Annotated in this window: 38 protein-coding genes and 1 pseudogene (1 of these 39 running past the window's edge); 25 read left to right on the forward strand and 14 right to left on the reverse strand. The window is 39.7% G+C overall.

Features of this window, described 5'->3' with window-relative positions; all coding sequences use genetic code 11:
• Positions 1–213 precede the first annotated feature (213 nt).
• On the reverse strand, positions 214–1941 hold the full coding sequence (gene cobJ, locus V7K89_RS26415; protein WP_335192568.1) for a precorrin-3B C(17)-methyltransferase: 1728 nt from the start codon (positions 1939–1941) through the stop codon (positions 214–216).
• Positions 1942–2231: 290 nt separating this feature from the next.
• Between cobJ and V7K89_RS26420 the strand changes: the two genes are divergently transcribed.
• Positions 2232–2480, forward strand: coding sequence for a helix-turn-helix domain-containing protein (locus tag V7K89_RS26420; RefSeq protein ID WP_334818098.1), 249 nt, complete (start codon positions 2232–2234; stop codon positions 2478–2480).
• Between the two features lie 23 nt (positions 2481–2503).
• Positions 2504–3151 (forward strand): BglII/BstYI family type II restriction endonuclease, encoded by a 648-nt coding sequence (locus tag V7K89_RS26425; RefSeq protein WP_335192480.1) that lies wholly within the window; start codon positions 2504–2506, stop codon positions 3149–3151.
• Between the two features lie 11 nt (positions 3152–3162).
• Here the strand turns inward: V7K89_RS26425 and V7K89_RS26430 are convergent, their stop codons facing one another.
• Positions 3163–4269: a DNA-methyltransferase gene (locus tag V7K89_RS26430; RefSeq protein WP_335192482.1), complete on the reverse strand. Its 1107-nt coding sequence runs from the start codon at positions 4267–4269 to the stop codon at positions 3163–3165.
• A gap of 96 nt (positions 4270–4365) precedes the next feature.
• Here V7K89_RS26430 and V7K89_RS26435 point away from each other — a divergent pair, with 96 nt between their 5' ends.
• Positions 4366–4602, forward strand: coding sequence for a hypothetical protein (locus V7K89_RS26435; protein ID WP_335192484.1), 237 nt, complete (start codon positions 4366–4368; stop codon positions 4600–4602).
• Here the strand turns inward: V7K89_RS26435 and V7K89_RS26440 are convergent.
• Positions 4595–4984: a hypothetical protein gene (locus V7K89_RS26440; protein ID WP_335192486.1), complete on the reverse strand. Its 390-nt coding sequence runs from the start codon at positions 4982–4984 to the stop codon at positions 4595–4597. The genes V7K89_RS26435 and V7K89_RS26440 overlap by 8 nt on opposite strands.
• Before the next feature lie 385 nt (positions 4985–5369).
• On the opposite strand from V7K89_RS26440, the gene V7K89_RS26445 reads away from it, so the two are divergent.
• Both V7K89_RS26445 and V7K89_RS26450 read left to right on the forward strand, forming a co-directional pair.
• Positions 5370–6257: a pirin family protein gene (locus V7K89_RS26445; protein WP_335192488.1), complete on the forward strand. Its 888-nt coding sequence runs from the start codon at positions 5370–5372 to the stop codon at positions 6255–6257.
• 60 nt (positions 6258–6317) lie between these two features.
• On the forward strand, positions 6318–6521 hold the full coding sequence (locus V7K89_RS26450; protein ID WP_335192490.1) for a hypothetical protein: 204 nt from the start codon (positions 6318–6320) through the stop codon (positions 6519–6521).
• Here V7K89_RS26450 and V7K89_RS26455 read toward each other — a convergent pair.
• The 3 genes from V7K89_RS26455 to V7K89_RS26465 all read right to left on the reverse strand — a co-directional run bounded on the left by V7K89_RS26455 (position 6518) and on the right by V7K89_RS26465 (position 10796).
• Positions 6518–7078: a nitrate transporter gene (locus V7K89_RS26455; RefSeq protein ID WP_335192492.1), complete on the reverse strand. Its 561-nt coding sequence runs from the start codon at positions 7076–7078 to the stop codon at positions 6518–6520. The genes V7K89_RS26450 and V7K89_RS26455 overlap by 4 nt on opposite strands.
• A gap of 435 nt (positions 7079–7513) precedes the next feature.
• On the reverse strand, positions 7514–8689 hold the full coding sequence (locus V7K89_RS26460; RefSeq protein WP_335192494.1) for a patatin-like phospholipase family protein: 1176 nt from the start codon (positions 8687–8689) through the stop codon (positions 7514–7516).
• Positions 8690–9476: 787 nt separating this feature from the next.
• Positions 9477–10796 (reverse strand): dihydroorotase, encoded by a 1320-nt coding sequence (locus tag V7K89_RS26465; RefSeq protein WP_335192496.1) that lies wholly within the window; start codon positions 10794–10796, stop codon positions 9477–9479.
• A 440-nt stretch (positions 10797–11236) separates the two neighbouring features.
• Here V7K89_RS26465 and lepB point away from each other — a divergent pair, with 440 nt between their 5' ends.
• From lepB to V7K89_RS26490, 5 genes are all read left to right on the forward strand, one after another.
• Positions 11237–11878 carry a signal peptidase I gene (gene lepB / locus V7K89_RS26470; RefSeq protein WP_335192498.1) on the forward strand — a complete coding sequence of 214 codons (642 nt, stop codon included), beginning with the start codon at positions 11237–11239 and terminating at the stop codon, positions 11876–11878.
• 190 nt (positions 11879–12068) lie between these two features.
• Complete coding sequence (locus tag V7K89_RS26475; RefSeq protein ID WP_335192500.1) at positions 12069–12854, forward strand: MOSC domain-containing protein; 786 nt, start codon at positions 12069–12071, stop codon at positions 12852–12854.
• 534 nt (positions 12855–13388) lie between these two features.
• On the forward strand, positions 13389–16997 hold the full coding sequence (locus tag V7K89_RS26480) for an ATP-binding protein (protein ID WP_335192502.1): 3609 nt from the start codon (positions 13389–13391) through the stop codon (positions 16995–16997).
• A complete protein-coding gene (locus tag V7K89_RS26485; protein ID WP_335192504.1) occupies positions 16994–18829 on the forward strand; it encodes a GGDEF/EAL domain-containing response regulator in 1836 nt (611 codons plus the stop codon). Before V7K89_RS26480 ends, V7K89_RS26485 begins: the two co-directional genes overlap by 4 nt.
• Positions 18830–19097: 268 nt before the next feature.
• Positions 19098–20477: a hybrid sensor histidine kinase/response regulator gene (locus V7K89_RS26490; protein WP_335192507.1), complete on the forward strand. Its 1380-nt coding sequence runs from the start codon at positions 19098–19100 to the stop codon at positions 20475–20477.
• A gap of 114 nt (positions 20478–20591) precedes the next feature.
• Here the strand turns inward: V7K89_RS26490 and V7K89_RS26495 are convergent, their stop codons facing one another.
• Together V7K89_RS26495 and V7K89_RS26500 are read right to left on the reverse strand one after the other, a co-directional pair.
• Positions 20592–21266: a response regulator transcription factor gene (locus V7K89_RS26495; RefSeq protein WP_335192509.1), complete on the reverse strand. Its 675-nt coding sequence runs from the start codon at positions 21264–21266 to the stop codon at positions 20592–20594.
• Positions 21267–21343: 77 nt separating this feature from the next.
• The gene (locus V7K89_RS26500) at positions 21344–22420 is read right to left on the reverse strand and encodes a sensor histidine kinase (RefSeq protein WP_335192511.1); all 1077 of its coding nucleotides are present in this window, start codon (positions 22418–22420) and stop codon (positions 21344–21346) included.
• 71 nt (positions 22421–22491) lie between these two features.
• Here V7K89_RS26500 and V7K89_RS26505 point away from each other — a divergent pair, with 71 nt between their 5' ends.
• Complete coding sequence (locus tag V7K89_RS26505; protein ID WP_335192513.1) at positions 22492–23205, forward strand: CHAT domain-containing protein; 714 nt, start codon at positions 22492–22494, stop codon at positions 23203–23205.
• A 22-nt stretch (positions 23206–23227) separates the two neighbouring features.
• Here V7K89_RS26505 and V7K89_RS26510 read toward each other — a convergent pair whose 3' ends face one another.
• Entirely contained in the window at positions 23228–26836 is a 3609-nt protein-coding gene (locus V7K89_RS26510) for a LamG-like jellyroll fold domain-containing protein (protein WP_335192515.1), read from the reverse strand.
• A gap of 909 nt (positions 26837–27745) precedes the next feature.
• On the opposite strand from V7K89_RS26510, the gene V7K89_RS26515 reads away from it, so the two are divergent.
• The 5 genes from V7K89_RS26515 to V7K89_RS26535 all read left to right on the forward strand — a co-directional run bounded on the left by V7K89_RS26515 (position 27746) and on the right by V7K89_RS26535 (position 36057).
• The gene (locus tag V7K89_RS26515; protein WP_335192517.1) at positions 27746–29131 is read left to right on the forward strand and encodes a pentapeptide repeat-containing protein; all 1386 of its coding nucleotides are present in this window, start codon (positions 27746–27748) and stop codon (positions 29129–29131) included.
• A 457-nt stretch (positions 29132–29588) separates the two neighbouring features.
• Positions 29589–31274 (forward strand): potassium-transporting ATPase subunit KdpA, encoded by a 1686-nt coding sequence (gene kdpA / locus V7K89_RS26520; protein WP_335192519.1) that lies wholly within the window; start codon positions 29589–29591, stop codon positions 31272–31274.
• Between the two features lie 535 nt (positions 31275–31809).
• Positions 31810–33915: a potassium-transporting ATPase subunit KdpB gene (gene kdpB / locus V7K89_RS26525; protein WP_335192521.1), complete on the forward strand. Its 2106-nt coding sequence runs from the start codon at positions 31810–31812 to the stop codon at positions 33913–33915.
• A 330-nt stretch (positions 33916–34245) separates the two neighbouring features.
• The gene (kdpC, locus tag V7K89_RS26530) at positions 34246–34836 is read left to right on the forward strand and encodes a K(+)-transporting ATPase subunit C (protein WP_335192523.1); all 591 of its coding nucleotides are present in this window, start codon (positions 34246–34248) and stop codon (positions 34834–34836) included.
• Between the two features lie 63 nt (positions 34837–34899).
• Positions 34900–36057 (forward strand): universal stress protein, encoded by a 1158-nt coding sequence (locus tag V7K89_RS26535; protein ID WP_335192525.1) that lies wholly within the window; start codon positions 34900–34902, stop codon positions 36055–36057.
• A 4-nt stretch (positions 36058–36061) separates the two neighbouring features.
• On the opposite strand, the gene V7K89_RS26540 is transcribed toward V7K89_RS26535, so the two are convergent.
• Both V7K89_RS26540 and V7K89_RS26545 read right to left on the reverse strand, forming a co-directional pair.
• The gene (locus V7K89_RS26540) at positions 36062–37558 is read right to left on the reverse strand and encodes a carotenoid oxygenase family protein (protein ID WP_335192527.1); all 1497 of its coding nucleotides are present in this window, start codon (positions 37556–37558) and stop codon (positions 36062–36064) included.
• Between the two features lie 241 nt (positions 37559–37799).
• Positions 37800–39212 (reverse strand): folate/biopterin family MFS transporter, encoded by a 1413-nt coding sequence (locus V7K89_RS26545; RefSeq protein ID WP_335192529.1) that lies wholly within the window; start codon positions 39210–39212, stop codon positions 37800–37802.
• 304 nt (positions 39213–39516) lie between these two features.
• On the opposite strand from V7K89_RS26545, the pseudogene V7K89_RS26550 reads away from it, so the two are divergent.
• A pseudogene (locus V7K89_RS26550) lies at positions 39517–39805 on the forward strand (hypothetical protein); the annotation flags it as partial.
• 341 nt (positions 39806–40146) lie between these two features.
• Positions 40147–40269 carry a hypothetical protein gene (locus tag V7K89_RS26555; RefSeq protein ID WP_335192531.1) on the forward strand — a complete coding sequence of 41 codons (123 nt, stop codon included), beginning with the start codon at positions 40147–40149 and terminating at the stop codon, positions 40267–40269.
• A gap of 533 nt (positions 40270–40802) precedes the next feature.
• Here V7K89_RS26555 and V7K89_RS26560 read toward each other — a convergent pair.
• Positions 40803–41168, reverse strand: coding sequence for a hypothetical protein (locus V7K89_RS26560; protein WP_335192533.1), 366 nt, complete (start codon positions 41166–41168; stop codon positions 40803–40805).
• Between the two features lie 2018 nt (positions 41169–43186).
• Between V7K89_RS26560 and V7K89_RS26565 the strand changes: the two genes are divergently transcribed.
• The 7 genes from V7K89_RS26565 to V7K89_RS26595 all read left to right on the forward strand — a co-directional run bounded on the left by V7K89_RS26565 (position 43187) and on the right by V7K89_RS26595 (position 55172).
• Entirely contained in the window at positions 43187–45997 is a 2811-nt protein-coding gene (locus V7K89_RS26565) for a beta strand repeat-containing protein (protein ID WP_335192534.1), read from the forward strand.
• Positions 45998–46270: 273 nt separating this feature from the next.
• Entirely contained in the window at positions 46271–47752 is a 1482-nt protein-coding gene (locus tag V7K89_RS26570; protein WP_335192536.1) for an ABC transporter substrate-binding protein, read from the forward strand.
• Between the two features lie 12 nt (positions 47753–47764).
• Positions 47765–49210, forward strand: a complete 1446-nt coding sequence (locus V7K89_RS26575; protein WP_335192538.1) for an ABC transporter substrate-binding protein — start codon at positions 47765–47767, stop codon at positions 49208–49210.
• Positions 49211–49304: 94 nt separating this feature from the next.
• A complete protein-coding gene (locus V7K89_RS26580) occupies positions 49305–51785 on the forward strand; it encodes a hybrid sensor histidine kinase/response regulator (protein ID WP_335192540.1) in 2481 nt (826 codons plus the stop codon).
• Positions 51786–52006: 221 nt separating this feature from the next.
• Positions 52007–52819: a response regulator gene (locus V7K89_RS26585; protein WP_335192542.1), complete on the forward strand. Its 813-nt coding sequence runs from the start codon at positions 52007–52009 to the stop codon at positions 52817–52819.
• Positions 52820–53586: 767 nt separating this feature from the next.
• On the forward strand, positions 53587–54255 hold the full coding sequence (locus tag V7K89_RS26590) for a sigma-70 family RNA polymerase sigma factor (protein ID WP_335192570.1): 669 nt from the start codon (positions 53587–53589) through the stop codon (positions 54253–54255).
• A 347-nt stretch (positions 54256–54602) separates the two neighbouring features.
• The gene (locus V7K89_RS26595; RefSeq protein ID WP_335192545.1) at positions 54603–55172 is read left to right on the forward strand and encodes an adenylate kinase; all 570 of its coding nucleotides are present in this window, start codon (positions 54603–54605) and stop codon (positions 55170–55172) included.
• 300 nt (positions 55173–55472) lie between these two features.
• Here the strand turns inward: V7K89_RS26595 and V7K89_RS26600 are convergent, their stop codons facing one another.
• Together V7K89_RS26600 and V7K89_RS26605 are read right to left on the reverse strand one after the other, a co-directional pair.
• Entirely contained in the window at positions 55473–57047 is a 1575-nt protein-coding gene (locus V7K89_RS26600) for an AAA-like domain-containing protein (protein WP_335192547.1), read from the reverse strand.
• 5 nt (positions 57048–57052) lie between these two features.
• Positions 57053–57671, reverse strand: the final stretch of a protein-coding gene (locus tag V7K89_RS26605; RefSeq protein ID WP_335192549.1) for an AAA-like domain-containing protein. 824 nt of this gene lie beyond the right edge of the window; the window shows 619 of its 1443 coding nt (coding positions 825–1443); the start codon falls outside the window, past its right edge; its stop codon occupies positions 57053–57055.

Genomic DNA, 57671 nt, shown 5'->3' on the forward strand with positions numbered 1-57671 from the left:
GAGTAAGGTTTCATTCTACAGGCACTTAGACGTTGATATACTCCATCATCCCATACTGTATTGCACTCAAGCAGGAACTGCTATATTATTCAGAAATGCATGCAGCCAAGAGAATAAATGGATGCAAACGACGAGGTGGCTGAGGCGATCGCTTAGAAAAGTGGATTTAAAAAAGTGCTTATCATGCTTCCCTTGCTCTCTTCGCTGACGTGCCTACTGTTCAGGATAGCGACGTGGCGTATAAACCCAGATATTACCATCAGGGCGCTTGATGGTTCGGGTTTTTGTGGAACCAATGAGAATAATTGTCCGCATATCAGCGCTTGCTGGTGTTAACTGCTCAAGTGCGATCGCTTTTACCGTTTGTCCTGACCTACCAAGATTCCGGGCCAACACTACTGGAGTATCTAGTGTTCGATGTCGCAGCAAAATGTTTCTCGCTTCTGCCAGTTGCCAGGTACGCTCTTTGGAAACAGGATTGTAGAAAGCAATGACGAAATCAGCCTCGGCAGCAGCAGCAATTCGTTGAGCGATCGTAGACCAAGGTTTCAAGATGTCAGAGAGGGAAATAGCACAGAAGTCATGTCCAAGGGGTGCACCAATGGCTGCTGCTGCTGCCTGCATTGCAGAGATACCTGGAGCCACATGAATGTCGATACTGTCCCATTCGGGTTTAGCATAGCGATCACATACTTCAAAAACTGCTGTTGCCATTGCATAGATACCAGGGTCGCCAGATGAAACTACGGCTACATATCGCCCAGATGCAGCTAAATCAAGGGCCATCTTTGCTCGTGCTTCTTCTTCGCGGTTGTCAGACTCATGCCGTTGCTTGCCATCAGCCAGAGAACCAACTAAATCTAAATACGTTTTATAACCCACTAAGTCAGTTGCCGACTTGAGTATCTCTTTCACTTCGGGAGACATCCACAGCGAACCACCAGGGCCCGTGCCAATAATTGCTAACCGTCCCCGTGGCTGACCGATAGTGTTGGGGTCAAGTACTTCAGGGGCAATAGCGAGCGCAATGTTAGGAGAAGGGGAAGATAAAGGGGATGTGCCTGTGGCAGCGATCGCTACGGCTTGGCCGGGGCTATAACCTTGTGAAAGTAGACTTTCTAACTGATTTAGGGTGAAAAAGCGGCTGGGTACTTTCAAGGCGCTAGCTAGCGCATGGATTGCGGGATCGGCTGCGGCGGTGATGGGTGCAAATATCCCGGCGACTGATGCTTTTTCTAGTTTGGCATCAGCTAGTAGCTGTTGTACTAAAGCTACTGCATCATCAATCATGCCACTAATTGCGATCGCGATCGTTGCTGGGTGATAAACAAGACAGTTGGCTGTAGGAGTTACTAAACGTTCTGTAACTTGGATGGTCAAATCTCCCTTTGGATCTATAGGCAGTTTACTATCGCTCAACCAAGGCGCTATTCCTTCGAGCTTAACTTGCGCCCCAGCTAGCACATCTGAGATAAATTTCTTCGCATCGTCTGGGTTTGCTAAATGGTATCCAGGGGGAGGAGATAACAGCGTTGTGCCTAAACGTAAATCGCCTGTGGTCGTAATTGCAGGTTTGACATCCAGCGTTTCAGCAATGCGACGTGCTAAATCGTTAACTCCACCAAGTCCGCCCAAGAGAGGGACAACAGCACTACCATCTTCAGCCACAGCTAGCACTGGTGGTTCCTGTCGTTTATCCGAAATTACAGGAGCTAGCGTCCTGATTAAAATGCCGGCGGCACAAATGCCAATCAGCGGTCTTCCCTGCACAAATAACTCGCGTAGCGTCTCGCCAAAATTCGTAAAGCTGACATCAGCTCCCGACGTGCGACCCTCTAACCCGTATAGTGTTGCTCCTGGTAAGACGCTGATTATTTTGCGTGCTACTGTCACACTATTTTGACCCAGTATTATAATGGCAGGTGCAATATTCATCATCATAAATAAATAGATATCTTGCAAAATTTGATATCCTTCAAATGAAACCACAGATTTAGATATGTAGCGACTTCACATTGACGACCTTGGGGAATTAAGGGTGTGATGTCTACGACGAGCAACTCTTGGAGAGGCTACGCCAAGGCTTACGCGCGTGTTGTCTTCATAATAGCTGTTAAAAACCTATTTTGGGTTTATGCCATGTTAGGTTTTAGAATTTAACTGAGTTTAGCAATATGTAGTAACTCTCATCGAGATCGAAAAAACCATCGCCAGAAAAAAGGCAAGCTAAAGTGCCTAAATCAGTTTTCAGCGAAGATTACGATCGGTTTCGCCAGCTACTTATCGAAGCCCGCAAAGCTGCCAAGCTTACTCAAGCAGAATTGTCAGCAAAGCTAGAGCTTCCGCAATCTTATGTATCAAAGTATGAACGTGGAGAGCGTCGTCTTGACGTAATTGAATTTTTACAAGTTGCCCAAGTTCTTGAAATCGATCCGCTTGCTTTTATCAAAGAACTGTTGAGATACCAAAAGGAGACATAATAATCATTATTCAATATGTAGACTTGAACGCAGCAGATACAATAATTAATACCCAATACCAGAATGAATGGCATGAGATTAGTAACACTCTCACTAAAATGCCTTTGCATATCAAGGCTTCAGATCAAGCTGGAATTCAGGGTAATGCAATATTCGATCCAGTAGGTACAAATGAATACATTAAAGCTGCTTTTATTCATGATGGTTGGCAATCAAATATACCTATTCCAGTTCCTTACAGATTTTTAGGTACAGATGTTGATTTTGCTAAAGCTGGCATTATTATTGAAATTCAATTTTCTAACTATCCCTTTCTACTCAATAACACTTTGCGCTCAGAATTATTCTTCAAAGCTCAAACTGAATTTATTGGATATCCGACTAATCTAGTAATTATAATAACAAAGGCTTTGATGTTTCCTGCTTCCAATAGCACTCTTTATTACGAGCAAGCTGTTAATCAATTAACAGCTTTAACTAAATACCAAGTTTTTGATGTACCAATCAGATTGGTTGGATTATTTGAACAACAAAATACAATAGTGCCTATCATCTGGACTGAGTATTCATCTAAAAGATATTCTAGAACTGTGAATACTAGAATTAGTCGCCAATGCCAAATCATTACTGGACGTTTAGCTCGTAGTCGTTGTCTACTTAACTTATTGTAATAATTAATATATTAACTCCATAATCTCAATTCAATTTGTTCTACTTCTACTTGTTTTACTATTTGATTTTGCAAAGAAGTCTTTTTCCCATTACCGTTAAGCTTTGGATCTAATGGAATCTCTTCACCTCTTAGATTAGCTGCAAAAGCAGATTCTTCATAGATTAATCTGTCTTCTATTTCCTGCAAATGATACTCTTCTGAATAAAATTTTGCTTTACTGCGTTCTGAAGCTTTATTTCCTACTTGCATATCAAATTTAAATTTATCAATAGATTGACCAGTTCTTTCAACATAATCGCGCAATGTTTTTAAATTTGGAAAACAACCATTTTGATCTGGATTGCCACTGAGACGACGCAAGGCAACTTGATGATATTTTGGTTCAATCTCTGATCCGATAAAATGGCGTTCACTATCTCTCGCAACCACCGCCGTAGTCCCAGATCCCATAAATGGATCTAAAACAATATCATTTTTGTTTGTTGTAGCTAATATAATTCTAGCTACCAAGTCTTCTGGAAACTGACACGGATGTATAGTTTGTTCTTCATGGTTATGTTTAACATTCCGAAACAACCAAATATCACCAGGATTTTTACCTTCTGGATTGCATGAAAGTTCTCCTTTTCTATTCCCCCGATAATGTTTCTTATTTTGATATTTTTGGGGAACTCTAATAGCATCTAGATTAAATTTATAGTTATCTGATTTAGTAAACCAAAGAATAGTTTCATGTCTACAAGAAAACTTTTTCTGGGCATGAAGACCATGTTGCCTAGCCCATATAATTCGGTTGCGAGGAATTAATCTGCATGACTCTATAATTGGAAAAAAGCGAATATCCAAAGGAATCAGCATTCCTCGGTCAGAAAAAGCACCAACTTGCCAAAATAGCGAACCTGTATTTTTGAGAATCCGGCTACATTCAAGCAGAACAGCTGTTTGTTCTGCCAAATAAATCTCAAGAGCCTGCCTTGACTCGTATTCTTTGCCTAGATTATAAGGTGGAGAGGATACAATTAAGTCAACACATTTATCTGGCAGATTATTTAGCAGTTGTAAGCTATCTTCTAAAAGAATCTGGTCTAAGGGTAGATTCTCTCTATTAGTCTTCATTACGATACCTACCTTGCAAGTAATACTAGGCTTTTGTCAGCATAACCTATTTTAGGTTATTAGCAAATTAATTATAAAAGAAAATATAAATAGTGAGTGGAATATAATACCATACTTACTTTAACGATATATCTTGCTGCCGTAGACATAGCTAAAGGCGATGCAGAAGCGATGTCTCACGACAAGCCGCTTTGCGTCTACACATTTTTGAGAGAATTAGAAATGCGATCGCATTCTCTTAAAAAAGTGCGATCGCTTATTAAATTGGAGATTGGGACTCCAACCAAATATCTAAAGAATTTCTTCCTCAATCCCCAGTCTCAACTCAATTAGCTTTACGTTCTTTCAGAACTTGATCTAGTAAGTTTCTAGCAGGTTGTGCTTTAGCCAACGCTACTTGATGGTCAGTATAAGCACGAACAAGGCGAGAAAGACCGCTTACACCTGTCTTGAGTTGCTCAAGTTCTTCACCAGCAACTAATTCTCCCTCAAGCATCCGCCCAATCAACGGTTTGATATCGCCTACTTCCTGCCGGACTTTTTGGAGCTTTTCTAGAGTACTCAGTAAAGTTTTTAGTGAATTCAATATGTCGTCAATATCTTGGGCATCCTCCACTGGCTCAGGCGGATTTTCAATTGCGATCGTATTTTTGTCTGAAACTGTAGGCAATTCCTCTACAGACTTTTCACTTGTAACCCCATTTGACCGTGCCATCAACGCTTCCTCAAGGAATTTTTCTCAGTGTATCGCTGATTTTAAGTTGCCAAAGATAGTATTGTTATAATTCGTTAAATAAATACTTGTATAAATTCAACTCTACGTTGCGATCGCGAAACTAATTTTCCTTTTAATAACTCTGTAGGGGTCACGTAACACTTAACCATCAAAATATTACCAATATTTAATTCCTTTAATTTTTTCAATGCCTCGATTTCGTCCGCAGGCAAGGGATGGACACTGCTATCACACTTCTAATAGTAAAAAATTATCGAAGAACAGGCGATCGCATTGGCATCAACTCTACAAAACAAGATTAGCTTATTTACAAGTAAATATACTTATAATAATTACAGCATTTACTAATCACCTGCGATGATTTATGGCAATCCTGCAATTGATTGAACCCGAAGTTAAAAGTCTAGGTAGGTTTTTTGCCCGCCGCAGTTTGCCATATCCTAATCGCCAAATGGTTGGACCGTTTATCTTTTTCGATCATCTTGGCCCGTCCGTTATGCCCCCCAATCAAGGCATTGATGTCCGACCACATCCTCATATTAATCTGGCAACTGTAACTTATTTATTTGACGGTGCTTTGATACATCGTGATAGTTTGGGTACTGTGCAGGAAATCCAACCAGGTGCAGTGAACTGGATGATAGCAGGAAAGGGGATTGTACATTCAGAACGCTCACCCGACTCTGACCGTCAGCAAGAAACTACTATTCATGGTATTCAAACCTGGGTCGCCTTGCCTGTTGAATATGAAGAAACCGAGCCAAGATTCATTCACTATCCTGCTGAAACCCTTCCCACTTGGGAAGAAAATGGCGCTATCATCAAACTTATTGCTGGACAAGCATTTGGCTATACCTCACCTGTGAAAATTCTCTCACCTATCCTCTATTTAGATGCAGTGTTGTCTGCCAACGCCCACTTCACTATCTCAACTGATTATTCACAAAGGGCAATATACAGTGTCACAGAGGGATTGAGGATTAATGATCAACCGATAGAGCAATATCGTCTGGCTATTCTTGAACCAGGCGATCAAATTAGGGTTTCTGCTACTGCCGCTGCTAGATTTATTGTTATTGGCGGTGAGCCTTTAGGTACACGCTACAAATGGTGGAATTTTGTCTCTAGCCGACCAGAGCGAATAGAGCAAGCTAAAGTTGATTGGCGCGACTCTCGCTTTGCGAGCGTGCCAGATGAAACAGAGTTTATTCCACTGCCAAAAGTGGTAACAGAAGCTAATCCTTTTTCATAAGTGTGTCACACTTTACTAGATTCTAAGCAATAGAGTCAGAAAAAATACTATTAACCCAAGTTGCCAGTTACTCTTATGGGCGAGGCGATCGCTTTGGCTCTGGGATTGGTCTTTTTGATTGCAGGTTGGTGGATTGTCTGTGCTTGCTTCAAAAATGATAAGCTGTTACGCAAAGAAAATAGCACATTGACTAGTGTTCGCGCAGCATCTCCTTCAGGAGAGGACAAACAAGTAGAAGTTACTTTTTCTGAAAAATTAGTTTAAGAAGATTTTTTCCCATCTGAAACCATTTGCGAGAGAATATAGGCTGCGAAATCTAGTAACTGATCCAGCAAAAAACCAATGATACCGATGTATAAGATTACCTGGATTATGTAATCAGCATTGCCAGCTTTATAAGCATCCCAGAGGGTAAAGCCAAGTCCTCTTGGGCCTGTTAACATTTCTGTGGCAATAACAATAAACCAGGCTACCCAAATGCTAACTTTCAAAGCATGAAATATATGAAATATAGCTACACGAAAGTTATTATTCTGTCTTTTGAAATGCTGCATACCTATTGCTGTATTAATAATCATCGTCCAGAGAGTTCCCACAAAAACTACTACAATAGCAGCCGAATCGTTCTCTTGAAACGTGATTAGGGCAATAGGTAGCAAAGCTATAGGAGGGATACTATGTGGTATCTGAAATATCAGCCGAAATAGTTGATAAATCATACTATTTATCCCGATAAAATATCCAATGAAACTACCCAATACAGCGGCTGGAATATAACCAACAAATAACCGTTGCAGGCTAGCTAAAATGTCTAAAAACATATTATTTTCTCTGCCTCAGTTCTCATGGAAACATTCGGGAAATACTGCGGCAACAATACAAAACAGAGCGGAGAAAAATGTATTTGATTACACATTCTCTTTTTTTGCTAAAAGTTTTTTTATATCTTCTCCTCGTTAATTAATAATTAAAAAACTTCGGTATTATTACGATGTGATAGTAGTAGTACAAAGAAAAGGTAAAGCTTGACTTTACTAAACTTTATCAGAAACGCAAATTTTAATTAGTAAATTAAATACAATTTCGAGAATTTATCAAAGAAGGCAGTTATTGCTAGAGCTTACGTGCGATCGCTCCTTGATTATCTAAGCTGATGGAACGAGCCAGAAAAAGTCTTGAACAGGATGTAGGGATCAATTGGATGGGTATTCAAACCCTAACCAATTGTAGACACTTGTAAATAATGACACAGATCGCTAGTTATCTCTAATAAAAGATGCGATCGCCTTTTTTATCGGAGAACCGGAATCGTCTCTGGTGTAGTACGTAAGACCGCGATCAATGAATGCAGAGGTAGTATCTATTAACTGCTGAAGAATTTCGGAATTAGTATTATCTATTTCTTCAGTGACTTTTTCCCCTGTAAATTTATTTTTCCGCTCTTCTGGAGGTAAGACAATGCGAGGATCTTTATAAGTCTCTTTTGGTTTGGGTTTAAATGTCTCATTTAAGTCAAACTGAAGACGTAAGTAACGTTTGGACTCATATCCACCCATAATTTGTCGGCAAATCGTACTATCAATCTCAGATGTAGGTTCCATAAAGATGTTAGTAAGATTTTTGATCCAGTCTAAGCCTCTCCATTTGCTGATTTGCTTATATTGATATGGTTGACCAGTTTGACCTGTACCAATAGAAAGGATAGAAATATTTTCCAATCGCAGATTATCTAGTTTATATTGTTGCTTGATTTCTGGAGATACTGAAGACTGGCTAATCCTCATCGCTAAACTCAAAGCTGCAAGAGCAGGGTTATTAGCAGAAACTCCTCCATCAATGTGTGGGAATTCCCATTCACCAAATTTTTGTTTATCTACAGGTTCTAATTTATATGGTGGAAAAAAAGTAGGTGCTGAGGCAGAAGCAGTACATATTTCCCATAAATAACAGTCATCGTACCATCTGTCTCCTAAATCGGGATGACAATTTGTAAAAAAGGTTGTGTTGCGATATAGCGTATCGTAAGCAAGAATCAAAAGAATGGGTTTTTCGATATCCTTGATTCTTGTGGATTTATAGGCATCTTTGAGTACGCTAGTAATTCCATCATGAGAATATTTAGATGGAGAAAATACATCAATAATTGATTTGATGATGGACGGAAAGTTTTCGTAGCGCTCTTTTATCTCCAAAGGGAATATATCTCTACCCCTATTTTTATACAGTTTAATGAGTTCATCACTCTCCTTTCCTATAGCAATCCCTCCTGCTAATATTGAACCAGTAGAAGTACCAGCAACCATGTCAAAATATTCGTGTAAAAACTCTCCTTTTCCCTGAGTTCTAATTTCTTGTTCTACTTGTTGAAGTATTCGTGCTGCAACAACTCCACGAATACCGCCACCGTCTAAAGCCAAAATTTTGAAGGACATAGCAATTCTCTTTGATTATTTCTGTGGACAAGCATCATGAAATGAATCACAATACGGTTCCATTAGCTTGTTTACTCTTATCCGACTTATCCGACTTATCCGACTGGAAGAATACCTAAGTTTTTTTAACGAACCGCCTTCTCTACGAGACACTACGTATAGCTTACTTTTCCATAGAAGGGGTACGGGCAGTGGTGTCAACTTAACGTGAAAGCCAGCCTAACCCTGTTCTGTCACTCTCCGAAAACTTGTGCCATTTCTGAATTCTAAAGCTTTTGTATAGCAAGCGATTGCGCGATTATTTCTTAATAACAAATACAAGACCGATTTTTTTCTAATAGTATAGCTTGTATTGATTGCCTCATAGGGCTTCTAGCGATCGCCCTTCCGGAAAGTGACGAAAAGAGGGCTAAAACCAGCTTTTATACCAATTCGCAATTCGCAATGACGCTTGCGGACTCGCTAACGCTGCGCTAACGCAATTCGCAATTGAGAAATTTAGATGCAGCAAGGCTTTCCTGGCTTACATCTGTTGCCTTATTTTAGAGAATTGCTTTTAGATATTGTCTCGTTCCCAGTCTTTGACTGGGAATGCCGTCCTAGAGGCTCCGCCTCCCTCAATACTGTTCGGTTAAGGCAAGAGACGCGATGAATTGCCGTCTGTACAATAATTCAGTCTTTCGTCTTGATGGCGATTTATCACAAAGACGCGATCTAAATAGGTAGTCTGATAGCGGAAATGGAGTAGTTATTGAGGATTTTTTTAGTAAGGTTAAATAAATATTTGCTATAAGAAAGTTAAAGCTTGACCCCGCACTTGCGTATTTACCTGGCCTTTGTTATAAACTATTTCACCGCCGACAATAGTGGTTTTAGCCCAGCCAGTCAGGTTCCAGCCTTCAAAGGGACTCCAATGACATTTGGTTAAAAGTTCCTCCCGCCGGACTGGGTGGTATGTGTTTAAATCTACAAGCACTAAATCGGCATCGTAACCAGGTGCGATCGCTCCCTTATTCGGAATACCATAAGCCACAGCTACAGCTTTGGACATCCAGTTCATAACTTGAGCCACACTACACTTTCCCTCCATTGCCGCAGTTAACATCAAAGCGAGGGAAGTTTCCACCCCAGGCATTCCCGAAGGAGTATTGGGGTATTCTTGAGCTTTTTCTTCTAAGGTGTGCGGTGCATGATCTGTAGCGATGAAATCAATCACACCATCGCGCAAAGCTTGCCAGAGAACTTCGTTATCGTGGGGCGATCGCAAAGGAGGATTCATCTGTGCTAATGTGCCAATCTGTTTATATGCACTAGTATTTAATAACAAATGCTGTGGTGTCACCTCTGCTGTCACCCAACTCGGTTTCTCCTGACGCAGCAAATCTGCTTCCAGCGCTGTTGACATGTGGAGAATATGCAACCGACGTTGATATTTTTGAGAAAGTTTTAATGCTAGTTGAGTTGCAAGCAAAGCCGCTTGATCGTCTTGAATTTGCGAGTGAACGGCTGGATCGTGAATATTGGCAAATTCTTGGCGGCGTTGGTTAATTCTAGCTTGGTCTTCGGCATGAACGGCAATCAAGCGATCACCTTTGGCAAATATCGCCTCCAATGCTGTTTCGCCATCAACTAACAACTGACCATGCATCGACCCCATGAAAATCTTTATTCCCGATGTTGGCTTTGCTAAAAGCAAATCTGGTAAATTCTCTGCTGTTGCCCCAATAAAAAAGCCATAATTAACTAAGGACTTGTGTGAGGCCCGTTCTAGCTTGTCGTCTAAAGCCTGTTGTGTCGTTGTTAGGGGGCGCGTATTGGGCATTTCTAAAAAGGAAGTGACTCCCCCTTTAGCACAGGCACAACTGGCAGTGAATAAATCTTCCTTGTGTTCTAGTCCAGGTTCCCGGAAATGCACCTGCGGATCGATAACTCCTGGCAACAAAGTTAAGCCTTCTGCGTCAATTTCAGTGGCTAGTGCTGTTTGGGAGATTTCTGGCGCAACTTCGACTATTTGGCGATCGCGCGTCAACACATCCCCAACCATCAGTTCACCATCGGGTAAGATTATGCGAGCGCGGCGAATCAGCAACATTTTTGGAGATGACATAAGAATAACCAAGTTTAGACAGGGAGCTATGTATTACAGAAAACCATGCTTTTAGGTTAAACTTATTCGCGATCAGAGTAATCAATTTTTGCCGCGCCTTAAAAAAAAGTTTATTTTTAACAAGAGAGGCAGCAAGGGTTTAAGTCCCCCACAAAATTTCCGATTTGGTGGACTGCAATTAGATAGGGTTGAATGTGAAAGCGCCTCATATAGAAGCCTTATCTAAATTTAAACCTCCTGCCTCCTGCCTCCTGCCCCCTCTTCCCCCTATCTCCAGAGGGGAACCCGAGTCCCCCTGCCTCCTTCACAATCCACAATCTAAAATTGATAGTCAAGATGCAAACATAACTAGGAAATTAAAATTTTCCCGTTAAGATTAACAGATAAAGTCTCACTAGGCGAGTTAATTACCTACATCTTTTGTTAAGTTAAGTAATTTCATGCATAATCAAGTGTCTGATAACAACTCTAGTCAACAACCTGATAATTCTTGGATCGCAGAGCTAGGTAGAACAATTGTATTGAGCATTGTTTTAGCTTTGGGAATTCGTACCTTTGTTGCTGAAGCACGCTGGATTCCTTCTGGCTCAATGGAACCGACTCTGCATGGTACGCCAAACCAGTGGGAGGCAGACAAAATTATTGTCGATAAGTTGAAGTATAAATTTGCTGACCCGCAGCGGGGAGATATAGTAGTATTTTCACCGACGAAAGAACTACAAAAAGAACAATATCAAGATGCTTTTATTAAACGTATAATTGCCTTACCCGGAGAAAAAATACAACTTAAGGATGGCAAAGTCTATATTAACAACAAACCTTTGCCAGAAGCCAATTACCTCAGTTCTGGGCAGACTACAGTTATTGATGTTTGCCAATCAGGGCCACAGCCACCTTTTTTAGCCAAACCCCAGACTATACCAGCCGATTCATATTTAGTACTGGGTGATAATCGTAACAGTAGTTATGATAGCCGCTGCTGGGGTGTTGTCCCGCGCCAGAATATTATTGGACGTGCTGTAGTTCGCTTCTGGCCTTTAAATCACGTTGGCGGAATCGATAAATCGCCAATATATCCATAATTAACAAACAATATTGCTCAAATAACTCATTAACAAAAGAATTTTAGATTTTAGATTGGGGACTACTAAATCACCAATCTAAAATCCAAAATCTGTCTTGAAAAGTTCAGTTCGCTCTTAGCATTGGCAAAGCCAAACCCTAAGAGAAGAAGCTACGATTTTTCGCCAAATCTCAAATCTAAATATTGCTATGACGCCTTACCTAGCTAAGATTTTACTGTATCCAGTTAAATCACTGGATGGTATTGAAGTTGAGAACGCTAGAGTTCTTGCCAGTGGCGCACTACAGTATGACCGCGAGTTTGCCATTTTTGACGAACAAGGTAGATTTGTCAATGGTAAGCGTCATGCTAAAATCCATTTACTAAGAGCACAATTTGCACTCTTAAATAGAACGATCTCGTTGCAAATCCCCGATCGCAACTTACAACAAATTTTTCATCTGGATGAAGAACGGCAAGCATTAGAAGCAACTTTGAGTGATTATTTTGAGTTTGCTGTCACATTGGGACAAAACTCTTTGATGGGTTTTCCTGACGATACACACTCACTTGGCCCAACGGTAATTAGTACGGCCACATTGGCAGAGGTAGCTTCTTGGTTTCCTGGTTTAAGTGTAGATGAAATGCGCCGTCGGATGCGTGCCAACATCGAGATTGGTGGTGTCCCAGCATTTTGGGAAGATCGGCTATTTAGCAAACCAGGTGATTTAATCTCCTTTAGAGTGGGAGATGTACACTTTTTTGGGGTTAACCCATGTCAGCGTTGTATAGTCCCAACACGCAATTCTTACTTAGGGGAAGCTTACCCAAACTTTCAAAAAATCTTTACAACCCAGCGACAAGCAACTCTGCCAAATTGGGTTGCTTCATCGCCTTTTAATCACTTTTATAGATTGAGTCTCAATACTCAATTACCCCCATCATCAGCCGGAAAAACTTTACAAATCGGCGATGAGGTTGACATACTTCTATAACAAAATTAAAATTTATTAAAAATGAAAAATACAAAGTAAATTTTTTGGTCTTTTTTTTGTTTTTACTATGTATTTGCATGAAAAGTTTAAAATTACTGATAGTTCAAGATAAGTTTTTGTACAAGTCCAGAGGTTTTAGACCAGAAAATCAAGACATCAGCGATTAAAAATTAAATTTAGGATTGAGTGCTAATGGCGACCTGAATTTTAGAATGTCATACTAGAGCTTATTGGTTAAATTTCAGTTCATCTGAGAAAATTTGTTGAAATATTGCCAGATAAAACTGAGCAAATTCAGGTGCGATGGCGTACCCACGTAGGCGATTTTTATAATGGACTACTTCTGTGCAAAGTTTGAAAATTAGGCGTTGGAGGAAGTCAGCCAGTCAAACAATTATAAGTATTTTATAGTATAATAAATTACAAAATATAAAATTTTCATAAAGAGCAATGTATGCCGTAATTGTACTTATATAAAATGTAGCTGGCACGGCAAAATGCACCTAGTAGATGCTGGGGAAGAATAAAACTACAATGTTATCCAAACTTCAGCCCGTCAAATCATTTAATCGCTTAGTTGGCAAAGTTTATGCCAAGATGCCCCTGAGATATGTTCTGATTGTGCCCTTTATATTGCAAATTTGTGGTGCGGTGGGACTTGTGGGCTATCTTTCGTATCAAAACGGCCAAAAAGCGGTAAGGGAGCTTGCTACTCAATTAGAAAATGAAATCTGCGATCGCATTGAACAGCATCTTGATAACTATTTAACAACCCCAAAGCAAATCAATCAAATCAACTTAGATGCGATTGAGCTAGGTTTGCTCAACCTTTCGGACTTTCAAACTATCGGCAATTACTTTTGGAAACAAATGCAGGTTTTTAATGTTGGCTACAACAGCTTTGCCAATGCCAAAGGTGAATTTATCGGTGTTGAACGTCTAGATAATGGCCAGCTCTTAATCAATGAAGTTAGCGAAAAGCATGGTATAGGCAAACTCTATGTTTATCCTACAGACAAGCAAGGAAATCGCCACCATTTACAGGAAGTCAAAAATTACGATCCTCGCTCAGAAGCTTGGTATACAGATCCAGTCAAGATAGGCAAACGAGTTTGGAGTCAAATTTATCAATGGGAAGATAAACCAGAAGTTTTATCCATATCTTCCAGCTATCCTGTTTACAATAAAAATCACCAATTAGTTGGGGTGATTAGTGTTGATTTACTCTTATCACAAATCGGCAAATTTTTAGCTAAATTAAAGATTAAAGAGTCGGGTAAAACTTTTATTTTAGAGCGTTCTGGGTTAATAGTGGCTTCTTCTACTAGCGAACCACCATATACGATCGTTAATGGTAAAGGAAAACGTCTATCAGCATTAGATAGTCAAAATCCTTTAATTAAACTCACAACACAGTCTTTGATCGAACGCTTTGGCAGTCTTAAGTTTGTTGTGGGGAAGCAACAGCTAAGTTTTACCGCCGATGGAATGCGTTATTTTGTACAGATAAAAAGTTGGAAGGACGAACTGGGTTTAGATTGGCTAATTGTGGCGGTGATTCCCGAAGGCGAATTTATGGAGCAAATTAATGCCAACACCCACATCACTATTTTGCTGTGCATAGTTGCTTTTTTAGTGGCTACAAGAATTGGGATTTTGACTGCTCGTTGGGTAATTAAGCCGATTTTACAATTAAACAGATCGGCGAAGAAAATTGCTCAAGGTGAATGGGAGGAAACACCAGATATTCAGCGTTCCGATGAGATGGGAGAACTAGCCAAATCATTTGAAACTATGGCAAAGCAACTCCAGGCATCTTTTAATGCTTTAGAAGCAAAAAATGCCCAAATGCAAATTTTAAATGAGGCACTATCTCATAATCAGAGTCAGCTAACTCAATTTTTAGAAGCCATGCCAGTAGGTGTATTTATCATTGATGCTGAAGGTGAACCTTATTATACAAATCAGATTGGGCAGCAAATTCTTGGTCAAGGAGCAATCGCAGAAGTTAAAGTCGAAGAATTGTCAGAGATATATCAAGCTTACCTTGCCGGGACAAATCAACTTTACCCCAGCGATCGCTTACCGATTTTGAGAGCATTGCTTGGGGAAAGCACCAGAGTTGATGATATGGAAATTCGCTGTTGTGGCAAGATTACTCGCATTGAGGTTTTAGGAAAGCCAATTTATGATGAATCAGGGAATGTGGCTTTTGCGAGCGCTACATTTTTTGATATTACCCAACGCAAACAAACAGAAAAGTTATTAGCAGAATACAATCGCACCTTAGAGGCTCAAGTAAAAAAACGTACTGAAGAGTTCCAGCAAGTTATCGAGCAACTGCAAACCACCCAAGAAGAACTGATTCAATCACAAAAAATCGCTGCACAGGAACAACAAGCAGCTGTTCGGGAAGCGGCGCGAAGCGCCGCTGCCAACCTCGCCAAAAGCGAATTCCTTGCTAACATGAGCCACGAACTGCGTACCCCACTCAATGCCATTCTTGGTTTTACCCAAGTTATGAGTCGAGATTATTCGCTATCTAGCGAACATCAAGAAAACTTGGCAATAATTAATCGTGCTGGCGAACATTTACTCAAATTAATTAATGACATTCTAGAAATGTCTAAAATCGAAGCTGGCAAAATCACATTAAATTGCAGCAGCTTTGACTTAATTCATTTGTTGAAGAACTTAGAAGAGATGTTGCACTTACGTGCTACATCTAAAAATTTAGAATTACTGTTTGAATATCCGCCAGATATTCCTCAATACATAGAAACGGACGAAAATAAACTGTGTCAAGTATTGCTCAACCTCTTGGGAAATGCAATCAAATTTACCGATCGAGGGAGGGTGACGCTACGGGTGAGACTAGGGACTGGTGAGCAGGAAAGCAGGAAAGCAGGGGAGCAGGGGGAGCAAAATCTTTCTTATCCCTCTGTTCTTTTTTTTGAGGTACAAGATACTGGCTGTGGTATTGCCCCACAAGAACTTGACTTGTTGTTTGAAGCTTTTGAACAAACCGAAATCGGCAGAAAATTCCAACAAGGGACGGGACTGGGTTTAGCGATTAGCCGTAAATACGTGCAACTGATGGGAGGAGATATTACTGTCAGCACGATGCCTGGTGTCGGTAGTACATTTGCCTTTAATATTCAGATTGCTCTAACTTGCCCCAGAGAAATTCCGATAAACCAAATCAAATCACAAATTAGAGCTTTAGTACTTAGTGAAAAAGTATACCGTATTCTTATAGTTGACGACTCCAAAGAAAGTCGGATGTTGCTAGTTAAAATACTCACATCTCTAGGCTTTGAAGTTAATGAAGCTACAGATGGTAGTGAAGCGATAGCTAATTGGGAATCTTGGCAACCACACTTGATTTTTATGGATATGCGAATGCCAGTCATGGACGGTTACGAAGCCACAAGAATTATTAAAGCTAGAGAAATCCGGCATGGGACAGCCAATACGTCGCGGAGGTTCCCAAAATTTAAACAACCAGTACCATTGGGGAGCCAGTACCTTGCAGAAGAGTTAACCGATTCAGGCGAGGGTGAGGTTCTGAAAGTTGTACGTAAAGAGTCTTCCACACCAGAAACAACTGGTGTTATAGAAAATGATGCTTCTGGTGCGTCCACTTTGCGATCGCGGATACCAACAGCCTTGGCTCCCCCTTACGACTTCTCTAGAACAATGCCGGATAGCTCCAATACAAATACAATCATTATTGCCCTAACTGCTAGCGCCTTTGAAGAAGAACGCCAGAAAATTTTGTCCATTGGCTGTGATGATTTTATTCGCAAGCCATTCAAACAGGAAGTATTATTGGAAAAACTGAGCAAACATCTGGGTTTAAAATATACCAACCAAGTAGAAACCACAAACACAGTAGTTGTCGATCAAGCTACACAGATTTTTGTCAGTGTTGCCGAACTCCTGGGGCATTTATCACAAATGTCACCTGAGTGGCTCCAACAGATTCACTATGCCGCAGCCAGCTGTAGCGATGAACTGATTTTAGAGTTACTCAAGCAAATTCCATCAGATAATGCTCAAGTTTTCCAAGTTCTCAGGGATTTAGCAAATAACTACCAGTTTGAGAAAATCATGGAATTGACTACAATAAACTTAGAATGAATTACGAGCATTTAGACTCTAATAAAAAAGATATTTTGATCATTGATGATATGGCGGATAACCTCCGGGTTTTATCCTCCATATTGACAAGGGAAGGGTATAACGTTCGTAAAGCTTTGAACTGGCAAATGGCATTGACAGCAACTCAAACATTATTACCTGATTTGATTCTACTCGATATCATGATGCCAGAAGTAGATGGGTATGAAATTTGCCAGACCTTTAAAGCTTGGGAGCTAACAGCCGATATTCCAGTGATTTTTATTAGTGCGTTAGATGATGTTTTTGACAAAGTTAAAGCTTTTAAAGTGGGTGGTGTAGACTACATCACCAAACCTTTTGAGTTTCAAGAAGTTTTAGTACGCGTGCAAAATCAATTGGCATTAAGATCGGCGCGATTAGAAATATTAAAATTAAATGTTGAACTTGAAGATCGGGTAAAACAGCGGACTGGGGAGCTAGAAAAAACTCTCCAAAAACTTCAGCAAGAAATCGATTCCCGCCAGCAATTGCAAAGTCAACTGCTAGATATAGCACTGCATGATTCTCTGACTGGATTATCAAACCGAGTTTTGTTTATTAGGCGACTAGAAAATGCTCTTAATCAGGCGAAGCAAGAATCTAGTTATCAGTTTGCGGTGCTTTTTTTGGACTGCGATCGCTTCAAAGTTATTAATGATTCTCTGGGTCATCCGGTGGGAGATGAATTGCTGATCGCCATTGCTCACCGGTTACAAGCATGTCTGATACCTGTTGATACCTTAGCACGATTGGGCGGAGACGAATTTGGAATTCTCTTAGAAAATATCACAGATATCAATATAGCAATCCAAGTTGCCGAAAGGATTTTGCAACAGTTATCACTTGCTTTTCAACTATCAAGATATGAAGTTTTTATGAATGCCAGTATTGGTATTAGTTGGGGCAATAAAGATTATGATCGCCCAGAGTATTTGCTGCGGGATGCTGATACGGCAATGTATCGGGCTAAGGCTCAAGGAAGAGCTAAATATCACGTTTTTAATCCAGCGATGCATCAGGAAGCTATTCAGCTTTTAGAGTTAGAAAATGACCTGCGGAGGGCTGTTGAAAGGCGAGAATTCCTCGTTTACTATCAACCAATTATTTCTCTGGCTACAGGCAGAATTTCTGGATTTGAAGCCTTGGTGCGCTGGCAACATCCGATTCGTGGTTTGGTTTCTCCCATAGAATTTATTCCTGTGGCCGAAGAAACGGGTTTAATTAATGCCATCAATACTTGGGTATTACAATCAGCTTGTCATCAATTAAGTATCTGGCAACATTATCCAGTAACGCCAGAACCTCTAACGATGAGTATCAATTTGAGTGCAAGGTTATTTTTACAGCCGAATTTGGTAGAACAAATTGACCGAATAATTTATGAAAATAAAATAAATCCGGCATATTTAGAATTAGAAATTACCGAAAGTGTAATTATGGAAAATACAGATGCAATAAAAATAATTCTTCAACAACTAAAGCAGCGAAAAATCAAGTTGATTATGGATGACTTTGGTACAGGATTTTCCTCTTTAAGTTACCTGCACAGCTTTCCTTTAAATGCACTCAAAATTGATAAATCCTTCGTCAAACGGATGCAGGAGAACAAAGAGAATATGGGGTTAGTACCAGCAATGATTGGCATTGCCAATTCAATGGGGATGAGTGCGATCGCTGAAGGTGTCGAAACACAAGAACAGTTAGCCCAATTGAGAAGTTTAAACTGTAATTTTGCTCAAGGATATCTATTTTCTAAACCTATAGAACAACAATTGGCTCTTGAGTTGCTCATCTCAGCACCTCAATGGTAGCTATTAAGTAGCACCTCGGAAAAATTTCATTGTTGATCTTCAGCTAGATAATCTGTGAGTGCTATCTACTATAATCCTTACAGCAATTCATCAGGTAACCAAAGGTGATAACTGGCCAATAGCTTTGATAATCTGCAAAACTCTCCAGCCATGTGAGAGTTAAACTATAAATATGAGTATTTCGGTAAAATCGGTCAATAAATTTTAGGGTGATTTTAAAGAAGAATTTACTATCCTCAATAATTATACGCATAACTTTTGAGCAATAATGCATTTGAATCAAACTAACCATCAGAAAAAAAATATTTTGGTGGTCGATGATACCCCAGATAATTTGCGGCTTTTATCGGCGATGCTGACTGCACAAGGTTTTGAAGTTCGCAAAGCCTTAAACGGTAAAATGGCACTGACTGCATGTCAAATGGTTTTGCCCGATGTGATTTTGCTAGATATAAATATGCCAGGTATGGATGGCTACCAAGTTTGTCAACAACTAAAAGCTGACAATAAAACTAGTGAAGTCCCAGTAATTTTTATTAGCGCTCTAGATGATGTTGTAGATAAAGTAAAGGCATTTGATGTTGGTGGTGTAGATTATATTGCAAAACCTTTTCATGGTGCAGAAGTGGTGTTGCGAATTGAAAATCAGATTAATTTACGCTTGCTCCAAGTTAAATTGCAAGAAAAAAACTTTTTACTTCAACAGGCTCTTGACAACTTGAAAGCATCTCAAGTTCAACAAATTCAGAATGAAAAGATGGTAGCACTGGGACAGTTAGTAGCTGGGCTGGCTCATGAGATTAATAACCCGATCAGTTTTATTTATGGAAATCTCCAATATACTGGTCAATATGTGGAAGACCTAGTGAAGATGATTGAGGTCTATCAGCAAGAATATCCCAAACCCACACCAAAAATTCAGCAAATAGCCAAAGATTTAGACCTGAATTTTATCATTAAGGATCTACAAAACCTGATAGGTGCAATGTATAGAGGCTCCGATCGCATTCGGGAAATTGTACTGGCGCTACAACATTTTTCTCGGCATGATGAAGCAGAAATGAAACGGGTAAATATCCATGAAGACATCGAAAATACTTTGGTGATGTTACAACATCGGCTTAAAGAAGCAACAGACCGTCCAGCAATTGTTGTAGTGAAAGATTATGGTAACTTGCCCCTAGTCACTTGTTATGCGAGTGAACTAAATCAAGTATTTATGCATCTGTTGAATAATGCTATTGATGCAATAGAAGAGAGAGTGAAGAATCAATTTCCAGAAGAGAGAATGGGGAATCAATCTTCTACTCCCTACTCCCTACTCCCTACTCCTCAAATTCGGATTCATACAGAGGTGACAGACTTGAATCTAGTCAAAATTGCGATCGCTGATAATGGTATTGGTATTGAAGAGTCGTTGCGATCGCGTTTATTTGACCCATTTTTTACCACGAAACCTGTAGGCAAAGGTAGTGGGTTAGGATTATCTATTAGCTATCAGATTATTGTCCAAAAACACCGAGGAAATATTAGTTGTACCTCAGCTGCTGGCAAAGGAGCAGAGTTTGTGATCGAAATTCCCGTAGAGCAACCTGATATCTCATCGCAATTTTCAAAATCGGAAAAAGGATTAGGGACTGGGGATTAGGGAGATGGAGAGCAGAGAAGCAGGGGAAGCAGGGGGAGTAGGGGAAGCAGGAAAGAATAATAATTCCTGACAAATGACCAATGACCAATGACCAATGACAAATGACCAATCAATCTAATTAATCAACAATTCTGGTGCTACCAATCCTTTTTGGATAGCTAAGACTGCGGCTTGAGTGCGATCGCGTACTTCTAGTTTCTGTAAAATAGCATGGACATGAACCCGCACTGTACCAGGGGCAATGTAGAGAATTTTAGCAATTTCTTGATTGCTTTTGCCAGCTGCTACCAGTGCCAAAATTTCTTGCTCCCGCTTCGTTAAAGGATTTTCTAAAGATTCCTCAGTTTTTGCAGACTGCACCGCCATCGAATTGCCCTCAAAAGCGGCTCTAATTTCAGTTGTTGCCGTTTGATCCCACCAAGAAGCGCCCGCAGCAACCGATCGCACTGCCAATATCAAAGACTCAGCCGGAATACCTTTAAGGCAGTAACCTTGCGCCCCGGCAGCAATTAACCGCGAAATCAGGGGTTTTTCAGAACGAGACGTTAAAACGAGAATTGGTAAATTTGGGTGCTTCTGCTTGATTTGGCGACAAGCCTCAATTCCGCCAATTCCCGGTAAACCTATATCCAGCAACACCAAATCCAGAGGATAGTGATTTACTAATTCTACAGCTTGTTCCCCATCTTCTGCTTCTGCGACAATCTCCAAACTGGTTTCTTGTTGCAACCGCATCCGCAGACCAAGCCGAAACAATTCATCATCTTCAACTAGTAAGATTTTTGTCATTGGTCATTTGTCATTTGTCATTTGTCAGAAATTATTATTCTCTCCTGCTTCCCCTGCTCTTCTGCTCCTCTGCTCCTTCAACTCCCTGGTGGCGGACAAGCTGGGAGTCGGAAACCAAACACTGCGCCGCGTGGTGAGCGATTCTCTGCCCAAATTGTACCCCCATGAGCAGTAATAATTTGCCTAGTCAAATAAAGTCCTAGCCCAGAGCCAGAGACGTGGCGATCACTATTTCCTTGATAAAATCTCTCAAATAAGTGAGGTAACTCTTTTTCGGTAATGCCGGAACCAGTGTCGAGTATTTTTACCACTTGATCGCTAGAATAACCTTCAAATACTACTTCCACTTTACCGCCACGAGGGGTATGGTTAATGCCATTACTTAGGAGATTGCTGAAAACTCGCCCAAGTTGCAAAGAATCGCCATTTACCCAGAGAAAGCTGCGAAAATCTGATTCACCATAGTGCAGAGAAATATAAACCTGACGTGTTTTCGCTAGTTCAGTCAGGGTTGCAACGATCTCCTCCGCTACTATCACCAAGTTAACTGGTGATATCTGTAGTTTCAGTCCTTCGGCATCATTGCGGTACACATCTAAAAGTGTTTGGACTAGTTGCAGTGTACTGCCATGACTACGAGCCATTGTTTGTAATACTTTTGCCTGCATGGGCGTGATTTCACCAAATTGCTCATTTTGAAAATATTTCAGCGTTTCAATTGCTCCTAATAGGGGTGTTTTTAAATCATGCGTTAGGGTAGAAACAAAATCTTCACGCATGATAGCTAGTTGTTCTTGGGAGCGTAATTGTGCTTGAGTATAAGCGATCGCTTCTTCATTGCGGTGGTTGCGATCGCTTAACCAACCTGTTACTAACAACGCTAATACTGCAATCAACCTATTTGCCAACGTTGGAGAATTAATCATTTCTCCTCCGGGGACAAACAAATTCAACAATGTTAATCCTGTTGCTGCAAGAGTGATCCCCAAAACTGCTCCCCGATTCAATCGAGAATCTGCTAACAAAATCGTCCCTGTGTAGAGATAGCCAAATACGTATTCAGGAGGTGTCAAATATTCCAGTATGATTACGATCGCAAAGGCGATCGCTATTAGCCCATAGGTCTTTCCCCGCTCATTTATAGCCTCTTTCATAGTCAATAATCGATTTAAGATAGTCATTTATGCCTAATAGTTTCTTTAAGTATGGAGAGTAGTGATTTCTTATGTCTCAGTCAGATTCACCTTCGGCACAGAATATCTTCAACATTTCAGACAGTTCAATTACCAACCTGACTGGTTCTGGTTCAATTCATTACAACAAGGAAATTCAGGGGGCACAAACCCAAAATTCTCCGGCTGCAAGTCAGGCATCGACGGCAAAAACTATCTTATTTTTAGCAGCCAATCCCAAAGATACATATAGACTACGCCTAGATGAGGAAATGCGAGAAATTGAGGCTGGGTTACAAAGGGCTAAACGGCGGGATCAATTTGTACTACAGCAGAGATGGGCTGTGCGGACTAGAGATATCCAGCGTGCTTTGCTAGACTTCAAACCTCAGATTGTTCATTTTTCTGGACATGGGGGAGGAGAGGAAGGCTTGTTACTAGAGGATGAAACTGGAACAAGTAAGTTGGTAAATACAGAAGCTTTGGCGGGGTTGTTTGAATTGTTCTCAGAGTGTTTGGAATGCGTTGTACTGAATGCCTGCTATTCAAAGGTGCAAACAGAGGCAATTGTGCGCCACATCCCTTATGTAATTGGCATGAGTCAAGCTATTGGTGACAAAGCGGCAATTGAATTTGCTGTAGGTTTTTATGATGCTTTAGGTGCGGGAGAATCTATTGAGTTTGCTTACAAGTTAGGCTGTAATAATATCCACATGGCAGGAATTCCAGAACATTTAACGCCAGTTTTAAAAAACAAATCAACCTGAGCAATGTGGATTTGATCTGAGATCACTGAGTTATTGAGGGACTTGATCCTGCAACTTCTTCCTCACTAGTATTTTCTTGGTTGGTGTTTGTATTTGTGTCCTCAGTCAGTTTGGGTGGTTCAGGAAACCAAGTTGCGCCATGAATCTTACCAGGCTTGCTGTTGGGTACGAGGTTACATACCTCTTGGTTGTTCTTGCCGCCATCGTCGAGTCGCCAGTAACCAACTAAGCCTTCCTCATCACCCTCCAAACGTCGAGACATATTTGCTTTAATCTCATCTTGAGTACGGGTTACTTTCCAGAGTCTGACATCAGCGATCGCTACATCATAATATTCAGTTTCTTCATCTTGCTTTTTACCAATGAATAAATTCGCTAGAGAATTATCAATTGAACCTGCAAACAATCCTATAATTTTGTTTTGCCCTTCAAAAACAATGGCATTAGATTTGCCTTCAACTATGCTATCTTGGCGTATGCCATCAACATATATTGCAATTTCTTGTGATATATTGTCCCAGGTAAATGCGATATGATGCCATACGCGATCAACAGGGGCATTCTCTTTGGAATAAACAATAGTTTTTTCTGAAACGTCGTGCAGAGCAACGCGAATTTTTCCATTATGCCAGGATAAAGAGTAGCCCTTCTCTACATTGCCAGAATCTTCGTTGACATTGCCACCCCGACTCAAAATTAGACAATTGCCAAATTTGTGTTTCACCCATGCTTCAACAGTAATTGCTTTCGGAGTATTCAATTCATCACCAGAGCCACAATCGACATGAGCGCTACTCTCGTTAAATTTCAACCCAAATGGTAAAGGTAAACCGGGATACTGAGAAGCTCTTAGCCTATTTGTTCTATATACTACACCATATTTACCTTGATTAGTAGCGAGGTCGTAATAGGGCTTCAACCATTTTCCCCCACGAACTACCCCATCACTATAACTATCGTTGCGTGCAAGATTTTTGGCAGTATATTCCTCGTTTTCGTCAAGTCGCCAGTAACCAACTAATCCTTGCTCATCTTCTTGTAATTTTTTATACATAAAATTTTCAATATCATTTTTTGTACGGGCTATTTTCCAGACACGGACTTCTGCAATAGCACCATTGAAATGAAATCCATAGCCCTCAGCGCGACCAATATTTAAGTTTACCTGGAATTCTTCAATAGGCTCATCAGAAAGCTTCTTTGCTAGGTCTCCTGAAATTAGAGTAGTGTCTTGTTTTATTCCATCAACATATATTTCAATATTTTCTGTTGAGTTTCTAGACCACGTACATGCAATATGATACCAATTGTCTAACTTCAAGTTTGAAGTTTTAGTATTTTCTTCAGGTTGAACAAAGACTTTTTGAGTGTCAACCAAAATATGATTCTTATTTTGTAGCTCTACACGGATTTTCTTATCGTTAATCCATAGGCAATACCCATGTTTATCCCAACTACCACCTTGGTTAACAATAATCCCATTGTTTAAATCGCTTTTTTTAACCCATGCTTCAATGGTAATTGCATCTTCAATCTTAAATTTTTCATCTTTACCACAATCGATGAAATCACTTTTACCATTTAACTGCAACCCATATCCCAATCTGTCTTTTTTAAAATCATTTGAGTTGTCTTCTTCATTTTTAGTAGCTTTCAAAAGATTGTATACTTTATAACTTTTATCTTCTTCAAAACGCCAGTAACCCCTCAACTCTGTTTGATCATATTTACTCAAACGCCGATACATATTATCCTGGATTTGCTTCTGATTGCGAACTACTCCCCATATCCGAAATTCAGCCATGAAACCAGTAAAATAATCAGCTTTTCCCGAACCAAGATGTAAGTTATCATTCATGGTAGAAAGGTGAATTGATGTGCTGCTAAGTGGTTCTTCCTCTCCATCAAGATATATCTTTAGCGTAAATCGAACAGGAGACTGCTGATTGTCTTTAACTTTTTCTTGTTCTAATATAAGTGCAACATGATGCCAACAATTGTCAATTAAAACAGCTTTTATAGTATAAACTTGGCTTTCCGGCACATTGACCCAAATTTTTCCTACCCGCCAAGAAACAGAAAAATCTGAACCCTGGCTGAATATTGTTCCGTCACCAGACATGGAATTACGATTGATCCATGCCTCAAATGTTATTCCTTCAGCGATGCTTAAATTAAGATCACCTAAATCAACATCACTACTTTCTCCATCAAACTCAAGTGCAGATGGTAAAGGTGGATAATTCAATTGTTCAGAGGTTACTACAAAATCTTCAATAAAGCTGGCTAATTTAGAATTACTAAAACTTTTTTTCTTTAAATCTTCGATTATTCTGCATATTCTGATCCCTTGTTGGGAAGTAAATCTTAGGTTTTCTTGGTTATAGTTGTTTTGTGGTTCAGCCGGGATCGCTGCATGGTGGAGTCCTACTAACTCCCACCGTGCATTAAATACAGGACTACCAGAAGAACCGTAATCTGAATCAGTTTCATACCTCAAAAAATTTTTATAAAGACCATTATAAATCACGTTATTGCTAGCCATCTGTTTTGGTTTACCTTTAGGATGCTGAACAATAATTACTGAATCACCTCTAGTATAATTTAATTCACAATTTTTTAAATCTAACTTTTCTAAACTATTTTTTAATTTATCTAATTCCTCTTTAGTCGCTTTAATATTTTCAGAATTTTCCTGAGAACGCCAAATCACAAGAGTTGAATAATCAGCTATTTTGTCTATTTTAATGGTGTAGCCTGCTAACTCTAGCTCTGTTATTCTATCTTGAACTAACTTATTCATATCTCCATTGATTTTAAGATAAGGTACACCTCCAGGAGCAATATTTTCATCATCTTCGATTACTTGAATCCAATTAAAGCTAAATCCGGCTTGTCGCGTAAACATACCAGATTGCAATTGCACAAGTGTATAGTCTAAACTGGGATCGGTAACAAACAGTATTTTTGGTTTCAAACTATAATCTATCGAAGATTGAATGCGACCTTGATCGTCTCTAATATAGTTAAACTGTGCAACACACTGTTCAGCAGTTTTTTGATCGGGAATAACATGATTATTAGTTAGTAAATGTGTACCACCAACCAAAAAACCTGTACCAATTGGAATTGGATTTATTTTTGCCAGCACAGCTTCAGAAATATTTTCCAGCAATTCTAATGGTTGAGAACTATTCTCAAAACTTTTATTAATTTCATTGGCAACGTGGTCAGGAATTGAGAATATTTCTTTTACTTTGGCTGGAGAATTAAAATTGCTAATATTACCGCTCTTAATAACTTCTTCTTGAACTTCTGTGATAATTTTTTTTAATTCCTTAAGAGAAAAATACCTGGCAATTCGGCATACTGCTATACTTTGTTTAGCTCCGGTTTGTAGAAGAGATATTGGTAGAAAATCTGCCTTATCAATTACGACACTAACTAAAGAGTGTTGTTCTGATAATAACCTTTCTCTACTAAGGAGAATAATCTTATCTATATTTTCAGAATCGGGAGGATTAGAACTACTTAGAGTCCCAATGTCTGATACTTTAAAATTAAATATTTTTGGAAAATCGCCATGTTTTAGCCAATATTCTTTTAATTTTTGATAAGGTTTAGAAAACATACTTTATAAATTCCTTAATTTATTTAGTTTATAATATTTTAAAATAATATAATATTAGCTATTATAGGTTACTCCTAGCAAAGTAAAAAATTACCTAATTTTTAAGTAATTTTTACAAATTGAAAGTTTTTCATGATGAAGATTATGAGTGTAGCGAGCAAAAGTTTACTGATAGGCATCGCTCAAATCTCTATGATTATAGTAACTTGCAGCTTGGGAGTCATGTTTTTCTCTTGTTAAAGTTAATAATTCTTATAAACTAGTCAATATTTATTAGCTAAAAAACTATTAGAAATGCAAATTAAGCGGCAGCAACTTGATCAAGCAAAACTGATACGAGGTCAATATTTTGTCCCAGAATTTTTACAATTAGACTTACAAGAGGTAATTGCAGGTCAGACAGTTTTTTTCCAGATGGTATTAATACTGCTAATTGCACTGCTTTGTCTCATGACAGGTATGTTTGCAGGATTTGTGGGATGTTTCACTAGCTTAAACATCATCGCCGGAAGTTTTAAGGTTAGTTGGGCTTTTTTAGCTGGATTATTAGTTATAATTTCTCCAATAAAAGTTGCACTTTATCAAAATACAATTAAAAGTTTACTCACAATAGTTTTTAGCTTTTGCATAATACTAATAATCTTTAATTTTCTAAATAGTATAAGTCTGATAAAACTCTCTTCTGGATTTTTAGAAACGACTATAGTGGTTATATTATTCCTTTTGCCTATCACTAGTACTTGCTTCTTTACTATTCGCTTCATTCTGGCACTGACAGATATTTTATTTACTTACTGTAAATTTATAAAAATTCTTGAGATTAGCTCTATAACTCTATTAACAGTTTTTGGATCGTTTTTTGCAATTTCTGGTGAACTTAAAACAAGTGACTCAGCATTTAGGGAAGTTTTGCAAACATCCACTCAAATAAAGACGGTGATTATTGTTAGTGGCGCTGTCTATGGTCTAATCTTGGGGCTATGCGGCTGGTTATCGAACCAATTGTGCGGTACACCTTGGAATTATCCTGGGTTGCTAAGGTCGTGGGTACTTACCCTTGGATCTTGGGGTGGTACATCTTTTCATGACCTAGACCTTAGTGGAGTTAACTTTAGGAATGCCAAGTTAGCCAACACAGACTTACGAGCGAGAAAACTTTACCGTACCTGTTTCCAAGGTGTTACCGGACTGGAACGTGCCAAAGTCGATAGTCGATATTTAGATTTAGAAATACCCAAAGTGCAAAAACTCCTAACTCACGCTTGTTCTGAAGATCCAGACTTTAGTAATTTGAACTTACGTGGTGCTTATCTAAAAGAGGCAGACTTGCGACACATGAAGTTTATAGATGCAGATTTAACTGGATCTGACTTGCAAAGTGCAGACCTGCGTGGTAGCATTCTGGCTAATGCCCAAGTGATTGATGTTGACTTTACAAATGCTAATTTAACAGGAATTTGTATTCAAAATTGGAACGTCAACAGCCAAACTTGTTTTACTAACGTTGAGTGTGATTATATCTACCGCAAATTAGATGAAAAAGGTGAACCAATTGATCGCCATCCATTAGACCGCAACTTTGAACCAAGAGAATTTGAATCCCTATATCAAGAAGTCGGGAATATCGTTGAATTAGTGTTCAAAGAAGGTGTGAATTGGCGTGCTTTCGCTTTCAGTTTACAAAAACTTGAGTTAGAAGATGAAAGTTTAGGGCTAGAACTCAAAGGAATTGAGAAAAAAGGTGATCTTTGGATTGCTAAGGTAACTCACAATGAAAATATTTCTTATGCAGAGGTGGAGAAACGACTCAATGATTCCTACGAAGAGTTAAAGCAACGACTCTCTACTAAAGAACAGCAAATCAATAGTTTACTAGGAATTGCCAGCACCCAAGCAGAAACTATTAAAGAATTTAGTAAACGTCCATTTGGTAACAGTTTTGTTATTAATGGGAGTACGATTACTAACTTAACTGGCTCTGGGCAAATTGAATATAATGAAGCCGCAGAGCAAGTTCGTAGTATTGTTGTCAATGGTTCTGAACCAGTACAAGTCTCGAATATTGTGCAGCATTTTTTAGCTCGACTTCAAGGGCAAAGCGTTGCCACTACAGCAAGCGCTCAGGCGGAACTGATTAAACAATTGCTTTTGAATGAAGCCGAAAAAGATTCAGTTTTTAAGCAGCTTTTAGTTTTGCAAAGTCAGCAAATTATTGATAGTCTTCCAGAAGGGGCTATTGTGACTGCTATGAAACAAGCGATCGCTCAACTACAAAGAAGTAGTACCAATTCGTAATTATTGATAAAATAGCCGTGTCTTAGGCCCTCATGTCATGTTTAATGATTTTTAGCAAAAATGTTCAATATGCAATAGAATTCTTTTCTCACCTCAGTTATGGATAGAGTTAAGTATCAGCAATAGTGTAATTTTATACTAGATTTTTTGTATGATTGAATAAAATTCTCTTCGATATTTATATTCTTTGAAAGTAGCAAACTTTGAAAATGTATTGTATAAACAAATAATCCTAACTAGTGAGATAGATGAATTAAAATTAAAAATTAAATATTTTTAACAATAACTTTAATAAGTATCTGGAAAATAGTAATAACTGAAAAGAGCAAATCCAGATTTAAAAATGGCGGTGATATGAGATATTACTAAATCCCTTGAAATCAAATACTCTTACAGTTAATCTATTATTTTTAAGAATTGGCTTGCTACTACTGAAATTTAATTTAGCACAAAATATATGGGACAAGGTTTTTTGCAAATTGGCTTAACGCTGTGTATTGTCATAGCAATCACTCCACTATTCGGAAGATACATAGCGTCTGTTTTTTTGGGAGAAAAAACACTGCTTGATTTTTTAATGAACCCTATAGAGCGAAGTATGTTCGTACTTGCGGGTGTTCGCAGAAAAGATGACATGACGGGTTGGCAGTATATCCGGGCCATAATCTTTTGCAACACGATTATGGCTATTACAGTGTATTTTCTGATATATTTTCAGAGACTCTTACCCTGGAATCCAAACGGCTTCGGTGCTATCAGTTGGGATGTATTGCTACATACAACGATTTCATTTGTAACAAATACCGACCAACAACACTATGATGGTGAGACAACCTTAAGCTATTTTAGCCAAATAGCGGCTTTAGGCTTTTTGATGTTTACCTCGGCAGCCACTGGATTAGCTGTGGGAATTGCTTTTATTCGTGGGTTGACGGGTAGAAGACTAGGAAATTTTTACGTCGATCTCGTCCGTGGAATTACGCGAATATTGCTGCCAATTTCGATTATTGGAGCGATCGCTTTGCTGGTAGCAGGTGTACCACAAACATTAGCTGGAACTATGGATGTGCAAACCTTAGAAGGTGGGACGCAATATCTGGCCAGAGGCCCAGTAGCATCCTTTGAAATGATCAAACTTTTGGGCGAGAACGGCGGTGGATTTTTTGGCGTCAACTCAGCACATCCCTTTGAAAATCCCAATGGTGCTTCTAATTTGATAGAAATGCTCGCCATGATTTCTATACCAGCAGCTTTAATTTATACCTACGGTATATTTGCTAATAACATCAAACAAGCTTGGCTACTTTTTTGGATGGTGTTTGTGATTTTTGTTATTCTGGTGGGAGTTACAGCTGTGGGAGAACTGCAAGGTAATCCCCTAGTTAATACTGCCTTTGGATTAGAACAGTCCAATTTAGAGGGGAAAGAAGTTCGATTTGGTTGGGCACAAACAGCATTTTGGGCAGTGATGACTACTGCTACTATGTCTGGTGCTGTGAACGGAATGCACGATTCTCTAATGCCGCAAGGAATATTTTCGACTCTCTTTAACTTATTTATCCAGGTTATCTGGGGTGGTCAGGGAACTGGAACAGCTTACTTATTTATTTACTTAATTCTCACAGTCTTCTTAACTGGACTCATGGCAGGACGTACTCCAGAGTTTTTCGGACGCAAAATTGAAAAGCGGGAAATCGTTCTCGCCAGTGTAGTGCTGTTGATTCACCCAATTCTAGTTTTGATTCCCAGTGCAATCGCTTTGGCTTATCCCATCTCCCTATCTGGAATTAGCAACTCTGGCTATCACGGTATTTCTCAAGTAGTTTATGAATATGCCTCAGCAGCAGCAAATAATGGTTCGGGCTTAGAGGGCTTGGGAGATAACACCCTGTGGTGGAACTTGAGTACTTTAGTTAGCCTAATCGGAGGACGCTACATTCCGATGATTGCTATCCTGCTGCTAGCTGACGGGATGTCTCGCAAACAACCAGTACAAGAAACCCCTGCTACCCTGAGAACTGATTCTTTGGTATTTACTGGGATCGCGGCTGGAGTAACGCTGGTTTTGGGAGTATTAACTTTCTTTCCCGTTCTGGCTTTAGGCCCCATAGCAGAAGGTTTAAAACTAGCATCTGGCAGTTAAAAAAGTTATGAGTTATAAGTTTGAAATTAAGAAGATATCAAAAAGTAATTCAGGAGGCAGGAGAAAGGAGTAACCCAGACTTAAAAGTGTGAGATTCAAGCAAGAAAAGTTATATAGCTGTAGTCAGATATGTTAGGACAGTGCTGATTGCTCAAAGCTTGGAAGCAACTAGTACCGCAAGGCGGAAGTCAAAAGTCAAAAGGTTTTAATTTTGGGCTTTCTGGCTGTTTTGAATGGTAGGTTTATCTTTGCCAACCTGTACTAGGTTTATACTCAGCACTGGCTCAACGCCTCGCTAACAGCACTCAGTTATATCTTGCACTACACGTCTCGTATCAGTATCTTATTTTTTAACTGGGTAATTACTTAGAAATAAAGTTTTCATTCATACTTCTTTACTCCTGGCTCCTGCCGTTATTTTAAAAATTATCCGGTTTCGTAGGATGCGTTACTAATGCATCCTACAGGTTGGATATTTTTTTATTAGAAGTTCCTATAACTCCTAACTCCTAACTTCTCACTGCTAACTTTATTTATGAATCAAGTGGCAACTAACTTCAAAGCTAGACGCCCAAGTTCTCGTTCTGGCGATCGCCGCCAAAAACGTAAAAAAACCAGGGCAAATAATAAGTGGCTGTACTTAAGAGCAATTAAAGATGCTTTTGTCAAGCTCAACCCCAAGTATGCAATCAAAAATCCAGTAATCTTTGTAGTTTGGGTAGGGACAATCATCATCCTATTGCTAACCATCGATCCCAACCTATTTGGGCCTGCCCTGCAAAAGAACCCGCAAGTTTTCAACGCCTTATTGTCGGGGATTTTATTCTTTACAGTTTGGTTTGCCAATTTTGCCGAAGCAGTAGCAGAAGGACGGGGTAAAGCCCAAGCTGATGCCTTGCGGTTAACAAAGTTAGAGGCGATCGCTAAAAAACTTGCTGCTGATGGCACAATTAGTGAAGTTTCATCCACCAGTCTCAAACAGGGCGATACCATCTACGTCATTGCTGGTGATATCATCCCCGCCGATGGCGAAGTAATCATGGGTGTTGCCTCAGTGGATGAATCAGCAATTACTGGGGAATCTGCACCAGTATTAAAAGAATCAGGCTCCGATGTTGGTAGTTCCGTCACTGGTGGGACGCGGATTATCTCAGATGAACTAATTATCCGGATCACGACTGACCCAGGCAAAGGCTTTATTGACCGAATGATTGCCTTGGTAGAAGGGGCAGAACGCAGCAAAACACCCAATGAAATTGCCCTTACGGTATTGTTAGCAGTTCTTAGCTTAGTGTTTTTGCTAGTTGTAGTAACCTTGCCTGCACTTGCTTACTATGTCAACAGTCCAGTCAGCATCCCAATTTTAATTGCCCTATTAGTAGCGTTAATTCCTACCACTATTGGCGGCTTACTAAGTACCATTGGTATCGCTGGTATGGATCGAGTTGCCCAATTTAACGTTATTGCCACATCAGGACGAGCAGTGGAAGCCTGTGGTGATGTCAACACTTTACTTCTTGACAAGACAGGTACAATTACCCTCGGCAACCGTCTGGCGGAAGAGTTTATTCCTCTCAACGGTCATTCAATGTCAGAAATTATTAATGTTGCCTGGGCAGCTAGTGTCTTTGACAATACGCCAGAAGGTAAATCTATTGTCCGATTGGCAGAAAAATTGGGCGCGCGGTTTGATTTTGACTCCAGTCAGGCAGAAGGAGTCAGTTTTTCTGCTAAAACCCGGATGAGTGGCACGAATTTACCTGGTGGGTATGAGGCCAGAAAGGGAGCAGTAGAAGCTATTAAAGGATTTGTCCGTTCCCGCAACGGACGCGATGTACCAGAATTGGATGCTACCTACGAACGAGTTTCTCGCCTGGGAGGTACACCCCTAGCAGTCAGCCTAGATAACGAAATCTATGGAATTATTTATCTCAAAGATATAGTTAAACCCGGTATCCGCGATCGCTTTGAGCAATTGCGACGGATGGGAGTGCGAACCATCATGCTAACTGGAGACAATCGAATTACCGCTTCTGTCATTGCCAAAGAAGCCGGGGTAGATGACTTCATTGCCGAAGCCACACCAGAAGATAAAATCAGTATCATTAAACAGGAACAAGCAGCAGGTAAACTGGTCGCAATGACAGGAGATGGAACTAACGATGCTCCAGCATTAGCCCAAGCTAACGTCGGTGTGGCAATGAATACAGGAACGCAAGCTGCAAAAGAAGCCGCCAACATGGTCGATTTGGATTCCGATCCCACAAAGCTGCTCGATATCATTGGTATTGGTAAACAATTGTTGATTACTCGCGGAGCATTAACGACATTTTCTATTGCTAATGATATTGCTAAATACTTTGCAATTATCCCAGTGATATTTGTCGCTGCTAACTTGCAAAGCCTGAATATTATGAATTTGACTAGCCCTAAATCTGCTGTACTCTCAGCACTGATTTATAATGCTTTGATTATTCCCGCTTTGATTCCTCTAGCATTAAAGGGTGTCCGGTTTAGACCGCTAAGAGCTAATCAGTTACTCCAACGTAATATCTTAATTTACGGCTTAGGTGGGGTGATTGCACCGTTTATTGCCATTAAATTGATCGATGTACTGGTTACATTTGTGGGCTTGGCTTAAGGATAGCAAAAGTAGAGATGCTGAGAAACGAGCGCATCTTGACCAAAGTAAAATAATAAACATTTTTACTTTTACCTGTTGACAAGGAGAATCAAGAAGAATATGAATAAACATCGTTTTCACTCAGCGCTGCTTTGGCGATATCCTTTGTTTAGTCGCAATGGCATAAACAACATCTACCACTCGCTATTTTTATCCTGCTGTGCTTGAATGTGGTAACTGCCCCAGTTGTTTATGCTGTTGCTACCAGCTATCTTGTAATTTTCTGCTAGGTGGGCAAAAGAATTAAAAATTAAAAATTAAATTCTAGGCACAATTGGAAAACTTTTTATGGCTATTATTCGAGAAACTATCAGAGCAATTTTCATAACTCTGATGCTTTGGTTGTTAACTGGAATCATCTATCCTCTGATAATCCTTGTAGTGGGTCAAGCTTTTTTCCCTTACCAAGCTAATGGCAGCATCAAGTATCAAAATGATGAACCAATTGGTTCGACTTTGATTGGTCAAGTGTTCACATCTGAGCGATATTTCCATTCTCGTCCTAGTACTGTTAGATATAGCCAAGGGAAAAAAGCCAAGCCAACTGGTATATCCGGAGCTAGCAATCTTGCACCAAGCAATCCAGAACTACTAAAGCGGATTTTAGAAGAGGCAGATAAATTGCGAGAGGAAAATCTTCAACCGATAGCTGATATAATTTATACCTCTGGCTCTGGTTTAGACCCGCATATTTCCTTGAAAGCAGCACGGCAGCAATTGACGCGGGTTGCTGGTGCGCGGGGAGTAAAAGAAGATGAGATCCTACGTTTAATTAATAAGTATACTGATGGCAGATTTTTAGGGATTTTTGGCGAACCGGGAGTCAATGTTTTCCGATTGAATTATGCTCTTGACTTTCAAGATATTATTCGTCAGTAAAATCAGTAAATGGGCATGGGGCATTGGCAATAATGGTTTTCCCATGCTATATGAGTGGTATAAATGTCAGATAATATTAATATTGGTTCGGCTGGGAATGCGCCTTTAAATTCTGCAAGTTACTCGCTTTATCCAGCACGACGACGGGGTAAGCATAAAATCTTTATTGGTATGGCTCCTGGAGTAGGCAAAACCTACCGGATGCTGGAAGAAGGACACGCATTCAAACAGGAAGGAATTGATGTTGTCGTTGGGCTTTTGGAAACCCACGCACGCAAGGAGACAGCCCAAAAGGCAGAGGGACTGGAAATTATACCCCGTAAGCGATATCCTCGCGGTGAGTTGACGCTGACGGATATGGATACAGATGCTATCTTAAAGCGATCGCCCCAATTAGTCTTAATCGATGAACTGGCCCATACCAATGTTCCTGGTTCTCCACGCGAAAAGCGCTACGAAGATGTAGAAGTAGTTTTAACAGCCGGGATTGATGTCTACTCGACGATGAATGTCCAACATCTGGAAAGTCTCAACGACCTAGTAGCCAGAATTACAGGTGTGGTAGTCCGCGAGCGCGTTCCTGACAGGATTATGGATGAAGCAGATGAAATAGTGGTAGTGGATGTTACACCAGAAACACTACAAGAACGGCTATTAGAAGGGAAGATTTACGCACCGCCAAAAATCCAACAATCCCTCGATAATTTTTTCCAACGCCGTAACTTGATTGCTTTGCGGGAATTGGCTTTGCGGGAAGTTGCAGACAACGTAGAAGAAAATGCCATCGCCTCTACTCCCAACGGACAATTTTGCAATATTCACGAGCGGGTTTTGGTATGTGTTTCCACCTATCCCAACTCAGTGCAATTGTTACGTCGAGGTGCGAGGCTGGCTAACTACATGAACGCACCGCTTTATACCTTGTTCGTAGCTGATCCAGAACGCTTTCTCACCAAGGAGGAAAGTTTACACATCCACACTTGTGAGAAACTTTGTAAAGAATTTGAAGGTATTTTTCTTCGTGTTACCAACAGTAACATCGCCGATGCGATCGCCCAAGTCGCCGAGAAATATCGGATTACCCAAATTGTAATCGGAGAAAGTCAGCGATCGCGCTGGCAAATGCTCCTCAAAGGCTCTTTGACGCAAAAATTAGTCCGCTTGCTCAAAAATATTGATTTGCATATTATTGCCAGCGAAAAAATGGTTTCATCCAAATAGAAAATCAAATTTCCTCAAAAACTTCAGAAGTAAAGCTTCCATGCAAACCATAGGGGATATGATGCTTGAGATGTAGGCGTGCAATTGTTCCTTTAGAGAAATCACTAGCATCCAAAATTACTAAATCTGAGCGGTGATGAGCAGCATCATAAACCAAAGCCAATATCCAACCATCATCTTCCTTTTCATAACCTGGGCGCGGGACAAAAATCGGTTCACTAACAAAACCACGGGGTGCAGCACTCCAAGATTGTTTTTTAAAAGACTCTAAATCAATTTTCAGCAATGCTTGTAAGGGAGCATTACCAGTTTCCCCATGAGCCGCACCTATATATAGATATCTATAAGGGCGTCCGACATTTGCCGGATGTATGCTGGGAAATTCACAACAGCGGCCATCAATCAATTCCCGCCGGACTGTTTCATTCTTTAAATTCAGATAAAATCGCCAAAGTTGCCCAGGTGAAAGTGCCTCAAAATCAACTTGTCGAAAATCGCTTTCGGGTTCTACTTCTGGGAAAGATTGGTAGCAAATGGAGTCAATCAAAATTTTGTCTTCTACCTCAAAAGCATTAATGTGGTGGAAGACGAAACCCGACTGAGTTTCCAAAATTTTTATCTTTTCTTGCCCTTGTTTCGGGAAGCGGGGAATAATTATAATTTGAGTTGGCTGATTTGGCTGAAATTTAATACATTCTCCCGCCGCACGTATTCCCAAGGCGAAAGGTATGGGATTAAAGGTGACAGGATTTTGAAAGAAGATGCAGTAATTGGGAGTAATGACAAAATCGTGGATGAAACAGAAACCTGGAATATTATGAGCGTGCTGTCTGATAATTTTACCTGCTGGGTTTAGCTCAAAAATAGTAATTGTAGTAGATAATCCTAGCTTAATCGAGAAATTTACTAGGCAAGGTGCGCCCCCATCTTGGTAACAATTGTTTTCCACGCGGGGATGTGCAGCGAAAGCTTCACCTGCTGACAAAGCACCATTAAAATATTCATTTCCCAGCGTTTCAAGAGTATAAGGATCGAGGCGATATGCTTCTGCCGCTTCCCAGAGTGCTAGCAGTTTACCACCCCAATAGATAACATTTGTATTAGCGATATTTTTGAGGTTGAAGTCGAAGATATTAGCTAACCAACCGCCAGGTTTTTGAGTACCAAAAGTACCACGATAGAGAATTTTTCCCGCCTTTTGCTCTGCCAAATAACCAGTTGTGCGGATAAAGCGGTTGCGAAAATGAGCGCGCCCGTTGGTAAAGGTAATTTTGCTAATCATCCCATCCCCATCAAACGGGTGATGAAGAAGTTGCCCATTCACATCCAGCAAACCGGGCCCATTTCTAAACAGTGTACCTTGTAGCTCTCTAGGAATTTGCCCTTCTATATCATCAATCCAATAATCATGCTCTTGGGTAAGAGATTGATATCCTCCTTGCCAGTCTGCACGGGTGTAAGATTTTTCTGTAACTGGGCTTTCTTGACTTTTAGAATGCATATACTTTGTTTCTTCTTGTTATCTTGGACAAAAATATGTAGCTACTCAAAATAATTTTTTTGCAGCTTTACTATGCTAGTTACTACAACGTGAAGGCAACGCACTGGTTCAACTTAGTACAACATTTCATTAATTCTTAGTGAATTAAATCAAGCAAAACTCTGCGCTCCTCTGCGTTTACTTTGGGTTTAAAAACGCTACGATTTTTTGCTAAATACAACCAAGCATGAAATTTATTACACTATTCCATTATTTCCGACTCTGGTTCTCTCAATACCAACTCAGACATCAAATCTGGTAAAAACCCTTGTTCCCCAGCTTTTGATGTCTCAGTTTGCTCATCAGTAGCAGGTAGCCAGTTGATAAATGGTAGGGGTAACAGTGTGCTGAGGTTAGTAATTACCACTAAGAGCCAAAGTGACTCAAAGTTTGTTGCGGTGATTCCCAGCCAATATGTGATTAATGCCCCGAATGCATGAGAAACGCTTCCTGCTGAATTATAGATTGACATTAACAAAGCAAATAACGTCGCTTCCACACCAGAAGGACAAAGCCTTGCTGTTAGCACCATCACTTGCATAAAGGCAATTTTACCCATCACAGTTAGAATCAGGCTATCACCCAAACTAAACCAGTGGTCATCTATACCTAATAGCCTGTTTGTGTGAGTCACTAACAACAGCATTGTCATCCCCAAAATTGAGGAAAGGACAGTACTCCAAGTAAAAATCACGCGAAAAGGGATGCTTTTGAGAAAACGTTGAAAAATCAAAACACCTGCTAAAGAAGCGAAACTTGTTACCAAATGCACCCGCCCCAAAAATTCTGGTTCAAAGTGCAGTTCGTTGGTAGTGAAGTAGAAAAAGGCTGAGTCAGCATTTGGAGTAGCTTGCCAGATGAAGATAAACGCTGTTGGTAGCCAAATTGTTTTTTGGCTAATGGCTTGGCGTAGCTGCCCCAGCTGATGTTTGATTGGTAAATTGGTCTGATTACTATCTTGAGCATCTTGGCTAACGGGGGACTCAGCAATTAACCAAGCTACCCCTGAAACGATCAGAGGAAATAAAGCGGTAATTTCAAAGACGGTACGGGTAGTAAAGTATTGGAGCAGCAGACCGCTAAAGTAGGCTGTTATTAAACCTCCAATTGCCGAAGCACCCCAGCACAGAGATTGTAGTGAACCGGCTTTTGCTTGCGATTCGTCTCTGGCTCGTTCTACAACCAGCGAGTCAACGATGACATCACTCATGGCAACGGAGAGAGAACCTAGAGCGATCGCTAATGTAGCTGCCCAGCTAGTATGAACTATTGTGGCCAGACTCACCCAAGAAGCAGTTCCTAGTATCCCGGATAAAATCAAGTAAGGACGGCGACGATAGCCAAATATAGGCAAGCCATCAGAGATAAAACCAAACACTGGCTTGATCATCCAAGGTAGGAAGACAATTCCCACTAGCGTCGATACCTGGACTGGACTCAGGAGTAGTTCATCTTTGAGAAAAAAGCTAACGGCTAGACGCGATAACCCTAAAATTCCTTGGACAAAGTAAACGGTGAGAATTGCAATTAACTCCGCATTTGGTTCATTACCCAAGAAGAGTTTTTGTGTTACATAATCTTTGACCTTGGGCAAGCCAGATAATTGATCTACCATTCGATAAATAATTTTTAAATTTTGTTTACTTATCTATCATATCGATTCTGAGGAGATGGGTTTTTTCTCACCTTTTTCCTTTTGTTTCTTCTTTGAGTATTATTTAAGGCTTTCCTAACAACTTTTCTTTTTTCTAGCAAGATGTTCTCGTTTCTGAACGGCTATTCGCCTTTGAGTTTGGGACATCAAATACAGTTCTATCTACTGCGATGATTTGCCCCTGTGAGTTGTCTCAAAAAATACACATAAACCGGCGTTACTGATTTGGGAACAATAAATTCAGAAATCACCAGAGTTTAGCAGTATGGTGAGTATTCCCGGATACAACATAACTAAAGAAATCTACAATGGTTCCAGAACTCTAGTTTATCGGGGGGTATCGAGAGACTAATTCATTACCTGTAGTAATTAAACTACTAAAAAATTCATATCCCAGTTTCAGCGATCTGTTGCAGTTTCGCAATCAGTACACAATTGCCAAAAATCTTAACTCATCTGCAATCGTCCAAACCTACAGTCTGGAGGCGTATCAAAATGGTTATCCGTTGGTAATGGAAGATTTTGGTGGGATTTCTCTCAAAGATTATTTTACTTGTTACCAGACGCTAGTACCGCAAGGCGGAAGTCAAAAGTCGAAAGGAGCCAGTGTGTTGGGGAGACAGCGCTGTGGGCGGGTTTCCCGACTTGAGGCGACTGTCGTCGGCTCTGCCGACTTGTACCTCTTCGGGGAAGCAAGCTACGCGCAGCGTCTCCCCTTGGGAGAAGCAACTGGCGTTCAAAAGTGAAGAGATTCCGCATGTGTTGTCAGATATTGTAATTAAATTGATTGCAAAAAATGCTGAAGACCGCTATCAGATCCCATTTGGACTAAAATCTGATTTAGAAAATTGTTTAGCTCAACTGAAGTCAACGGGGAAAATTGCAAGTTTCCTAATTGCTCAACAGGATGTGTGCGATCGCTCGTCAAATTGTCGAAGAAACCCATGATGGGCGGTTGAGTTGCAATTCTGTGCTTGGCAAAGGAACAGAATTTGTCATTGAGATTTCAGTATTTTAACCCCTCTTCTATCACTTTAGGTAAAGAAAAATAAATGTAGGTTGAGTTGAACAAAGTGAAACCCAACTTTTCTAAGGTCTTTGGGTGTTGGGTTTTGTTCCTCAACCCAACCTACGTCTAAATTGATAAAAGTCATGAAAAATAAGGGTTTTAAATTGTTCTTTACCGATAGTGATTAAAGAGGGTTAACTCTACCTAGCTAAGAGGATGTTTTAAAAGTATTGGGTGAATAGAATTTGCGACTGCACAAACTCTCGTCCATCTCCGTGGACTAATACAAAACAAGGGTTTTTAACCCCCTGCAAAAGTAGGTTTTGACTGTGTTGGCGTGATTTCCAATCACTGAGGCAAGTAATAAATGAGACTTTTCAAACAACCTCTAATAGCAAGAATTGGTTTAAATGGACTAATAAAGTATTCTTAGTCCGTTTAAACCAACTTGAGCTATTAGCCTGAAAATAAAGTTTCGGGCGTTTTTTATGCTTTTGTAACAGCTTTTAAGATGGTGGTTCTACACATATTCATATTGGGAATTAGGAATACTTAACATCTAGAAAAGGCAGTTGCTTGGAACCATTAGCACCAATAACTTCAACACCTTGTTTGCCACGAATACCGTCTATTGGCAGCGAAACTGTATAAGATGTGGTAGCTGGTAGTCCGATTCCAGGCAAAGTGCCAACAACCTCAACTCCCCAATATTCAGGTTGCTGGACATATACAAGTGGTACAAGATTCACTTCCAAATTCAAGTATGGTTTCGTCCCTCGGACAACTAAAATATAAGTGTCACTTACTATACCAGGACGAATTTCTGCTTCTTCAAAGTCAATTAATCGAGATGACTCTGGTTTTGGTAAAGCTCGAAATTGACTAAGACTTTGCTCTAATGTACTCATTTTTTCTCCTGTAGAAGAACTATGTTGTTGTTGAATCAACTAATTAATGAGATAACAAGATGTTTTCAATCTTGTACCTTCAACTTTTTAGCTTCTTAGTTAATTCATCAAGCTATAAAGCAAAATTTATGCAATGCCAACTTCTTCTTTACATTTATTTAACAATCTCAGAAATTACCATACAAGGTGGTTAACCTACAAGAATCCTCGCATTGGCTGTGATGTGCAGTCGATCTCGTATCTCATAGTTTGCGATCGCACGAGCTTTGAAATAATTAGAGTTTGTGCATTACCTCAATAACGCTCTCAAACAGCTCGCGTGCAGAGATCCACCAGTACCTTTGGCAATGGGGATTCGCAATGCACCCAGCCGTAAACGACGGATCACATCATAAGGAAGGATGCGATCGCGAGCGATCATACTCTTATAGTTAAGTTAGTGTTGCCAAAAGAAAATAGCACTGACTGAGCTTTGAATATGACATAACTATTTTCTTTGTCTACTTAAATAAGAAGCATGTATTGCGTTAAATCGATACACAAACAAAAACGGTCGTAACTGTATATCATACTGATTGTATGAAGAATCCATTAAGTGAAGGGCAATAAATTTATATATATACAAGTACTATTTGACTTATACTACCACTTGTATGAATACTATACTGATGCCAATTTAAAAAATTTTTGCTATATATAACGCGCATTCTCCCCGATATTTTGAGGAGGGGTCTTATCTATATATTGATATTGCATTCTTTTTTTTAATTGGCACAATCAAAGAAATCCATTGTTTAATAAGTAAGAAGACACAAATAAACTTAACTATATCAGTCAAAGGCAAAATAGCTAAAAACTTCTTCCCTTCTGCCCCTTGCCTCCTACCTCCTGCCTTGTTCTAATTACAATTATTTATGTCACTCTACTTAGGCCTTCATTACGGTGGCGACTATTTTTTTATAAAAATCTATTTTTGTTCAAAATCTACCAATATAGTCCAGTTTCTAATCCATCGTCCTTAATAGTTGGGCGATTTCTACGATCAGCTACGCCTACGCTACAGGAGTATGTTTGGTGGAGGTAGTTATCCCTAAATAGCTTTTAATAACGTGCCAATGTTCTACAGCGATCGCTTTCAACTCCTATGATTCGTCGTCATAACCTCGCAGCATAACTCCAGATTTCAAAAACTCTTACAGCTTGCTTGTCTACTAGGGGGACGACACGCTACACAAGCAAATAAAACAACCATTTAGCTGCTGTTTAGCTGCTGTATCTGAAGATTAGTGGCTATCAAAACATGAAGAATACATGAAGAATACATAAAGATAAGTACTGACATTATACTGATTAGCAAATAATGTGAAGAGTATGCAAAGATATGTCTTCAAGTGTGGACATCTCAGTAAATATTCAGATATGGTTATCAAAGTGTTATTTACATCTTCCCTATTTTAAAGCTACGCACCCACGGGCGATAGCCCACAACAACTGCATAAAAATTCTTTCCCTATCGAAAGTGAATTATTCTCTATATTTACGATAGTAGGGCTACGTTTTGATGAAAAATATGAAGTGTGGATTTTAGGTATTCAAGCTTGATTTTTTGACACTTTGTCAGTAATGGCTGGGTTGATTTGCGGATCAAGAATGATAGAGAAAGTGTGAAACCATCTGTTTTCCTAAATACACGCTCATAAATATGGACAATGCTTAAGACTTAGATAGTCGTAAATAGCATTATTAACGGGTACACAAATAACGAATGAAAAAGGAAATAGGGAATTAGGTAAAGAAATTAACTTTGAACCTCCTGCCTTTTTCAAGTCAGTTAGATAAGTTTTACTTACAAGCTTATCAATAAGGTAAATCTTCGAGAAAATTGCTAGCCCTCAAGGGTGACATAAAAGTATGTCGAAAGCATTAACTCTCGGCAATTTCTATGTGTCCATAAATAACATTAACAACAAGCTAATAGCTGAAGTTACTCAAAAAATCGATTTAGGAAGATAAAAGTTATGGTGAATATCATTGGAACCAACGGTAAAGATACTCTACTAGGTAGTCAGGATGCAGATACAATTAACGCTAAAGTGGGTGATGATATCATCGATGGCAAAAATGGCAACGATCTTTTAAGCGGTGATGCCGGAAATGATACCCTCATTGGTGGTGCAGGGAATGATACTCTCCTTGGTGGTACAGATAACGACTCCCTGCGTGGTGGTACAGATAACGACTCCTTGCGTGGTGGTACTGGTAATAACCTGGTGCAAGGTGATGAGGGAAATGATACCCTTGATGCTGCCTATTCTTCTGGAAATAACATTCTCAGTGGAGATGCTGGGGATGACTACCTTGATATTAGCTATTCTGTTGGCAACAATACGGTTTCAGGCAAAGACGGCGATGATTCTTTTTACGCAGATGAAGTCCAGGGTAGAAACACTCTAAATGGAGGTGCTGGTAATGACACCTTCTATTTGTCCGCCTCAAAAACTGCCCCTTCTTCTTTAACGACTCAAAGCGTAAATGGAGAAACTGGTGAGGATTACTTGTCTGTATATTACACCAGTGCTACTAAAGGAATCACTTCGAGTTTCGATGCTGCTACTAACACTGGTTCAATTAGGGCTGGCACAAATCAGATTAACTACAACAATATTGAACAATTAGAAATTAGAGGTACAACCTACGCTGACTTTATTGTCGGTAGTAATGGTAACGATTTACTCTTCGGAGGCAGTAGTGGCAATGATTTAAATTATGGCAATGATACGATTTTTGGTGGTGAAGGTAATGATTGCTTAAATGTTGATTATTCAACAAGCGATAACATCCTTAACGGTGGTGCTGGTGACGATCAATTAAATGCTAACTATTCAACAGGCGATAACATCCTCAATGGAGAAGATGGCAATGATAATCTCTCTGTGTCTAAAACGGATGGCAATAACACCCTCAACGGTGGTGCTGGTGACGATCAATTAAATGCTAACTATTCAACAGGCGATAACATCCTCAATGGAGGAGATGGCAATGATTCTCTTAGTGCCTCTGGCGATTATGACTATTCCGCCTCTTTTACCTCCGGCAATAACACTCTCAATGGTGGTGCTGGTGACGATCAATTGAGTGTTAACTATTCAACAGGCGATAACATCCTCAATGGAGAAGATGGCAATGATTCTTTCTTTGCCTCTGGCTACTACGACGATAAAAAAGCCCAGGGCACGTTTGGTAATAACATTTTCAATGGAGGGAATGGTAATGATTCTTTCTCTTTCGTTTTATATACTTCCCCACCTTCCTTAGCGACTCAAACAGTAGATGGGGGGACGGGTAACGATTTGTTGAGCGTTTCGTATATCTATCCTAGTGGGGGAATCACAACAACATTCAATGCTGCTACTAACACTGGCTCGATTAGGGTGGGCACGGATCTGATTAACTACAAGAATATCGAAGGATTACATATCTCAGGTACAGTCTACAATGACTTGATTGTGGGAAGTAATGGCAACGATACCCTTTCGCTCTACGGGATTAGTAGTGGCAATGATACTATCGATGGCGGAAAAGGTGATGATTTATTGGAAGCCTATTATTACAGTAAGTCTAGCGGAAGTGAGGGAATCACTTCGACATTCAATGCTGTTACTAACACTGGTTCCATTACATCAGGCACGAATCAGGTTAGCTACAAGAATATTGAACGATTAAATATCTCAGGTACAGCCTACGATGACTTGATTGTGGGGGGCAATGGCAACGATACACTCACCGGAGGCGATCGCGGCAAAGATACTATAGATGGAGGCAAAGGTGACGATTTGTTGTCCTTCTATAACTATTCTATCAGCCAGGGAATCACAACGACATTCAATGCTGCTACTAATACTGGTTCGATTACAGCAGGCCCGAATCAGGTTAGCTACAAGAATATTGAACAATTAAATATCTCAGGTACAAACTACGATGATTTGATTGTGGGGAGCAATGGCAACGATACCCTCGCTGGGGGACGTGGAAATAACACGATTCTCGGCGGTGCAGGTAAGGATTACTTGAGTGCTGACTATTCAAATGGTAATAATTCGCTCTCTGGTGGTAATGATAATGATTATATTAACGTCTCTGGCTCCTATGACGACTACCGAGGCGATTTTTATCTCGATGCGATCTCTGGTAAGAATACCCTCAATGGTGGCGCTGGTGACGATAACTTAGTTACTAACTATTCATCAGGCAATAACTTACTCTCTGGGGGCGATGGCAATGATACTCTGACAGCCGCTGGTTCAGCCTCCTTATATTCCTCATACGGAGCTTATACTGTCTCTGGGAATAACACGCTCAATGGTGGTGCTAATGATGATCGCTTGATTGTTGACTACTCATCAGGCAATAATCTACTGGATGGAGGCGATGGTAATGATACTCTCACAGCCTCCGGTGCCTCTGGTAAAAATACCTTCAAAGGTGGCAAAGGTAATGATAACCTCTATGGAGGAGCTGGTACTGATACCTTTGTTTTCAATAGTTTCAATGAAGGCGTCGATAGCATTTATAACTTCAACGCGACTAATGAACTGATTCAGGTATCGGCTGCTGGTTTTGGTGGCGCGTTATTACCAGGTTTACTCTCAGCTAGCTCTTTTACCCTTGGAGCATCTGCAACAACGAGCAATCAGCGATTTATTTATAACAATACTACAGGTGAACTATACTTTGACCAAGATGGTAGTGCGGGTGGATTTACTCAGGTAAAATTTGCACAACTATCTGGTGGAGTGTCACTAAGTCAAAACAACTTTCTAGTTGTTTAATCCTCTACGCCATAGTCAAATAGAAATCTTCAGAATGCGAGGTGCTATATTAGGCACCTCGTATTCGATTCATTAATGGAATTATTAAACCACGCGATAGAATAATTACTCCAATCAGTGCAAATAGTGAGGCGATGTAATGTGCTTCGTTTCCCGCCAAGAGCAAGCAATTGCCCATTTCCAAAAGCGATCGCTTATAAATTATTGAGAGATCGACAAAAAGCCTTAAATTGAGTATATCTATTCAGTTTAAATATAAGCTCTAGAAGTGTGGTGTCCAGAAAAAAAGCTAGTCAGATTACTCAAGTCTTGAAGAATCAGCAGAGAGCTAAGGATGCTTTTAGCGTAGTACCAAGACTAACCAACCGTGGCTACGCACTTATAGCATTAATCCTCTGTTTAATAATTGTTGCTTGCAATAACACATATCAATCCTCCCCTTCCCCACTTAATAAGTTATCCAGTGAAACTACAGATTTAAGGATTTGGTGGGATAAAGGTTCTAATTTAGAAGAGGATGAGGCGCTCAAGCTGCTGATTAGCAACTGGGAAAAAGCAAGTGGTAAAAAAGTCAAGCTGACCTTTTACACTAACGATGAACTATCCGAGAAGACTAACAGGGCACTTCAGGCGCACAATCAGCCTGACATTGTGATGAGTAGCAGTGCTGAAAGGGAACTGATACCACATCTGGCGTGGGATGGTAAACTTGCAGATATTTCGGATGTTCTTGAGCCGATCAAAAGTCTTTATTCTGATAGTGTACTAGAAGCTGTTCATTTTTATAACAATGTTGCTAAAAATCGTAGCTATTATGCAGTCCCAATTAATCAGTTAACAATTCATATTCACTATTGGCACGATTTATTAAAACAAGTTGGTCAAAGTCAAAAAGATATCCCTAAAGATTGGGATACTTTTTGGGAATTTTGGAAACAAGTGCAAGATGATTTACAAGCACAGCCAAAACAGAATCAAAATCCAAAAATTTACGGGTTAGGTTTTCCTTACTCCGTTGCTTCTGCGGATACTTATTACATATTTGAGCAGATTTTAGAAGCATACAATGTGCAAATTTTAGACTCTAAAGGTCAGCTTCGCCTCGAAGACCCCAACGTGCGAGGCTCAATTGTTAAAAGCTTAGATTGGTATGCCAAATTTTACCAGCAAAACTACGTTCCACCGGATGCAGTCAATTGGTTAAATCCAGATAATAACCGCAGCTTGCTCAACCACGCTGTGGTGATGACACCCAACACCACTCTTTCAATTCCGGCGGCTGTGCGTCAAAACCCTGAGATTTATCGTCATCAGCTTGGCACTATACCGTTTCCCAACAAACCTAATGGACAGCCTATGCGCTACTTAGTCGCAGTTAATGCCGCAATTTTGTTTGCTGAGTCTGACAACCAGAAGACAGCCAAGGAGTTTTTCAGGTATTTAGTTCAACCATCAACGATAGGAAACTACATTAAAGCTGCTGGAGGTCGGTATCTACCAGTGATGAAACCAAATTGGAAAGACCCTTTTTGGACAAACCCAGATGATCCACACATTTCAACTGCTGCTAAGACATTAATCGAAGGTTCAACGCGCCCATTTTATATTGTCCAAAACCCAGCTTATAGCCGAGTTTTAAAAGATAATGTTTGGGGTAAGGCTCTCAATCAAATTGTTGTAGATAAAATTTCCCCAGAGCAAGCAACTGATGAAGCGATCGCTCGGATTAAGCAAATTTTTGACCAATGGCAGTAAGCTTTTACAAAAATGACATTTAAAAGAAAAGCTAGTCAAATTGCTAAAGGCTCTCAGAATCGGGCACAATCTCACCATTATCGCAGATATGTGTTGATCGTATTGACACTCAGTTTGATAATCATTGCTTGTACTAATACCTCTCAATTAAAACAATCTTCAGTCACCCATTCACCTACTGACAACACTGTTTTAAAGATTTGGTGGGATAAAGGTTTTACTGTCGATGAGGATGAAGCAATCCAGCAGTTGGTGAGCAACTGGGAAAAACAAACTGGTAATCAAGTCAAGCTTTCCTTCTATATCGGCGATGAGCTACCGCAGAAGGCGCGTAGAGCCATTCAGGCGGGTAATCAACCCGATATTATGATGAGTTACGGCGCTGAGAGAGCTTTGAATCCGCATTTGGCTTGGGAAGGAAAGCTGGCGGATGTAACGGATGTAATTGAGCCAGTCAAAAATCTTTATCCTGAATATGCTCTGCAAGCTGTTAATTATTATAATAATGCTGCCAAAAAGCGAAGCTACTATGCAGTTCCAATCAATCAGGCAACAGTTCACATTTTCTACTGGCGAGACTTGCTAGAGCAAATAGGTCGCAGCGAAAGCGATATCCCCAAAGATTGGGATAGTTTTTGGGAATTTTGGAAAAAAGTACAGAACGATCTGCGGGCAAAAAAGCAAAAACAGCGTATTTATGGGTTAGGTTTTCCTTTCTCTACTGGAGCTTCAGATACCTACATCTTTTTTGAGCATATTTTAGAAGCATACGATGTGCAAATTCTCGACTCTCAGGGTAAACTCCTGATCGATGACCCAAAGGTGAGACAAAAAATTGTCCAGGTATTAGATTGGTATACCAAATTTTATCAACAAGGTTATGTGCCACCAGATGCACTCAATTGGTTAAATCCAGATAATAATCGCAACTTGCTTAACCGTATGGTGGTGATGACTCCTAATAATACGCTCTCAATCCCTTGCTCTGTCCGTCAAGATCCCGACACCTATCGCAATAAGCTTGGCATCTTAAAATTTCCCAACAAACCCAACGGCAAACCAATGCGTTATCTACTCACACTTAGGCAAGCAGTTTTATTCGCCGATTCCCAGCAACAGAAAAAAGCTTTGAATTTTCTTGCATATCTCACTCAATCACAGGTGATAGGTAAGTATCTGAAAGCTACTGGAGGCTGTAATTTACCAGTCATCAAGACACTTTTGCAAGACCCATTTTGGAAAAACCCAGCTGACACACACATTTCAACTGCGATCGAGACGGTGACGGAAGGTTCAACGCGGTTGTTTTATTATGTCCAAAACCCGGCATACAGCGTAGTATTAGAGGAGAATATCTGGGGAAAAGCTCTTAATCGAATAATTGTAGATAAAATTTCTTCAGAGCAAGCAACTGATGAGGCAATTAAGCAGATTAAACAAATTTTTGCTCAGTGGTAATCAATGATTATCTATATTAAATAAAGGAATAACTTATCTGCAGAAATAATAAAAAAGATAAATATCTTTAAAAGAAGAAACAACTTGTAAATATATGAAGTTATGGAATCAGCACTTAACTGTTAAAGTTGCCAGTTCCTTCTTATTTCTATCCTTGGTGACTGTAGGTGTAGTAGGAGGATTTGCTTTCCTCAATGCCAGGGAAGCTCTAAAGCAAGCTGCTTTTGAACGACTCAGTGCTGCTGCCACCTTGAAAGAAGAAGAAATTACCCGTTGGTTTGAAGACCAAGAACGAGACTTTCTCCTAGTAACTCAGTTTCCAGACGTACAAAATAATTTTCAAATACTTTTAAATTCCCAAGCGGGTGACACAAATTATCGTCAAGCTTACAAAATTCTCTCAGATTATCTCGCAAACATGGCGGAAATAAAGCCAAGTCTTGGAGAAATTTCCATTCTTGATCGGAGTAATCGAATTATTTTATCTACTAACAAACAACGTGAAGGTGAATATGAAATTTCAGCTAACATCACCTATATTGAACAGATTCAGCCAGGAGACTCTTTTGCCCCCATCTTCTATGCCTCACCTATTACTGGGAAGCCATCAGTTACTTTTGCAACGCCCATACGTGATGCAGCAAAGGTACGCCAAGGTGTTCTATTAGCTGATTTGAATTTAGACAAAATAGATCAGATTGTCCGGGAACGTACAGGCTTGGGTAAGAGTGGTGAAACTTATTTAGTTGGTTCTTTAGTAACTAAAAACGCTTTTATTTCTAAAGATAAAGATAAAACACCGGATTTTTCTCAAGGAGTTAGCAGCCAAGGTATTGATGCAGCAATGGGTGGAATTAGTGGTCAAGGACTTTATCCAAACTATGCCGGAGTGTTAGTAATTGGGGTATATCACTGGCTCAATGACCAAGACCTTGCCTTAATGGTAGAGATGAACCAGGAAGAAGCCTTTGCGCCGGCTCGTCGATTAGCAGGGACGATGATGCTAGTGGGATTCTTATCAATGGGATTTCTATTGATTGGAGTGTCTTGGCTAACGCGACAGTTAAAAATCTCTGGCGAACAGTTAGAGAATTACAGCCATAGATTGGAGGTAAAAGCCAAAGAAGCCGAAACTGCCAACCGTGCTAAAAGCGAATTTCTGGCAAACATGAGTCACGAACTTCGTACTCCTCTTAACAGCATCCTCGGCTTTACTCAGCTAATGACCCGCGATTCTTCTATCAATGCTTCTCAGTTGGAACATTTAGAAATTATTAGTCGCAGTGGAGAGCATTTGCTTACCTTGATTAATGATGTGTTGTCAATGTCTAAAATTGAAGCGGGTTTAACGACACTGAACAACAATAGCTTTGACTTGTACACTCTACTTGACTCACTGGAAGAGATGTTTCAAATTAAAGCGGAATCCAAAGGTTTACAGTTGATGTTTGAGCGTAGACCTGAAGTTCCTAAATATGTGCAAACAGATGAAAGTAAATTACGTCAAATCTTGATTAATCTCCTTGGTAATGCTATCAAATTTACTCAAGAAGGCGGCGTCAGTTTACGAGTTAGGATCAAGGAAAAAAGTAAACTACAGCAACAAGAAGGGGCACAAGTAAGAAAAAACTCCTATCCCTCATTCTTCTGGCTTTATTTTGAAGTCGAAGACACTGGCCCAGGGATTCCACCTACTGAAATTGAAAAGTTATTTAAGCCCTTCGTTCAAACAGAAGCAGGTCGAAAATCCCAGCAAGGAACAGGTTTGGGTTTAACTATTAGCCAACAATTTGTGCATTTAATGGGGGGAAGTATTACTGTTAGCAGTACTTTGGGCCAAGGAACGATTTTTTCTTTTGATCTCCAAATTAGTCTAGCAGAAGTAGCTGAAGCTCCAATTCGACAGCTAAAACGACGAGTAATTGGTTTAGAGTCTAATCAACCAAAATACCGAATCTTAGTAGTTGAAGATAAATGGGAAAATCGCGAACTCTTAGTCAAGATGCTGGTATCCCTTGGATTTGAGGTTCGTCATGCTGAAAATGGTCAAGAAGGGGTGACTCTTTGGGAAACTTGGGAACCGCAACTAATTTGGATGGATATGCGGATGCCTGTGATGGATGGATATGAAGCCACTAAACAAATCAGAGCTACTTTAAAGGGTCAAGCTACTGTCATTATTGCCCTAACTGCTAGTGCTTTTGATGAGGAACGCTTTGTGGTTTTATCGGCAGGCTGCAACGATTTTGTGCGTAAGCCATTCCGAGAAGAAGTAATCTTGAATATGATGTCTAAATATTTGGGGGTGCGTTATGTATATGCAGAAAAACCCCTTCAAAAAGACGAATTTACCGAAAATTCCGACCTTAAACTTTTATCATTAGAAGAGATGCTGGCTCAGATGCCCACTGAGTGGGTAGCACAGCTACACCAAGCAGCACTATGTACTGATGAAAAGCTGATTTTTAGCTTGCTTGAGCAAATTCCTGAAGAATCTGCTCTTTTGACAAACACTCTGTCTGATTGGGTTAATAACTTTCGTATTGATAAAGTTATTGATTTAACACAACAGTAAAAAATGATTTTTGAATCAGAATTCAGGAGTCAGAACAAGAAAGTGGGGATTAAGACTTGCCACTAATTAGAAACCACTAAATTTTTGTGTAGCAAATGCATTAGAAGATTTGGTGGGGATCCTATACTAAACCCATTCATTCACCAGTCGGACTCCAATTAAATTTTGAATTCTGATTTCTGATTCCTGAATTCTTTTTTAATAAATTAGTTCTGATAAATATGGACAACCATCAAGTTCAGCTACCAAAAGCAAATATTCTTGTTGTTGATGATACACCCGACAATCTGCGACTTTTATCCGCTATGCTAACTCAGGTTGGGTATGAAATTCGGAGAGTGATTAACGGACAAACAGCTTTGAAAACAGCAGAAGCTGCACCGCCTGATTTGATATTGCTTGACATTATGATGCCAGAAATGAATGGCTATGAAGTCTGTCAACACTTGAAAGCCTCACAGAAAACCCGCGACATTCCGGTGATTTTTATTAGCGCCTTGGATGAAGTTTTTGACAAAGTTAAAGCTTTTGCTGTCGGAGGAGTGGATTATATTACCAAACCTTTTAGTGAAGAAGAAGTTTTTGCCCGTGTAGAAAATAACTTGACTATCCGAAGGTTGCAAAAACAACTGACCGAGCAAAATATACTTTTGCAACAGGAAATTAGCGATCGCCAAAAAGCCGAGTCAGCACTGCGCCTTAGTCAGTTTTATCTAGATAAATTTAAGGATTCTATCTTTTTTGTAAATTCGGATGCCCAGCTAGTTTACGTGAATGAAGCCGCCTGTTGTCATCTTGGCTACTCCCGCACCCAATTGTTGACCATGACTGTTTACGATATAGATCCAAATTTTTCGACAGTTGCTTGGCGATCGCACTGGAAGGAAGTTAGACAAAAAGGCTCTCTCACTTTTGAGTCTACTCAACTAACTCAAGATGGTCAGGACATAGCTGTGGAAATAACTGTCAATTATCTGGAGTTAAACGGACGGGAATTCCATTGTGCCAGTGTCCGCAATATCACCTCATACTAACAGCATTTCAGCAAGCTTTAAAGTATTCTGTATCAAAAGTTCTATAAATGAATAAGTAGTCTGAGATTGCTGGCAGATATTTTTAGTCAAGATTTCTAATCTAAAACTGCTAACACAGGTGGGAAAAAAGATTTTTTCTGACGTTATCGATATTTTTTACATAACTTAATAAAACTTTGACAGCAAAATTCCTGACTAATTATGACTTTTTCATACTGTTAAAAAGTAAGTGATTCACTTAAATTAAAAGTATGGTCATAAACTTCAATCCAAAACCTCAAGAACGTCTAATAAGTAGAAGCAGAACGGAAAACCCCAACAGTAACAGGTTCTTCTGATTTGCATTTTACATTTAATTATGTTCTCTTACTGAGTTGATTATGTGGATTGAATTGAGTCGGTGAACAAAAGTGTATTGCCCATTGCAACCATGCTGTTATCACCTCTAATATCTGACAAATAATGATAGATAGCATCAAAAATCAAGCAAAGAGACGCTTTGCTACTGCATCAAGTCTGCAAAGTATACAGAAAAAAGAAACTTCAGCAAAGAAAATAAGATGCGAAAAAATAGTATAAACCAAGATTTTATCCCGTCTGAAGAAACAATTCATGGCTGTATTCAGGTATCTGAGGAAGGAAATATGGATAGCATTGCTGTTAAAACTGATGATGTGAGCAACAACTCTTTGACTGTAGAAGATGTTACTACTGATTTAGATATTCAGAGTCATTCACTACCAGTAAACCAGAAAGTCAAGCATCTGTTGTTTAGCACCTCAGTTAAGGAGGATCTAAATGAACAGCTAACATCCTTAGTTGCCGAAGCTCGTAGACATTCACCTGGAAGCCGTCAACGTCAGAAGTTGCTCACGCAAATCATTCGTTTGACACAAGGTAAACTATGGAAGGAAAATACTCCCTACTATCAAGACGCATTGCAACAAACTTGGTTGTATTTCTGCCGCAACATTTGTGATGGTCTGACAGGTCAAGCCTATGACTCCACTCAAGGTAGTGTAATTAATTGGTTAGATGCTTACCTAAAACGCAGACTACAAGACTTTTATCTCAACCAAAACCGGGAACAAGCCACAACAGTCTCCTTTGGGGTTCGTCAGTCTAAGTCAGGTGAGATTGGTGAAACTATTGACCCGATAGATAATATACCAGCTACCCCCCAAGCCCCTCCCATTTTGGAAAACCTGGATATATGGGTGAAGACAGATTCAGATATGGAACTACGTAGTACTCACATTAAAGGGCGTCCAGACGTAAATTGTCAGGTATTAATTCTCAAACGCTTACCTCCGGAAGTTAGCTGGAAAGAATTATCTCAAGACTTTCGGCTGCCAATTGCGACATTAAGCAGTTTCTATCAACGTCAGTGTCTACCACGGTTGCGGAAATTTGCTGAGATAGAGGGTTTGTTATAAACCAATACAGTTCAGTTAAGGCTCAAATTCATGTAATCAAGCTATAATTCCCAAAAATAGAAAAAAGTGTGACGCATCTCAAAGAATTTTCACTGCTGTCTCTCAAGATACAAAGTACGAAATATTCAAAGCAATAGAGACAGCTATCCCAGCACAAATCATTGAACAAACGATCGCAAATATAACTATTCTTAGAATTGCTAGTTAATTGGATGCAATTATCTGAGTTTTCTTTAGTAGTAATAAAATAGCGTAGATGGTGTCAGGAATAAAATAGTACATTTTTGCACTACTCTATGTATCATTTAAATATTATAAAATAAATTTCTATTCTTTCTTGACAAGCCTTGTTGCCTATTGAACTATATTGCCCTAAAACGAAAATGGCTATGAAAAAAGTAGCGGTATTTGGCAATGCTGGAGGTGGTAAATCAACTCTGAGTAAGAAATTATCAGAAATTACTGGTTTACCACTTCACGTTTTGGACAAGATAAAGTATGTCGCTAGAGGTGCTGAAGTTACTCATGAAGACTACAAGCATATCCATCAGGAAATTTTACAAACTCAAAGATGGATTATTGACGGTTTTGGTTGCATGGAAACACTCTGGCCAAGACTTGACGAGGCAGATACTCTGATTTTTGTTGATTTACCACTATATGTCCATGTTTGGTGGGTAACTAAGCGATTCATCACAGGTTATTTTCAACCACCTGAAGGCTGGCCACAAAATAGTCCTATATTGAAAAGTTCGCTTAAAAGTTACCGTGCGCTTTGGTTATGCCACAAATTTTTGACTCCAAAGTATCGTGAATATATCAAACAAGCTCAAAGCAGCAAAAGTGTTTATCATATTCGCTCAACTAAAGAGATTTTAGATTTTTTTGAATTAGTTCAAAATAAAATTAACTCTTAAGCTCGACTTTATCCAAAATTAAGACTCAGTTTTCTTTATCCAGCAAAAATCCTAGCTTTTTGGCAAATAATTTTTCCACCTCACAGATTATCGATGAAGTTAAAAAAGTAAAACTAATATCCCATAAAAATTTCAGTTTAAGTGATCCCGTTGGGAAAAAAATGGATAAAGCCGAGTTAATAGGCTATTTATAAAGTAAAAATAAAATTATTGTAAGAGAGCCAGTGCACCCTTGCGGTTCCTCATAAAATTCTAGACACTGATAACGAAGTAGCATCTCTTGCAAATTACGAATTGGTATTACGGATAATGTAGTAATTGCTTTGAGGTCGTTGAACAGTGTTTTTTATACTCGAAAGTGAGCATTCCCAATCCTAAAACAACTATCAATGCCCAACCGAACGCGCCTAGAAAAAATAATCTTTGAAATCTAGCTGCTTTTTGCTCTTGAACTAGTCGAGCTTTAACTTCTTTAGTTCGTTCTGCTTCTAACCATGTCTCAACTTCTCGCCGATCGCATTCTTGGCTAGCAGCTAAAAACTGATAATCAAGATCGCTCAAGCTTTTGCCTTGCGACCAAGCTAGAGCTTCATGTAAAGCTGTCCCGCGTAATAGTCGGGAATTATCACAGCGATCTGAGGCTACCCAAGCGTTGAATGCTTGGGAGTAGGGTCGTAATTTTGCTAGTTGTTTTTCTACCCAAATTTGGTTAAAAACCTCTTGGTAAATCCGGTTCTTTACTATTAGTTGCCCTTGCTGCTTGGTTACTAAACCCGACAACAGCAGCTCTATTTGTTCTTCTCCATCATCACAAGCTATCTGAATTCCTTGTAAAATTTGCTGATACAGTCCTAGCAAACTTCCAGTACGCTGCTCATTTATCAGTAGGCGATCGCGGATTGTCTTCAAATGCTCTGGATCGTCCTTTGCTTCCCATTTCTCAATAATATGGGTTTGCACTAGTTTTTCTAAAATTAACAAGGTAAATTGGTAATAAAAATTTATCAGATGTTGATTAATAATTGGTAAATGGTTATCCAGTTTATAACGCTCATCAACTTCTAAGCTTCTCTGTTCTTCAACATTTTTGCTTCCAGAGGTTCTTTCTTGTACGACTATCTGACAAAGCTTTTGAGTAAGAAACGGCTGACCATTTGTCCAAGCCAAAATTTCTTTGATAACCGCCATCGGATTAGCTACTCTAGTTTCTAACCCTGCTGCTAATGGCTGAACTTCTGATAAGTTAAAGCCGTGCAGTTCAATAGATTTACCAATATTAAATGGGGTACAGTTGCGATCGGCAATCAAATCTGAAGGTGTTGCTACTCCAAACAGTGCCCAAGTTAGGCGGTTATATTCTGGATTTTCTGCTCGCTGATTGTAGCAGGAGCGAATTAAAGTAAAAAAATCGACAACAGGGAAATTCAAACCTAAAACACTATCAATTTCATCAATAAAAATAAATATTTTTTCAGTTTTTAGCTCAACTAATAAAATATCTTCAACAAACTGACTCAATCTCTGTAATGCAGGTAAATCTTCACGCTCCGACCACCAGGCTTTTAAATTAACTTTGCTAAAGAGATTAAAGCTCCTTAATAAGTCAACCACTATGCCTTTATACCACTGACCAGGAGTAATATTGCCGTTGCCGATGCGAGTCATGTCGATAGAAGCACAACTATAGCCTGCTTGTTCTAACCGATGCCTTATTTGTAACCGTAAGCTAGATTTACCCATTTGTCGGGAACTAAATACATAACAAAATTCACCTTGAATTAAAGCATTATAAAGCTCAAAATCAGCCTGCCGTTCTACATAGCTAGGAGCATCGACTTTGAGACTGCCGCCAATTTGATATTCGTATTTATTCATAGCGTTTAAGCTAATTGCTCTCGGAAATACAGCTGATATAATTCACAGCTAGATATTGCTTGATTTCCTTCAAGTTTTACCAGACCCATACTTTCTAATTTATAGGCAGCGATCGCTTCTAATTGCACACTTGTTGGAGAGGTAACTACTCGTTTGAGTGCGATCGCGAGTTCTGGATGTTCTTGGAGATTTGCTAGATGATGCCGCAAATAGTTGCTATAGATGCCGGCAATTGTAGGAGCCTCTTTTAGTAGCTGCTCTAGGGTAACTGCTTGATGTCCCAGGTTATAAAGAGCCAGACGAGCTAAATAAGGATGACCACCAATCATTGCTCGTAGAGGAGCCAGCTTTTCTAATCCTTTCTCACCTTTTGCCCAATCCAATCCATGACGCACTGCCAATTCTTGCATCTGCTCTAAACTAAATTCTGGTAACTTAATCGGTAGCCCCACATTGAAAGGAGATTGATTAATATCTAACGGGATATAAGCTTCAGTGGCATGAACTACTATTAATCGGAGTTTTTGCCAAATTTCTAATTCGGAAGCATCCTCATACCAAGAACGCAGTAGTGGCAGAAAATCCCTAGAAATTTCTGGATACTCAAAAACTCGATTCACTTCA

The sequence above is a fragment of the Nostoc sp. genome, from assembly GCF_036917515.1.
GTDB lineage: Bacteria > Cyanobacteriota > Cyanobacteriia > Cyanobacteriales > Nostocaceae > Nostoc.

Bases quoted from the DNA above. Each gene is read 5' to 3' on its own strand.
- V7K89_RS26560 (WP_335192533.1), bottom strand. From the start codon at position 41,168: ATGAGTACATTAGAGCAAAGTCTTAGTCAATTTCGAGCTTTACCAAAA.
- kdpC (WP_335192523.1), top strand. From the start codon at position 34,246: ATGGCTATTATTCGAGAAACTATCAGAGCAATTTTCATAACTCTGATG.
- V7K89_RS26565 (WP_335192534.1), top strand. From the start codon at position 43,187: ATGGTGAATATCATTGGAACCAACGGTAAAGATACTCTACTAGGTAGT.
- V7K89_RS26475 (WP_335192500.1), top strand. From the start codon at position 12,069: ATGACGCCTTACCTAGCTAAGATTTTACTGTATCCAGTTAAATCACTG.
- V7K89_RS26580 (WP_335192540.1), top strand. From the start codon at position 49,305: ATGAAGTTATGGAATCAGCACTTAACTGTTAAAGTTGCCAGTTCCTTC.
- V7K89_RS26575 (WP_335192538.1), top strand. From the start codon at position 47,765: ATGACATTTAAAAGAAAAGCTAGTCAAATTGCTAAAGGCTCTCAGAAT.
- V7K89_RS26430 (WP_335192482.1), bottom strand. From the start codon at position 4,269: ATGAAGACTAATAGAGAGAATCTACCCTTAGACCAGATTCTTTTAGAA.
- V7K89_RS26445 (WP_335192488.1), top strand. From the start codon at position 5,370: ATGGCAATCCTGCAATTGATTGAACCCGAAGTTAAAAGTCTAGGTAGG.
- V7K89_RS26440 (WP_335192486.1), bottom strand. From the start codon at position 4,984: ATGGCACGGTCAAATGGGGTTACAAGTGAAAAGTCTGTAGAGGAATTG.
- kdpA (WP_335192519.1), top strand. From the start codon at position 29,589: ATGGGACAAGGTTTTTTGCAAATTGGCTTAACGCTGTGTATTGTCATA.
- V7K89_RS26600 (WP_335192547.1), bottom strand. From the start codon at position 57,047: ATGAATAAATACGAATATCAAATTGGCGGCAGTCTCAAAGTCGATGCT.
- cobJ (WP_335192568.1), bottom strand. From the start codon at position 1,941: ATGATGATGAATATTGCACCTGCCATTATAATACTGGGTCAAAATAGT.
- V7K89_RS26490 (WP_335192507.1), top strand. From the start codon at position 19,098: ATGCATTTGAATCAAACTAACCATCAGAAAAAAAATATTTTGGTGGTC.
- V7K89_RS26510 (WP_335192515.1), bottom strand. From the start codon at position 26,836: ATGTTTTCTAAACCTTATCAAAAATTAAAAGAATATTGGCTAAAACAT.
- V7K89_RS26505 (WP_335192513.1), top strand. From the start codon at position 22,492: ATGTCTCAGTCAGATTCACCTTCGGCACAGAATATCTTCAACATTTCA.
- V7K89_RS26485 (WP_335192504.1), top strand. From the start codon at position 16,994: ATGAATTACGAGCATTTAGACTCTAATAAAAAAGATATTTTGATCATT.
- V7K89_RS26545 (WP_335192529.1), bottom strand. From the start codon at position 39,212: ATGGTAGATCAATTATCTGGCTTGCCCAAGGTCAAAGATTATGTAACA.
- V7K89_RS26585 (WP_335192542.1), top strand. From the start codon at position 52,007: ATGGACAACCATCAAGTTCAGCTACCAAAAGCAAATATTCTTGTTGTT.
- V7K89_RS26460 (WP_335192494.1), bottom strand. From the start codon at position 8,689: ATGTCCTTCAAAATTTTGGCTTTAGACGGTGGCGGTATTCGTGGAGTT.
- V7K89_RS26500 (WP_335192511.1), bottom strand. From the start codon at position 22,420: ATGAAAGAGGCTATAAATGAGCGGGGAAAGACCTATGGGCTAATAGCG.
- kdpB (WP_335192521.1), top strand. From the start codon at position 31,810: ATGAATCAAGTGGCAACTAACTTCAAAGCTAGACGCCCAAGTTCTCGT.
- lepB (WP_335192498.1), top strand. From the start codon at position 11,237: ATGCATAATCAAGTGTCTGATAACAACTCTAGTCAACAACCTGATAAT.
- V7K89_RS26465 (WP_335192496.1), bottom strand. From the start codon at position 10,796: ATGTCATCTCCAAAAATGTTGCTGATTCGCCGCGCTCGCATAATCTTA.
- V7K89_RS26480 (WP_335192502.1), top strand. From the start codon at position 13,389: ATGTTATCCAAACTTCAGCCCGTCAAATCATTTAATCGCTTAGTTGGC.
- V7K89_RS26540 (WP_335192527.1), bottom strand. From the start codon at position 37,558: ATGCATTCTAAAAGTCAAGAAAGCCCAGTTACAGAAAAATCTTACACC.
- V7K89_RS26535 (WP_335192525.1), top strand. From the start codon at position 34,900: ATGTCAGATAATATTAATATTGGTTCGGCTGGGAATGCGCCTTTAAAT.
- V7K89_RS26495 (WP_335192509.1), bottom strand. From the start codon at position 21,266: ATGACAAAAATCTTACTAGTTGAAGATGATGAATTGTTTCGGCTTGGT.
- V7K89_RS26455 (WP_335192492.1), bottom strand. From the start codon at position 7,078: ATGTTTTTAGACATTTTAGCTAGCCTGCAACGGTTATTTGTTGGTTAT.